Consider the following 56,355-nt stretch of genomic DNA (forward strand, 5'->3'; position numbering starts at 1 on the left):
AGGATTTTGCTGTGAATCTTCTGCCCTTCCGCGTCTATCAGATTCTTTCTGAATACACCGATGGAGACCACGCCCTGGCCATGGGGGAACTATTACGCCTGCTGCGGACGGAGTATGGTCTGCGATGCGACCGCCGGGCGGCATATGCTGCCTTGGACAAGCTGCGGGCTGTTGGCTATCACATTCCGGAGTACCAGGACGACGGCGAGGGCTACCGGCTGCTGTCCCGTTCCCTGGAACCATCCGAGGTCCAGTTGTTGTCGGATGCTGTGTCCGCCTTTCCGGGTATCTCACAGCGTCAGTGTGAACAGCTGCTGGTGAAGCTTCAGCAGGGCCTGAGCCGCTGGCAGCGGGCACAATGCCGCCCTCTCGTCGTTGGAGTGCCTTGGCGTGGTATGAATCATGAAACATTCTTGTCAGTGGAGGTGCTGAAGGAGGCCGTTTCGTGCCGCTGTCAAGTGGAGTTTCAGTACATGGAGTGCGGTATGGACAAGCGCCTCCATCCCCGCCGGGAGCGGCCTTACCGGGTATCGCCCTACGGCCTATGCTTCGCCAACGGGAACTACTACCTGATTTGCCGGTATCAGGGGGCGGAGGACATCAGCCATTACCGGGTGGATCGGATTCAGTCCCCGGTCTTGCTGGATGAGCAGACCGTCGAACCGCTGCCAGCCGGGCTGGATTTGGCACGATATGTCCGGGAGCGAGTATACCCCTTTCCCGGCAAAGCTGTTCATGCGGTGTTGCGCTGTGAGAGTGATTTGCTCAACGATGTGCTGGACCGCTTTGGCATGGAAACCCAGCTTCGGGACAATGGGGATGGGACCTTTGACGCGGTAGTGTTTACCGGAGCCGCTGGGCTGAAATTCTGGGCGCTACAATACGTGGGGGGCTGTCAGGTCCTGGAGCCGCTCTGGCTGAGACAGGAGATTGGCGATTCCCTGCGGATGGGATGGAACAACTACCAAAAAGTGCCAGAAGCATCGTCTGGCAGTGAAATGGAACAACTACCAAAAAGTGCCAGAAGCATCGTCTGGCAGTGAAAGCGAGTAAGAAAATATTGCTCACTTCTCGCAAACACGAAATACATACATTCATTAAGATTAGATTTTCCAAGTCAAATCTCAAATTCCCCCTTGACAACAGCTTTATAAGTATATGTTAAAGGCAGCGCTGAGGCTGTTCATACCTATCAGAGAGCGTTTGAAGCTGAAATTCTTGGTTTGTACCCTGATGGGAATGGTGGATACATGCACTCTGAACTAAATGCTCATGGGCAGATATTGGCTGTGTCGGAATTGACAGATGGCCTTGTTGTAGGAAATACCATGCAATTTTGCTTTCATTTCGGCGAAGGCGGGGAAGAGTATGTAAAAAAGGCATATGAAGTTTTGCGGGAAGAGGCAACTATCTGCATTCCGATGGGTCCATGTGATTATAGTCCTTGTATGTTCTCTTTGATAGATAAATTTGGAGTATATTGGTGTATATTTGTATGATAAACTGCAGTTTATCGGGCAGTTATATCATAAAAATTGGAAAGGACATGATGGTGGCTTCCTGAACCGCCCTGTCCTTAAAATGGGTGGCTTTGATACCCCCTATTTTGCAAGAGGAAACGGCGGTTCAGTTTGAACCGCCGTTAAAATATTCCGTTCATTCCTAAATAGTATGTTAGAACTGCGCTATGGCAACAGGAAAGCAGCATTTCTAAAACTCCCAATTCGCTTTTGTGTTCCCGGTGACTAAAATCCGATGTTCTAGTGTATAAGCATTCATTTCTACAAAATTATCTGAATTTATCTTGTCCATGATGCGTGTGCAAATTTCAAGAAGAAAGCTGCCCCAAAATCGGAGCAGCTTTTTTTCAAAACAAGGGCATGAATCTACTTAATATTTCTCAAAGCGTCTAACACATTTTCCAGTTCCGCTGTATCAGTAAAAACGCCAATATAGTAATCTCCAGAATGAATATAAGCCGCCTCATCTTTTTCAAGAAGCGATATTGTTATATCCTCCTGACTGGAATAAATGCTTATATCAGTTTCCGGTTCATAGTTCATAACACATACAGTAAAAGAGTCTCCGAGTAGTTCCGGATTGGGTACAACCTCTCCGCCGTCCTCTGCAAATTCTGGTTCTGGTATCTCGCCGGTAATGTATTCAATTCTCAACATATTATACTGGGTTCCATCTTTCATCGTTGTGTTATAAACGCTTCCGCGCCCATAGTGAAAACCGTCTGGCAACTGATTGGGAAGGTGTTCTGCTAATGGATGTGCCAAGGTTTCTTCTTCTGTCAGGCTTGCCACTTCTGCCGATTCTACATTTTCTTCGCTCTCGGTGCTAGGATATACGGCAACGCTGTATGTTGATGTCATCCCATCGCTGTTTCCGGCATCAATTCCAGCAGTGCCGCCAGTACCGGGAATCGAAATTCCACCGAGTATTGTTGAAGAATCCTGCTGTAAAAGAGCAGTAGTGCCTGCAACAATAAGGCACAGGCAAGCTGCCATTGCACCCCAAGCCTTCCAATTCATTTTTTTCTTCATAGTTATTTTAGCCCCTTTCACAATGTCGTCATCAAGTTCACCAAGGACTTCAAAGAAATCTTCTTTTCTCATATCTCAAAGCCCCTTTCTGTCAAATATGCTTTTAACTCTTTTCTTGTCCGTTCCAGTGTCTTTGATACGGTTCCCTGCAACATTCCATTGTCATGTGCAATTTCTGTGACTGAGTCCGCATACCAATAGCGCCGTACAAATATATTTCGCTTGCTTACCGAAAGACTTCTGACGAATGAATTGATAGCCTTTATTAGTTCCTGACGGTCAATGATTTGCTCCACATCATCAACGTCCGATATGCAGTCGGTCAATTCGTCTAAAACAAGTGTTATTTTTTCCCCACCGCGTTTTTCGGTATGATTGTGCTTGTACCTGTTAAAAGCTAGGTTCCGTGTGATTTTACCGAGGAATGTTGCCAACTGTTCAGGCCAATGGGTTGGCATGGAGTTCCAGGCGTTTAGATAGGTATCATTGACACATTCCTCTGCATCTTCTTCATTGTTTAAAATATTCCTTGCAATAGCTTTGCAGTAATGACCATATTTATCGGATGTTACTTTTATGGCTTGGTCATTCCTATCCCAATAGAGCTGGATTATGCCATTATCATCCATACAAATCCTCCTTCCACCTATATACACAACTTCTAGGCAAAAATCTGACACCTATTTTGAAAAATTTTTTTCTTATTATATCATAATGCCTACATGATATCATTAAAAATGGGCCAGAACAGTGTCTGGCCCATTTCAAAATCATTATTATCACACCACATTAGGGAATTGACCTTTGGTGTTAATGTCAAGCGGACGAGATTTTATGCTGTCATAGGATTCTTTGTAATCATCCCAACTGTCTGCAAGAGTACGTTTGAGTAGAATAACCCTTTCATCAAGTGATAAACCTTTATGTATCCATTGCAATGTAAACAAAGCCATGTATTGATTCAAATACTTTGTTGCTGGGATACGTTCTGCTGATTCTGGCATGAATTTTTCTATCTGTGAATGAATTCCATTGACATTTGCAAGATTATATCTGCCTTCAGTGTGCTTATCTGCTTTGATTTGAACATGACGAATATTTTCGCTCTTTGCCAAAATCGGATAGGCTGAATGACTGTCAGTAATTAGAGTGCTATCACTATCAAAATGCCCTGATAACAATTTTTTAACATCTTCTGTTTCTAATCTACCAACAGAAACAGGTTTTGCTATTAAGTTCTTTTCATCATCCGCCGCAACAACAATACAGGCCTGTTCATTGCTGATTCCTCTTTTGTATCTCTTGGTGTTCTCCCGCAGTTCCTTTAAATAACCTGGTATTGATATTACCCTCGTCCATAGACCATGCTTTTTCAAATATTCCTCTTGATCTGCGTTGGAACAGTTATGCCTGGGAAATCTTTTCAATGTGAATATGAAAAACTCCGGGTCGCGTTTACCTTTAAATGATACAGTACAAAAACATTCATCACATTGCACTTCACCTTCAAATTTGAAATTATGTTTCCCCTCTGTATCTAATACACTATATTGCGCCATCATCCGTTGAAAAAGAATGTCCATGACCTTTAATTTGTGCTGTGCCGCTGTTGATCTACTGACATTCATCTTTTGAGCAAGATTCCCAATTGTTTGATTCTCTACAATCCCCACATATAAAGCTGCAAGTTGTGTATCTGACAGACGAGAGTTTTGGTCAAGTATATCTATGTCAGACGAAAATGTCTTACCACAATCCTTACAAATTATTCTTGGAGTACCCTTTTTAGACTTTCCATGCTTTTTAATCCTGATACTCCCACAGAATGGACAACTATCCGACGTTTTAATTTCCTTTTTCCCTTTACTTTCCGACCTTTTTGCTTGTGCCATGATTATCAGTTCATCCAGTTGGTCAGCTGTCAAACTATCAAGGCCACCCTTCAACGCTTCGTTGAAGAAGTCGGACATTGTAAAACCTCCTAATGCTATTAAATTGTTTGCACCCTCTGCGGTGCTTACCCTTCAACCATAGTCAAGACTTGCTAGAATCGCTTTTTTCTGCCGCTCGAGTGCCATCCTCCGATATTTGAGAGCTTTTTGTTGTAAGCGTTCCTCCTCCTTCAAGTATTCCTCCGCCATATCAAAATCAGATTGGAGTTGAAGTCTGTACTCGTCTTTATCACTTAATTCTGGTACAATATGCTCTTGTTCAGTTGCTACAGATCGTTTAGCGTATTCTGCGTTTTTAATTGCACTCGAAATAATTATTCCCAATAAACCAGTATGTTGATATTTTGCTTTCTTGGAATTACAAGTGTCTTTAATTTCATCCCATTCAGAATCCGCAATGATCTCTACACCCAATTTTTTGGCATAAGTTCTGGCATTGAATGTCACTTCGTTATTGGTAATGACAACGGGCTTTCCAATATTATTGTAAAATGCCGCTCCAGAATAAACCTCTTGAATTGGGCCCTTGCCCAAAGGCTTGTTGTAATACTTGCATTGAATGTAATATGAATATTTAACCCCTTGAATATTCACACTCGCTTCAATGTCAATACCTCCATCATTAGCTTTACCTACTCTGTTAGCTGTGAGTCCAGCCAGTCGAAGAAAGTCTACCGTTTTGTTTTCAAACTCTGTACCTGAATAGCAATTGTTAAAGACGATGTTCTCAGGAATGATGTTCGCCTGCATGATGTATGCCTCCTAAAAAAGTATTGAACTGTTTTTTAAGTTCAACACCACATAGAGGAAGTCAGTACAACACGCTATATGTTCCATTTGGTCGATGATGTATTAGGCCTTTTAACTGTTCAGCCCTCGAACAGAATGATTGATAATATAAGCGAACATGAGTAGCTGTCTTTTTCTACTCTCAAAATTCATTTCTTGAAATTCAGAACAATGACCAAAAACAAGATGGTGAAACTGTTTATTATAACGAAAGCCGAAAAGAGACTGTCCACCTATGGTGAGCAGTCTCTTTTTGCAGCTGTTGTATAATTATTGCATTGATATAAATATTTATTTAGAAGATTCTACCGGGAACACGAAGTCGAATTGGGACTTCTAAAATAGTTGCTTTATGCTATGTAAAGGAACGGATAGTTTGCTCAAAGTCTCTTGCGCTCTGACAGAGCCGCGTTACCTGCTGCCAGTTCCGGCAGACAACTGGAGCAAACTCTCTAAAAACTTTGGCGCTCTTTTTTTGGCGTGGAATCCGAACGTCGTGGTACGGTGCTCCCCTGAGAATGACTTGCTTCCAGGGGTCTTCAATAGACTCGACATTTTCTGGGCCGTCATATGCTGCTACGATCCAGGCTTCCAGACTGTCACAGGGAACCACAATACAGGTGTCATCTGTGTCAATCAGTTTAGAGGAAATCAAACTTTTCAGATGATCTATGTAGCCGGTTACAGGGGCGCTATGTCTATTGCAGGGCAGTGTAACCGGGCAGGTTATCGTGTTACAATACAGAGGGTTCAGACTTTCTCTGTCAGGACATACAGTGGGGTCACAGCTGCAATGGGCTGGCTTTTCTTTCCTGGAGACATCACCATCCATCTGGATGATCAGGAGATCCAGCGCAGGCTGGATACTGTTCATAAACTGCTTTTTGATGGCGGCATGATCTATGCACCATTTCCAAACACCTTTCCAGCCATTCTCGTACCGGCCAATTACATCGGGTTCTGGCTGCAATGGATAAAAATTGTTGCGCTCTCCGGTGATTGTATCAACAACAGCCTGGAGGATGATAAAGTCTGTTGGACCCTCGCAGACAATTCCAATATTTTTCATAGCGGCGTGGGGACACCTCCCAGTCTGCCGTTGATCCAAAGCCGGGACAGAGGCTGGCCTTCGTTGATCAGCTCCTGGGAGACAAGAATCCGCTTGATTTGCGCATAACCATGGGAGTCCCGATCCAAAGCGAACAGGCGAATGTCGTCATTGCGCAGGTCCAGACCGTCCAGGACCAGCGGGTTATGAGTTGTCAGAAAAACGTGCTTCTTGTGCTGAATGACCTGTTCACAGAAAACCTGAATCATTTTCTTGGCGAGCCGAGGATTTAAGGCATGGTCAAAACTATCTACAGCGAAAATAGAAGGGGCCTGTGGGTGCATGGCCAGAGCCAGCATGAACAGCACATACAGCGCACCCTCACTGGCATCGTAGCCGGTGAACTGCGCAGACGCTTTCATATAGCGGTCTGCAAATTGAATAACCTGTCGTGGAGAAGGGATGTTGGAATTGATAGTACTCTTTTTAGGTGCGCCTACGGTGATATCAGATGCCCAATCGATCATATCCAGGATATCATCCATGTATAGATCACCAAAACAAAGATCGCCATCTTTTTCGTGAATGAGAGCATCAATTGCTTCAGCCAAACGACCGCCATTCAGGCCGATAGGGGTAGTTTGGTTTGGGTCGGGAGTTGTTCCGCGCAGGGTCATTGTATTTGGTTGAAAGATACCATATGAGGAAAAGTCCTGTGCTATTTTTCGGCTTGCCGCCAAATCCTCGTTGTTGTCAATTAAAAAAAAGCCAATATGATTGTTGGTTTGCTGCTGGGAGGCATGGCTGCGCCCCCACTTTTTTATGCCATTGAGGAAAAATGCTTCTGCGTGATATTTCCAATAGTCGCTATCTGTAGGGGTTGTGAGGTGAACGTCATATTGGCACACATCAGAGGAGTCATCATCATCCCACTCCAAAGAGAGATCCACTGTTAGTTTCTGACGACTAATCCCCTTAAAATTAGACTTATAGAGTGAGGGGATGCTTAGCCTAACGCCTCTCCTTTGTAGGCTTGCAGAGTCAACACGATCTGTCATGGCCGCGCTGAGCAGTCCAATAGCCTCCAAAATTGTAGACTTCCCAGAACCGTTGGCACCAATGAACACATTGACTTTCCCAGGCTCAAAAGCTATATTATATAGACACTTAAAGTTGCCAAAGCTGATTTTTCGCAAATTCATGCCATCACCCCTTCCGTTGGATACAAATACAGTATAACACATCGAACAAATTAAATACAGCATTTTTTGTAGATTTTGGCTTATTTAATTTGATGGAACAAAAATTCCATAAGCAAGATGCTTCTAACAAAAATCTAACACTCAGATTGGTACAATAAGAAGAAAAAGGGGGTGTAGCTTTGAGAATTTTGCTGGTTGAAGATGAACGGCGGCTTTCCGGCTATATTGCAAAGGGCCTGCAAAACAGCGGCTACGCGGTGGATGCCGTTTATGACGGGGAGGCGACCCTATATGAGTATGGGGTAAACAGCTATGACCTGATCATTCTGGACCTGAACCTTCCCAAAGTGGATGGGCTGGATGTCCTGCGGGAGATTCGGAAGACTGACGGCAGCATCAAAGTCATTATCCTGTCCGCCCGCAGTAAAGTGAGCGACCGGATCCTGGGGCTGGATGACGGAGCGAACGACTACCTGATCAAGCCCTTTGATTTTGGGGAGCTGGAGGCGCGTATCCGGAACCTGCTGCGCCGTGAATTTTTGCAGGTGCCGTCAATCGTGTCGCTGGGAGGCCTGAGCCTGGATACAAAAGCCAAGCGGGTCACATTCCATGGTACAGAGGTCGTTTTGACACGCAAGGAGTACGGTATTCTGGAGTACCTGATGTTTCATCAGAACCAGGTAATCAGTGCGGAGGAGTTGACAGAGCACATCTGGAACAACACGTTTGATCCGTTCTCCAACACCGTACGCTACCATATCCACTCGTTGAAAAAGAAGTTGCATATGGCCTGCCGGATAGAATATATCAAAACCATCCGAGGACAGGGCTATATCATGGAGGCGCCGCAATGAGACATATGAGTTTACAAATGAGGGTGGCGCTTTTATCAGTGGTTGCGCTGATTGTTTGTACGGTGGCATTGACGGTCGTATCCGTCTATAGTGTGGAGGGCATTATTTCATCGTCAGAGGATTACTGGGGGACGCAGTATGGCGGTGACGATTTGGATGCTTTACCGCAGGGCCAGGAGAATGCCGATACTGTCATCACGCTTCGCAAGTTTAATGCTACGAGTGTGATTCTCTGCATCTTTGTCAATCTGTTGGGCGGAATCGCTATCTATCTGATTATGGGCAGGGCGCTGCGCCCTTTGACGAAGCTGATCGAGGCCATAGAACGGATTGATGAACAGAAACTGTCTGCGCAGATAGCGGAGACGGGCGCAAATGATGAAGTTGGGCGGCTAACCCACAGTTTCAACGGTATGATGGCCCGGCTGGAGGACGCCTTCCAGCGCCAGAGCAGCTTTACCGCCAATGCGGCCCATGAACTGAAGACACCGCTTACCATCATGAAGACTGGGGTTCAGGTGCTGCTCGCGGACCGGGCGGCTACGCTGGGGGACTATCAGGAGAACGGACGGGAGCTCTTGGACAGCATTGACCGGCTCGCAAAGATTGTAGACAGCCTTCTGGTACTGGCAGCTAATAGCGACCCAGAGCACGACACGGACGAGGACGTGATGCTGGAGCCTTTGATGGAGGCCATCCAGGGCGAGTTGTCTGCGCAGCTGGACGAACGGGATATGAGCTGTTCTGTGATTTGCGGCGAGCTGTCCGTCACCGCAGATCCTGCGCTGTTGTATCGCGTTTTCTTTAACTTGATGGAAAATGCCTGTAAATACGGAAAACAGGAGGGGAGTATCTGCATCACCGGCTCCCGGGGCGATGACGGCATTTATGTATGCGTATTGGATGATGGGCCGGGCATTCCGCAAGAACATATCCCTTATATATTCGATGCGTTTTATCGGGTCGATAAATCACGCTCCCGAGAGATTGGCGGCGCTGGCTTGGGACTATCGATTGTGAAGACAATGGTGGAGTCGTTAGGGGGAACGATAGCAGTGGAAAGTGAAGCGGGGAACGGTACCTGTTTCCTAATACTGTTCCCTGATTAAAATAAGTGTAAAAAGAGGCGGGAGACTGAGTCTCCTGCCTCTTTTTGTCTTCTAACGAAAATCTAACATTCTGTTTGGTATCCTTGCGGCAGCACATTCAACCTGGAAGAAAGGACATTTTATAATGAAGTTGTCAGACCTGCGGAAGCACAAGAAATTTTTGATTGCAGTTGTGTGCGTGTTGGCGGCCATAGCTATGGGTGCGGTTTTTTTACAGCCCAAAGCAGAGCCGGAAGACGATGTGATCTGGCGGGAATACCCCGTTAAGCTCGGCACGATTACGGCATCACTTGACGGCAGCGGATTGCTGGAGGCCACCGGCATCCAGCATAGCTTCGATGTGGACTTGAAAATTGACCAGATACTGGTTGAGGCCGGACAGGAAGTAAAGGCGGGGGATACCCTGGTCACATATTCCAAGACTGCGCTACAAGAGAAGATAGATGAATTGACAGCCTCCCTGCAGGCAGCCCAGCGGGCGCTGGAGGATGCCCAGAACAATAAGCGGAAGATGCAGCTGGAGGGCGTGCTCAGTCAGACCCAGGGCCAGCAGGATCAGGAAACGGCCTATGAGGGTTCCAAACGGGAGATTGAGAATGCGATTCAGAATGGGGAGCACACAGTCGCCCAGCTTCAGGAGAAGGTCGTCTCTTTACAGGAAGAACTGCGGCAGGTGAGTATGTCACAGGATGGCACCGCCGCCTCCGCTGATTTACAGAATTTGATGGCCCAAATGTCGCGTCTGAAAAAGGACATGGAGCGGCTGCAGGCGAGCAACACCGCTGCCGCCGGCGACCAGCAGATCGCCGCCCTGGTCCAGCAGCGCAGGGAGCTGTATGATCAGTTGGATGACATTGAGCGTCAGATCAGGGACGCTGAGAATACAATCAGCTACTTACAGCGGCTGGAGCAGGACCTGTCAGGTGTGCAGCAGCAGATCGCGTCGCTCCGTGTGCAGATTGCCGAGTTGGAGGCTGCCCAGCAGCAGGTCCCCACAACGTCTCCTGCGCCAGACCCAACCACAGAACCCACGCAGACCCCGGACCTGCCAGAGGACCCTCCGCCCACGCAGCAGCCGGAGACGGAGCTCTTCCCGGAGACAGCGGCAGATAACGGGCAGCTTTCGGTCCTGAAGGCGCAGCTGGAGAACCTCCTGGCCGACGAAACCCGCCTGAAGGCTGAGATTGATGCCACAGCCGATCCGTCCGACCAGCTCGCCTCACTCCGCTCACAAAGGCGAAGCACAGAACGCAGCATATCCAATGTCAACGACCAGATTGACGCCATGGAGGACTCGGCCCAGATTGCTGAGGATATCCAGAAAAAACAGAGTCAGATTGACAACCTACAAGCACAGATCAATGCGCTTTCTGCCAAAGAAGAAAAGATTGACTCACTGAGTGGCCAGATTGAGAAAGCGATAGAGGATATAAATACCGCCAACTTTGATTTGGAGACCCAGCGTATTGCCCTGGAGACACTGGAGACCAACCATAGTGCGCAGGTATCAAAGACGGAGGCCAACCAGGCGACGCAGTCCCAGATCGACGCGCTTACCGTTGAAACACTGAACAATGCTATTGAGAACGCACAGGCGGAGATCAGAAGCATCAATGCAGAATTGTCCGCAGCCCAGGCATTGCTCGCTACTCCCGCACTGTCCGCAAAGGCGGATGGGGTCGTCACACTGGTGAGCTATACCGAGGGGGATACCGTCCCCGCCGGGAAGTCCGTGGTGACGATTGGGGACAGCGGTGAGAAATGCGTGGCAGCGGAGATCCCGCAGGAGGACATAGGCGGCGTTGAGCTTGGCCAGGCGGTGGAGCTGCAGTTTGTGGCGGACCCGGACAACACGATCTCCGGGCGGGTGGTTGAGAAAAACCTTGTACCGACCCAGGGGACAGAGGGCGTTACATATACGGTGAAGATCGCCTTTGACGAGCCGCAGGAAGAACTACTGCAGGGCATGACTTGCAGTGTGAAGTTCATCCAGAAACGGGTGGAGAATGTTCTGACCCTGGCCAATAAGGCCATTACGCTGACAGATGGGAAACAGACAGTCATCGTCCAGATGGCGGACGGCTCCCATGAGGAGCGGGAGATTAAGACGGGCTTTTCCGATGGGCGCACCAGCGAGGTGACCAGCGGCCTGTCCGCCGGCGAAATTGTTGTGGTAGCGGGGTGAGTGTATGCGGCTGACAGAAACGCTCCGCATGATCTGGACGAATCTGCTCCAGAACAAGTCCAAGGTCCTGCTGACCTCTCTCGGCATTATTATCGGGACCCTGACCATCATCCTGGTAATCGCCATCGGCAAAGGCGGCGAGGAAGAGGTGGCCCGGCAGTATTCCAGTATGTCCGCTGAGACGATCTATGTTAATGTCATATACAGTGACAGGCTCGACTTTGCCAGCATACCGCGCATCTCCACAGAACACTTGGCGGTGATATTGGAGGAAAACCCCTACCTTGAGGGGATATATCTGCGTACTACACTGTTCCAGGAGACACGAATCGGACAGAAAAAGAAAGACCTCACCATTGCGGCTGTGACGCAGGGGTACAGTGAGATATCCTCGCTGCCTATAGCGGAGGGTACCGATTTTGCGGATGCGGACTTTGAGGATGGAGGCCGTGTGGTGGTACTGGGCAATAATGTGGCGCAGCAGAACTTTACCAGCCCCGAGGCTGCGGTCGGGGAATCCCTGGTCATCAACAACGCCCGCTATGAGATCATCGGGGTTCTGGCAAAGAAGTCCGAGGGCCTGCAGGGCCTGTCTCCGGACGACAGTGTTTTCCTGCCCCTCCAGACAGCGCAGAACGGCGATATGCTGGATGACTACGCCATACCTCAGGCGGTCGGCCTGGCCACCAGCACCGAGGTGATCGACCAGGCCATGACCAGGCTGAAAAGCTCACTGGACTATCTGCTGGAGGACAGCACGATGTACGGCATTGAGGATGCCGGCGGACGTATCGAGGCGGCCCTGCAGTCGGCCCGCACGATGAAGATGCTGCTGGTGTCGGTGGCCGCAATCGTGTTCCTGGTGGGCGGTATCGGTATCATGAATGTCCTGTTTGTTTCCGTGAAAGAGCGGACCAAAGAGATTGGCATTTTGAAAGCGCTGGGGACATCGAAAAAGGATATCCTGCTGCTGTTCTTGCTGGAGTCCGTTGAGATTGGCCTTTTTGGCGGGATTGTCGGCGTCCTGGTGAGCTTTGTGGCAATGCCGCTGATGCAGCGCACCGGCATTGCGGTATCACCCAGCGTGGAGGGCTGGGTCATCGCACTGTTCTTCGCAGTGGGTACTGCGGCGGTGTTCGGCTTCTATCCCGCCTATAAGGCCGCAGGACTGAAACCGATTGATGCGCTGACATATGAGTGAGAAGAACTCCGGTATTTTATGCTGTGGAGCCAGATTGTCCGCCAGGGCATCGAACTGCGGCTTAAAATAAAAATAATTGTTTTGAAAGGAACGGACCACTATGAAAACTCTGATGACATTACTGCTTACCCTTGCGATGCTGTTTACGCTGGCCGCCTGCGGCAGCCAGGCCGGTGGAGATCAGACCCAGGAGCCCAATCAGTCGGATGTCCTGGACGGCGATGTCTCCGGCGGAGAGGAGGAGAACTACGAGTCCCTCTACGGAAAGGTGACCAGCATCGTGGGCAATGAGATCGAGCTGGCCCTTGCGGAGCTGCCGGACGATGATGCTGGTGACGGTGACGATGACCCGGCGCCGGTCGAGCTTCCGGGCGGCATCGTTGTGACCCAGAAGGAGCCGATCAACGTGGAGAGCATGGAATATACCGGGGAGTCCCTGACGTTCACAGTCCCCGCAGGGACCCAGTTCTACAGCGACGGTCAGGAGACGGTCCTGTCGGCCGTCAAGAAGGGGAGCGTTGTGTCTGTTACTGTGGACAACCGGGAGGACATGAACATCCAGTCCATTGAGGTTTTGGGCTGACGGGATGGATGCGGAAAACATTGTAACACTGAGCGAGATTGAAAAGTCCTATACCGCCGGCGGCGAGCGGCTTTATGTACTGAAGCGGGTCAGCCTGACCGTCAACAAGGGCGAGTACCTGGCGATCCTGGGCGCGTCCGGGTCGGGAAAGTCCACGCTAATGAATATCATCGGGTGCATGGACACATCGGACTCCGGGCAATACCTTTTGGACGGTGTGGAAGTGAACACCTGCAATGACGCTGGCTTGACAGCTCTGCGCAACCAGAAGATCGGGTTCATCTTCCAGAAGTACCATCTGATCCCCCAGTACACCGTGCTGCAGAATGTGATGCTCCCGCTGCTGATCCGGGGGAAGACCCGGACGGAAGCGGCAAAAATGGTAGAGGAGTACATACGGATGGTGGGCCTGTGGGAGCGCATCTCCCATAAGCCAAACGAGCTCTCCGGCGGCCAGCAGCAGCGTGTGGCGATTGCCCGGGCGCTGGTGACGGCACCGACCCTGCTTCTGGCGGACGAACCCACGGGCGCACTGGACTCCCAGACCGGCAAAGAGATCCTTGCCCTGTTCCAGCGGCTCAATGAGATGGGAAACACCATTATCATGATCACCCATGACCTGAGCGTGGCGCAGCACAGCAAGCGGATCGCACGGCTGGTAGACGGTGTCCTGTCATTTCAGGGGTAGGAGAGCCATACAAAACTTTCTAAAAAAGAATGAAACAGTGTAACCTATAGCCTTCCTTTTCCCACTTCTATCATAGAAGAATACCGTATTCGGTTTCAAACGGCTGACGAGTCGGCTGAAATAAATCTAATTGAAAGAAGGTTATTTGCAATGAAGAAACAGTTTATGCCCCTGGCCCTTGTATCCCTGCTGGTCTGCTCCCTGCTGTGTACCTCCGCATTTGCCGCCAACAGGGACACCCAGACGGAGCCCGCCGTGATCGAGGTGGATACTGCGGCCCTATTCTCCACCATTGAAAGCAACGAGGCGCAGATGGTCAATGTATTGGAGAAGCAGGCCGGTGCTGTTGTGGTCGCTCCTGAATTTTCCCACTTTAGTGATGTGGCGACCTCTAACGCATTGCAGGCGGGCGGGGACGTTGAACAGACCGATTATGTCCCCGGCACTGAAAGCCATGGAGATGGCATTGACCCGGAGTCAAGCGGCGAGTTGGCTGCTGGAAAATCCTGGAGCTATGATGCGCAGTCTATGAGTAAAGGCCAGAAGATTACGATTAGCGTAGACTACACGCCCACCTCGTCCAATATGCAGATTGGTTTGAAGGACTCCAATGGTACGGTTTACTATACCACGGTTACTGGCGGTTCCGGTTCTGCAACCTTCAGCATCAACAAAACTGGCACCTATTCCATTTATGTGGGGAATCCCTCTTCTGTCAGCGTTAACTTTGATGTGTCCTATATCCTGGACTGAAACTCCGGCAAACCGGTACGATGAAATAGTTGAACCTCGTAAGCGGCACCGGGGGACCCCCTGGTGCCGCTGGGTTGATTTGTCCGCTACATTGCAGTAAATTTTTCGGTGTGTTGATAAAATGTTGAAAAAGGAAAGGCGGTTCTTAATGATGACAGAAACCCCAATTTTGCAAACAGTTAATTTGAGAAAGTATTATCGGCAGGGAGATCATGTCATAAAGGCCCTCGATGGGGTAAGCCTCTCTGTAGATGCCGGGGAGTTCGTGGCGGTTGTCGGCACCTCCGGCTCCGGCAAGTCTACGCTGCTCCATATGTTGGGCGGACTTGATACGCCCACCTCCGGGGACATCATTGTGGGCGGGAAACGGCTCTCGAAAAAGAGTGAGGAGCAGATGGCAGTGTTTCGCCGCCGCCATATTGGCTTCGTTTTCCAGAATTACAATCTGGTACCAATTCTGAACGTCTACGAGAATATCGTCTTACCTGTGCAGTTGGATGGAAGAAAAGCGGACAAGGACTTTTTGGAGGAGATTGTCTGCTCCCTCGGCCTCCAGGACAAGCTCCAGAGCCTCCCCAATAACCTCTCTGGTGGCCAGCAGCAGCGGGTCTCCATCGCCCGCGCCCTGCTTACGAAACCGGAAATCATCCTAGCAGACGAGCCCACCGGAAACCTGGACAGCAGAACCAGCGAGGACGTGCTTGCCCTGCTGAAGGTCACCAGTACTAAATTCCATCAGACCACCATTATGATTACACACAATGACGCCATTGCGCAACTGGCAGACCGAATCATTCGCATCGAGGATGGGAGGATCAAGAAATGAGACACGGAAAGAGACTGATCAAAACACAATCGTCAGTTCAGATCGTTGCCCAGCGTTCCTTTCACAACAGCCGTGCTACAAACCGGTTGATTGCCGTTGCAGCTATCATTGTGGTTATTCTGATTACAGCCACCTGCAGCGTCTTTTTTAATCTGCAGAATTTTTCCACGCTGCAAACTCTGAAAAGTTATGGAACGACTACGGAAATCATTTTCTCCAACCCTAGTACCGCGCAGCTGACCAAACTGGAGGAAAGTAATCTTGTGCAGAAGCCCTTGTATACTTCCTACAGACTGGGACGGCTGATTGGAAACCCCGGTCAGTCCGGTCTTAGTATTGACCTGTGGGCGGTTGAAAATTGGGACACCTGGAGCAGTCCGCTGGTTTCTAATCTACAAGGGCATTACCCAGTTGAGGCAGGCGAGGTCATGCTGTCCACCTGGCTACTGGAACGGTTTGAGATTGAGCCAGTGATTGGCACAGAGATCACATTTTCCGTTGGCTGGGATGATTGTGATGCGGTGCAGGAGGAGACATTTTATCTATGTGGCTTCTATACCGATACATCCTATATTGACACGACATCAAAGCAAAAGGTCTTTCTGTCCGCTGCGGTTCTTGCACAGCATGAATTGCCGGCGTCAATCGCTGGATTTTCCGTTTCGGCTGGCAGTGGCCAGAGGGATTTGAACCAGGTCATCAATCAGCTTGGACTGACAGAGCAACAGACGGTTACAGTTTTGTCTGCCGGGAAGATGTCGCTTCAGGATATGGTTTTGGCCCTGGCGGTCATCCTGTTTTTTATGGTAGATGGCTTTTTAATCATTTTCAACATCAACTCCATTTCCGTTACCAAGGACATTCAGTTTTATGGCCTACTGAAGACCATCGGAATCTCCCCCAAGCAGTTAAAGCGGGTAATCTATTACCGGATGGCTCGGATATTGCTGATGGCGCTTCCTGCTGGGTTGCTCCTCGGCTGCGTTATAACGCATTGGATCGTGCCCCTGCTGTTGGGCACTTTGCTGGAAGGTTTCACTCAGGCAAACCTCCATTGGGCGGTACCTGTTGTATCGGCCATTTTTTCCTGCGTAATGGTTTTTTTCAGTTTTGCCATGACGGCGCGGAAGGTTCTGGCTGTTTCGCCTATGGCCGCGCTGCGTTACACGGAGGAAGGCATTAAGCGAAAGACCAGCCGCTCCAGCGATCACGCTACGCTGCCTTGGATGGGGCTGAGGAACGCTTTCCGGCATCCCACCAAGGCTTTCTTTGTGATTGGGACCTTCTTTTTGAGCGGTGTGACTTTCCTGCTCTGTATGACAGTGCTGAATGGCCTGTCGGTAGATGAATACGTCAACTTTAATACTGTCCATGACATTGCCCTATATAACCATATGAGCCGGGCCTCATTCTCGCCCCAGGAGGAGCAGTCCTTTACGCCGGAAATTATAGCCCAACTGCAGGGGATAGAGGGTGTTGAAGCCTTTCGTACCACAAAAGTTGTTCCCATCTACGAGCAGTATTCTGAGGAGGTATATGGAGACTGGTATCAGATCAAGAGTGAGTTTGAGAAGTCAAATGGAGTGGAACCGACGGATCCGCAGATTTGGATCGACAATCCCAGTGCGGCGTTTTGGGGACTGCTGGTGGGCGTGGATCGTGATGTAATCACTGCCTATAACCAGTCGGCGGAAACGCCGGTGGATATTGATGCCTTTGAAGCTGGGGAATTTTTGATGACCACAGGCATGAATGGGGACGGGCTGCACCAAGGGGATATGATAACCTTTTTTGTTATGGATACGGACCAGCAATTTCAGTTGCCTATCGGGGGGCAGCTCCCGCTGGAGCGGGATGGAATGAACGGCGGCGCGGCCCCTTGGCTGGTAGTATCCAATAAAGTCATAGACCAGTATAGGCCGGACGCCATCATCTACTCAATTAAGATTGACAGTAAACCTAAATATGAGCAGAACATTTTGGACCAAGTGATGTCTTTGACAGAGCGCATCCCGGCCATTTCAAGGACATCTAAGATAGAACTGGCACAGTCGCTTGCTGAGGCGAAAGATTCCCTGTCAAAACTGTCTATCTTCCTCACAGTGGTGCTGTTTTCCATAGGTATCCTCAATTTTATCAATACTATGAGCGCAAATGTGTTGAACCGTCAAAGAGAGTTTGCTGCGATGGAGGCAGTAGGAGCAACCAAGCGGCAGGTGTGTCAGTTGGTTGTGTGGGAGGGCTTTTGGTACTTTGTCTCTACGATGATACTGGTGCTTACCTTTGGTTCTGCTGCTGATGTCCTTTTATTTGGACTCATTCAAAATTCTCTGGAATTTGGGGTATTCTCTTACCCTGTTCTGCCTTTGGTACTCTATTTATTGGCTACTTTGATCCCTTGCGGTATAATTCCATCAGGCATCTACCGGAAGGTCGGGATGGAGAGTATCATTCAACGGCTGCGAGAGGACTGATGTATTGGCGATCCTTGATTTTTACTAATGAAATTAGGTGTACCTCCTATGCGGCATCAGGGGATGCCGCATAGGAGGTTGTGCAAGTTGAGTAATATTGAGGTCCATAGTTCAGCTGCTACCTGTATGTAAATTTGTACCCATAGCCAGTAACAGTCTGGATTAAATCCGCATTGCCCAGCTTCCGCCGCAGTTGGCAAACTGTATTACGGATGATATGATTGCAGTCAATCGGATCCTCATGCCATATTGATGTATAGATCTGGGTTGGGGTAAGAACCCAGCCGGGATAATGAGCCAAGAGCAGGAGTACATTGAATTCTTTTGGGAATAGGATGACTTCTCTCCCGATAGTGCGACAGTGTGGCATTGTGGGTCAATCACGAGATCATGATACTGGATAATGGGTAGGCGTTTTATTTCTGGTGGCTTCATAGTGGGTCACTCCAATGTATGATAATTATAGCAAGCAGCTGTTATGGTTTTGTTTTCATAAGATATGCTAGTCCCATAACTACCAATATTTGTATTACACTGATTGTAAGAGTCCTCATATTGGGAAAGCTGCATAGTGACGTGAGAGTATACATTCCACCCAAGACGGTATTTGACCAGGCATGGAGCAAAACGGATACCCAGATACTTTTGGTAATTCTGTGCGCTGCGGCCAGGGTTGCGCCCAGAGTAATGCAGAACAGCGTGAAAGCTGCAAAACTGTATGTGCTTTGTGATGAAGCAGGGATAAACCACAAGGGCAGATGCCATATGCTCCATACAGCACCTTCAATCAGCACAGCGATCAGAAACGGGAACCGCTTTTGCAGCAGCGGTTGGAGGATACCCTGCCAGCCGACCTCCTCCAGCCCGCCGCCATAAATCATCAGCGGCATAAACAGAACAAATAAGTACCAGGAATTGCCGGTGTAGCGCTCCTGAAGCGTACAGGCACAGAATTGGATCAGACCAAATAGAAGGAGGACGCCTAGACACCGTTTCATACTGTGCGTTTCGATAACTTTCCGCAGGAATGACCGCAGCATCATCCCATGGCATTTCCGCTCCACAATGAATGCCGCATAGGCGGGGGCCATCCCGCAGCCGAATCCAAGCCCGATATAGTACAGTACCTGTAGGAAAGCACTGCTGGACAACGGCAGGCGGTAAAGAAGGATCAGCAGCAGTTCGGTCCCCCAAGCAATCGAAAATGTAAGCAGCAGATAGGTGTTCATCATTGATTTTTCAATTTTAGTGAGGCGCATATTAAGTTTCATACCTTCCTTTCGCTGTGGACAGCTCCATGCTGTCCATACTGTTTGCCAGGTTCCACATGAGCAAGATACCCGTCAACAGCAGAATAGCGGTGAATAAAAGCAGCCCTGCAAAGTAGGCGTTAATTGCAGCCACAAAATTTGTCAGGAGCATACTGAACAGAACGGCACTGATGACGGTCATGGAATTGGACCTTCGGGCGAACCCGATGCGGATAGAGCACAGAGTAATACCACAGGCAAGGCAGGCTATCATAATAGAATTGCGTAGCGCGGTGACAAAGTGCGCAAGTACCAGTTGTTCCTCCACGAAGGAAAATGTGCTTGCTGCCATTGCAAAAGCAGTGAAACTGCACAGCGTCGTGCCTATTGCCGCTATGGATGTAAACATCATCAACAGCAGCGTTTTTGCCGTCAGGATACGTTTTGGGCTGATGGGATAGCTGAACAGTAAGATGGCCTGAGCACCGCAGTATTCCCGAATCACATACCGGTATCCCATAGCGGAGGACAGCGCGGAGAAGGCCATAAGCGCAATGGCGCCGTTGACGGCCATAATTCCAGAATAGGAAGAAAAGAGTACGGCGCTGTTCTGGCTGCCAGACTCCAGCTTCGGTACATAGGCAAATAGAAAAGACAGCCCCAGCAAGCAGAGAAATATGGCTGCTGCCGCAATGCAGTAGGGACATATATTCGTTTTTCGCAGCTCCAGTCGCAGTATCCGCATTTATGTGTTCCCTCCCAGCATAATTTTGAAAAAATAGTCCTCCAGCCCGTTTGGACAGGCTGCTCTGATTTCCGGCATAGAGATCTCCTGCGTGATAGAGCCGTCCGCAAGCACGCCTACCCGGTCGGCGATCTGCTCTACTTCGCTGAGGATGTGGCTGGAAATCAGAAGTGTCATATTGCGCTCCCGTGCCAGGGACAAAAACAGATCACGCATTTGCCGTATTCCAAGAGGGTCAAGACCGTTGAGCGGTTCATCCAAAATCAGAAGTTTGGGTGTGTGGCTGATAGCCCTGGCAATGGCAAGGCGCTGCTTCATACCCAGTGAGAATTGGGATACCGGCTGGCCATCAACGTCTCCAAGACCTACGGCAGCCAAGGCGCTGCGGATTCCGGAACAGCTGCATCCCATGTATTCCAAGTGTATCTCCAGATTGGCCAGTGCGGAGAGATGTTCATAGAAGACTGGAGTTTCAATCATAATACCCATATCCTTTAAGAACGCCCGTCTCCTCATGGTTATAGGCTGCCCGTTAAACACAATCTCCCCCGAGGTTGGGTACAGCAGACCAGCGAGCAATTTGAAAGCGGTGGTTTTTCCCGCACCATTGACGCCCAGCAGCCCATAGATTGCCCCGCTCTCTACACGCAGGTTGATTTGGTGCAAAACCTCTCTACTTGCATATGTTTTTGTCACTGACCGCATTGCTATCATTGGATTAGCCATTGCTCGTTACTCCCCCCAATTCACTTAGAACTTTCTTTGCATATAGAGCAATACACATTGAGATTGCACCTGCGCCGGTTATGATGGGAACGGCGCTTATTTGCTCAAGAAAAATCCCGTAAGTCAGTTGCCCAATGGGTTGAGCACACATGATCAGCGTCATAATGCAGGCGATGACTTTCCCAATCAGATGTTCCGGCGTTTCCCTCTGTACGACCGCAAGCATTTGGATGCTGAACATAGTAGAAAAAATTGTAATTGCGGTACCAGTGCCCGACAGAATCAGATACTTCAAATAAGGAGTATTGCTCCAGAGCATCCCCGCTCCCATCAGCAGCGTGAGCATGGCGCAGAGGATCAGAAATACATAAGCTCGCTCTGGCTGAAGCCGCTTGCCAAGGAGCGCAGTCAATAGGCCGCCAAGCACACCTCCTGCCGCCAGCAGCCCCTGGGCGACTCCAAGCAGTTGATCGGAGAACCCTAAATGCTCCACAGTCAGCACCGGAATGCCGACGGTGATCATAGCCGAGAGAATCAGATTCAGACCCGCAATAATCAGAGATACTTTGAGGAATACCGGCTGATCGACACGCAGGAACCGGCAGCCTTCCAGCAGATCCTGCCTTGCGATTTGAAGGGCCGGTTTTTCCCGCGGACGCTTGACGAAGGGGATTTTGATGAAGATTTCCATGACTGCGGACAGGGCAAAACAACCCACGCTGATTTCTAAAATCGGCTCCAGCCCCCACAGACCATAGATCCACCCGCCTATGACCGGCCCAATAAAGTTCGCCATAGAACCGATCTGATTAACGATAGCACTGGCAGTCAGGATGTAATCTTTCGCAACCAGTGCCGGGATACTGGCCTGCACGGCCGGCTGGTATGTCCCGGATATCCCATACAAAAGCATCAGGGTAACAATGAACAGCGGGATAGCAGGAGCTGTTCCCATCAGGATGGAGAAGCCTGCAATGATGCCTGCGGTGGAGAAATCCAGAATTACCATGATGTTTCTCTTGTTCACCCGGTCGGCCAATACACCACCCAGCAGCGAGAGAACGATCATCGGTAGGAGCGAGCAGGCTGTGACGGCACCGAACAGGGCAGAGGATCCAGTTTCTCGGAGCAAAAAGAGCGGCAAGGAGAAGCGCAGGATCGCGTTGCCAAATAGAGAGACTATCTGACCCGCGACTACCAGCGCAAAATCCTTGCCCAATAATTTGTGATTCAATATCGCCACCTCCTTGACACAAAAAGTGTAAGGCCGGTGGGAACCCCCAAGTCAAGAGGGAATTTTTTATTTAAGCGGGACCCACACCTCGTAGAAATGCTGATCTGTATTCTTCTTCAGCATAACGAATCGAATGAAGATATAGACTACACCCCGGAAAGACGCCTTGTGCTCCGTTGCCCAGTTATGGCACAGGTCAAACATCTTCTCAGGTACAGAAGGATCATTATTGTCAGCAATCAGGGTGGTATAGAGGCATTTCCCATGCTCCAGAAATGTCTCTGCCCGGCTCATTCGGACAGCAGGCTTCACAACATACATTTCAGAGCCCTTATAGCCTGTTTCGTCAAACGAAATTGCGCGAACCAGGTTGGAAAGGATATCTTCCTGTTCCAAGTCGAGAAATTTCAGGACCCTGTTCCGGTACTCGCCAAAGGAGGAGACTGAGGGCAGCGTTTCCCGGACACAGTAAAGTGGGAGTTCTCGGATTGAAAATGAGCCAGCTATATCCGGGACAGATTCGCAAAACGATTGTGCTTCTACCAGGCGATGGCGCATCTGCTGAAGCTGGGCAATTTTTCGATCTAAGCGATCCAACTGGCTGTGCATAAGGGCCGCATAGTCCTCCGGCGCCGCCGCCGTCAGGAGTTCCCGGATTTCTACAGGCGAAAATCCGCGCTTTCTAAAGAAATCAATGGACATCAGCCGGGACATATCATACAGATCAAACTCTCGGTACTGGCTTTGACTGCTCCGTTTTGGCTGAATCAATCCCACATCCTCATAGTAGCGCAGTGTTTCGCGGGTAAGGCCAAGGGTTTGGTAGACGTCGGTAGTATGATAAGTCTCAGCCTCCCCACTGGATTCCAGTGAACCGCCTTGACCTGCTGGTACGATTGTTTTGACCGTTTGCTTTTTGCAGCGCTGGTCCAGCGGTTTTTTTGCGCTGGCAGGTATCAGCCAGGTTTTTCCCTTTTTGTGAGCGCCAACAATTCTTCCCGTCTCACAGTACCGGGCGACCATGCGGCTGGTGATACCCCACTTTTTTGAGAATTCTGTGGCAGTCAGGAAGTCCATATCGATCCCTCCTGACCATAGTATAATTCAGATGTCGGAACGATACAAGCATAATCATATTTGAGAAGTAGAAAAACCTTGACTTCCGGTGTCCAGTTTTTTGTGTTATACTGCGCCCAAGAGGTGATGACGGATGCAGGAGAGCAGGCTGTTCAAAATTGTTTACTACCTGCTGGAAAAGGGGCAGGCCACTGCCCATGAGTTGGCGGAGAAGTTTGAGGTGTCGGACCGGACCATCTACCGGGATATTGATGCCCTGAGTGCAGCGGGGATCCCCGTTTACACGGAGACCGGACGGACCGGCGGCGTTCGTCTGTTGGGCAGCTTTGTCCTGGATCGGACCGTCTTATCTGAGGCAGAGAAGCATGAGATCCTTGCAGCCCTGCAAAGCATCGGCGGTACAGTTGGCGTCCAGGACAGAGACACACTGAATAAACTTTCTGCGCTTTTTGATGTCAGTACAGAGAGCTGGCTGGAGGTGGACTTCTCACGCTGGGGCGGCGAGGGGAGCGATAACGAGAAATTTGAGCGGCTGAAGGCAGCAGTGATCCATCGCAGGAGTGTGCGCATCACCTACGCCAACGCCAACGGTTCCATCAGCAGCCGGGTCGTACATCCCTTGAAGCTTTCCTATAAATCAAGAGCATGGTACTTGAAGGCGTTCTGTGTGGAAAAGTAGGATTACCGCACCTTCAAACTGACCCGCATTCTGGAGCTTGAGATGCTGGCGGATCAGTTTTCACCTTATCCGCCCCCGCCCAAAACAGACTTTTCACAGTTCGATAATAAGAAAATCGTCTTGCGCTTTCCCGAAGAACTGGCCTATCGGATTTATGACGAGTTCAATCTGGAGACCGTGAAACGTGAGGACGGGGCGCTGATTGTAACGGTATGGATGCCGGTGGATGAATGGCTGACCAGCTATCTGTTGACCTTTGGAACCCAAATCGAAGTGCTGGATCCCCCGGAGCTGCGGCCTATGTTGGCGGAGCTTGGGAAAGCAATCTATGAAAAATATAGAGACTGACAGGACGAGAGGGGATAGCCAGTGCATTATGTGGATGCAAAAGGGATTTTATCTGCGAAAAATGGTATGAATCTTTATCGAGGCTGCTCTCACGGTTGCATCTACTGCGACTCCAGGAGCAAGTGCTATCATATGGAGCATACCTTTGAGGACATTGAGGTAAAACGGAATGCTGTTGAACTGCTGGAAGATGCCCTTAGACGGAAACGCCGGAAGTGCATGGTTGGTATGGGTGCCATGACCGACCCCTACATTCCACTGGAACTGGAGCTGGGACACGTCCGGCAGGCCCTCACTCTCATATATGAACATGGCTTCGGGGCTACCCTTATCACCAAGTCCAATCGGATTCTCCGGGACATCGACCTGCTTCAAAAGATCAATGAGCGGGCCAAGTGCGTGGTACAGATGACACTGACCACCTATGACGAAACATTGTGCAAGAAGATCGAGCCCAATGTCTGTACCACCAGAGAGCGGTTTGAAGTTTTGAAGCAGCTGCGTGATGCAGGCATCCCCACGGTGGTATGGCTGGCGCCAATCCTGCCTTGGATTAACGATACCGAGGAAAACATATCAGGTATCCTGAACCTGTGCATCCAGGCAAAGGTCTACGGGGTAATCTGTTTTGGTATGGGGCTTACACTGCGGGAGGGCAACCGGGAATACTTTTACGCACAACTGGACCGGCTGTTTCCGGGATTGAAGGAGAGGTATATGCGCCGGTACAGGAATCAGTATATCATCGACAGTCCCAACAGCGGCCATCTAATGCACCTGTTCCATCAGACCTGTGGAACGCATGGAATCGTGCATAGTAAGGAGCAGATATTTTCCTATCTGCAAACCTTTGAAGAAAAGCCTGTGGCAGAGCAAATCAGTTTATGGGGTTAAAAACCTTGACATAAGGTGTTCATATTTCTTTGTTAAAATATAAGTATCCAGCAAAAAACAAATCAAACTATGGAGGAAAAAATCGTGGGATCTATTTGTGGAGCTGATTGTACGAAGTGTGAGTTTACCAGCGCCTGTGCAGGCTGTACGGAAACGGACGGCGCTCCTTTTGGAAAACCGTGTCTTGTGGCGGGGTGCTGCCGGAAGGGTGAAAACGTATTGCAGGAGCTGAAGGACAAGCTGATTGCAGCGTTCAACGGGCTTGGCATTCAAGATATGCCGCCAGTGACGGAACTCTACGCTTTGAAAGGTTCTGTAATCAACATTGCGTACACACTGCCAAGCGGCGAAATCATGAAATTTTGGGATGATGACAAGATTTATCTGGGGTATCAACTTCCTAAACAGGGCAGTGACAGGTGCTATGGGATCGTCGCTGACGATCAATACCTTATGGTATCTGAGTACAGCAGCTATGGCTCTGATGCTGAAATCGTAGTCTTTAAGCGTTGGGAAGGCAAAACCGAATGATGACCATAACGCCGAACTTTAATTTTGATGGCAAATGTGGGGAGGCGATCTCACTCTATCAGCAGGCGTTCGGTGCCAAAGTGGACTGTCTGCTCCACTATCGGGACGCAGACCAGTCGGACTTTAAGCGGGAACTATCCGAGGAGCAAAAGGGTTATGTCTATCATGCGGAGCTTCACATCGGCGGCCAGCGCATTATGATGGCTGACAACCTGGATATTCTGTTCCGGCCCAGTACAGCATTATCGTTGACTGTGACCATGAGCAGAAAAGAGGAAGTCTTAGCAGCATTTGAGGTGCTGGAAAATGGGGGCGAGGTAATTTATCCGCCCCACAGTACCACATACAGTTCCTGTACCACCAATGTGATTGACCGGTTCGGATTCCGGTGGGTTATTATGACAGAGCAGACCGAACATTGAGTAAAATGAAAAATGCGGGGTATGACTGACGATGTGGTTCAGTCTGCCCCGCATTTTCATTTTGTCTGCGACAATTTAATACAATTTCTGGAAGCACCTTTCTTGACTTTCTCCGGGTGGGGGCCTAAAATGTAGCAGGGGTAAGACAGCAAACTAAACAATGCGGTCAAACGGAAAGAACGCACAACAACAAAAGCGAGGTATGACATATGGCCATACGGTCAGTCATACCTCGCTTTCATCATTAGGGATAACAGCGGCGATAAAGCTATTGATGATATCTTCCAGATGCCGGTATTGCTCTGGAGAAAGTTGGGATACTTTAGAGAACAGGATGGATTGATCATCGTTGGAAATTGTTCCAAACAGCAGGTAGTCCGCGCTGATTTTCAGAGCACCACATAGCTTGATGATGTTTTCCGGGCGCAGAGCCTTAATGCCATTTTCGGCTGTGGATATGGTCTGAGTTGTCATGTCGGCCCGTTCTGCAACTTCTTCCTGTGTAAGGCGGAGCTGTTTCCTACGCGCTGATAGCCGCTGTCCCATCTCCTTTAATAACATTTCTTCCATTGCACCCCTCCTATGGATAATATTCTACCCGCTATAACACAAAAAATTAACAGGCTATGGATAGAATAAATTATCTAAAGCGTATATATTAGAACTATACCATTGAAAGGGAGAACAGAAAAGTATGAGAAGATCATGTGCGGTAACAGGCCCCAAACCGACTCGCTTCAAATTCGGCTACAAAGAGGATTATTCACTGTGTAAGAAAATTAAAAAGGCTATGCAGGAGCAATTCAAGCGGCTCTACAATGAAAAAGGCGTTCGCCGGTTTTACATTGGCGGCTCCATAGGCGTGCATATCTGGGCTGGTGAGTTAATCTTACAGATGAAGGCGCAGCCAGGCTATGAGGATATAGAACTGGTTGTCGTGCTGCCGGCCCCCGGCCATAGCGCGAGGTGGGACGTGCGCAGCCGGAAGCGGTTGGAGCAGCTGCTGAAAAACTGCACAGAGCAGCTGACGATAGGGAGCCAGCCCAATCCAGAGAACTATGCCAAGCAAAACCGTTACCTGGTGGACCATGCGGACTTTCTGGTAGCGGTCAGTGACGGTGAAGGGGAGATGGTAGGGTACGCCAGGAAAAAGAAAATGGGTATCCTGCGGATCCATCCGGATACTGCGGCGGTAGATGGTGATGTGTGGGGCGATAGAGCATGAACAAACTGGGCAGTCATCTGTTTTGGATGACCGCCCAGCGATTTATACCAGGTATTTCAGGATTGTCTCATACCAACTTCTCAGGTCATGGTAGTGGATCCAATGCCGCTCCAGACCGTGATGTGCTGAACAACCGGCAGGAGTTACTTCAAACAGCCGATGGAACTCCGCAGTCGGCCCTATGTATACGGGGATATTGAAGGTTAGAGGGGCGGGATGATATCTGAACTGATCACCAGTAATGTCGATAACTAATCCATCCAAGACAAGCCAGGCGTGGTGCCAACTATCCTCAGGATCATCACCGTAATATGTGCCGCTTACATAGGTAATTGGGCCTATCCCATTATCAATCAGATATTGGGCCAGCATATCGCTAGTATGCCCGCACTGTCTGGTGGGGAACTTTCTAAAAAACGAGCCCGGTTCATAATTGGTCTGCGCGTCTTCAATGGCTTTACGGAAATTGCGGACTAATGTTTCTAATTCCATCGTACATCTCCTGGTATTCTAAAGGATTGACAACTATTATATCACGCCGACCCTGTAGTCACAAGGTGGGAAGAAAAAACAGAAAATATTTTTAGTGGGTGTAACCTGCACTGCTCCGAATCCCACTATAGGGGTGAGAGGCCCTCAACACCAAATGGAGGATATGACCGTGGAAGACGACAAAATCATTGACCTGTTCTGGACGCGCGACCAGACGGCCATTGAAGAGACCGGCATAAAGTATGGCAGCAGGCTTCAGCGGCTGGCCATGAAGATTCTATACAGCCGCGAGGATGCGGAGGAGAGTGTCAACGACACCTATCTGTCGGCCTGGAACACCATCCCGCCCCAGAGACCCGTGTATTTCTTTGCGTTTCTAGCAAAAATATGCCGGTTTGCAGCCTATGGAAAGCTGGATTGGAAAACAGCTCAAAAGCGTCAGGCGGAGGTTGTGGAATTGACCGCTGAGTTGGAGACCTGCATCCCGGACGCTGCAGCCCAGGCCGCCTTTGACAGCCGGGAACTGGGGGAACTGCTGAACATATTCCTTGGGACATTGACTGAGGAGAAGCGGTTGATTTTCCTGCGCCGGTACTGGTTTGAGGACTCCGTGAAAGATATTGCCAAACGATATGGGATTGGGGAGAGCAAGGTGAAGACCACCCTGCTGCGTACCCGGACCAATCTGAGAAATTTCTTGGAGAAGGAGGGAATCCATCTATGAACGGGAAAGACCTGCTGATGGGTTTAGGGCATGTAGACGAGGTGTACATCCAGGCGGCGGAAGAAAAGACACTGAGGAAGCCCTTTGGTACGGCATTAAGGCGCTATGGCGCTATGGCGGCCTGCTTTGCGGTGTTGATCGTTGCCGCTACGGTATTCTATACGCGCAGCCCCGTTGGGCCCACGCCGCCCGGACCAGTTGTTGAGCCCCCTGACATCAGCCAGCCGCCTGAGTTCGTCCCGGAGGAAGTGACTGTAGATATGGGGCAGGTCTACTTCAACGATGCAATAGGCCCGCAGGAGGATATATGGTATGACCCGGATGTTTACACCATTACTCCGTTGAGCGGGCAGGCGTATGCAGACTATTATCAGCGGGGGCTTACACCGCCCTGGCTCCCGGATGGGCTGTCTCCAGCAAAATGGAACGATACCGCGGAGCAGATAACAGCGGCAGATGGCACGGTGATCAGCGATATTGCCAACCTTGGTTTCTATTCTGGCTACTATGAGGACGGCACACCGGAACTGTACGAGAATACCAACGCCGTCAAAGGCCTGAGTCTGTCGGCCTCCCGGATCGGAGCACTCCCTCAATGGGACTATGTTCTGCCTGAGCAGGAGCGCCAGACCACGGATATTGACGGCATAGCGGTCACTTTGGGCGTGAGTATCTGTCCATGCGAGCCAGCTGGAACGGTGGAAGTGATCAATGCTGAGTGGGAGTCGGGTGGGCTACACTTCCAGCTGACAGCCCAGCAGATCGAGCGGACGGACGTGGTCAAGACCATCGCATCTATCATCGCCGGTACAGCGGACATTACGATCATCAACTGAATAACTGACATAGGAGGTAATCTATCATGAAAAAAATCTTTGCTTTTTTCCTTGCAGCTGTGATGCTGCTCTCCCTGGCTGCCTGCGGCCAGGATGTTCCCGAGAATGATGAAGCGGGCAGAAACTCCAGCCAGCAGGTGGGGGCACCCAGCGCAAGCGGCAATCCCGAGAATGAAGGCAACCCGGATATCGCTCCCGAGGATGACCCGGGCGCGAAGTCCAGCCAGCAAACCGCTGAACAGGGTCAGATCAATCTTTCCGATGGGGACGGCAAAGCTGATACCCATAACGGTTTGGACACGGCAGATTGGAAAGTTGAAATTGATAAGGGCCCCTATATGGAAAACTATAAGGACATTCCCGAACTTCCTAACGCCGAGCCGAATTGGAATGATGCGCAGAGCAGCACCCCAAAGGGGGTGCCGGAGAATGCCATTGGCGCGCCGGACATTGCCCCGGAGGACGATCCCAATGCGGGCGCTAACCAGCAAGTCGCTCAGCATTTCATAGTTGATCTTTCCGAGGAGGATGGCAGCGAACTGCAGAGTGTGTCCGATACCGCGTCTTATGCAGGCGCTATGGCAGGGGACGGCTATATCCAGTTTGGGGATAAGCTCGCGGAGAAGAAGGCCCTGTCTCAAGAGACAATCGAGTGGCTTACGTGGTATAACAGCCTGAGCACAGACGAGCAGGCGGCAATAAGCATCGTTCCGGCTGACCTGATGGTGGCGAGCGGGATTGCCAAGTCTGGAGACAGCGAAGCACTCGGAACGGAGTTGGAGGAAAAGTTACCGTGAAATCTGCACCTGGCCAGACCAGCATCTGCTTGGTCTGGCCAGGTGTTGTTTTGCAGTGAAAAACCTCGACATACGGTGTCAGAATTTTGGGTATATGCTATAAGTGGGGGGCAATTTAAGTGGTAGCTGAATCAAACGATAGGATGGAATTTTTAATTTGATTGTTGCCATTTCTTTGCTAAATTGTTGCTTCAATGTGCCATAAACAGGAAGGAGTTGGAATAGCTGCTTTTTACAAAATACCAATACGAAAAGTGATTCCACTCAAGATAAATATTTGGAGACGAGAATTATGTGAGTACTTTGTTGTCCGCAGAAGGGATGGGTTTTGTCGTGTTATAGACCATTAAGCCGTATATGTTTGAAAGGAGCTAATTATGACTAAGAGTAAGTTTAACCAAAGGAATGTCCTGGCACTTCTGGGTGTCTTTATTGTTGATTCGGATAAAACTTAACGGTGAAGTAAGTGAATATGAGAAGACGATTCCTATTTCTGGTTGCGGCTATAATTTTGACGACTGCATTGGCCGGCTGCCAAGGGAAGGTTTCAGAGCCTTCGGATGAAACGACACCAGAGACAATAATTCGGAACTTCGGTGCCGACGAAGCTAGCTGGCGTGCATGGGATGACCTGCATGAGAATGATTTAGAGTGGATGGATGCTGCGGCATTGAATATTGATTTGACCTGTCCACTCTCGTGCGGAACAGTATTTTTCTGTGAGAGTGGTGCGGCTGTTACTCCAGATGAGGCTGCAAAGATTTTGATATCCTCCATGCTGGACTCCATGGGTGAAGATTCCAATGAGCGCCAATTTACCATTTTAGACTATGCGGTGCCAGATCAGATTCTGCAGACCAGAGCGGATGTCATTACCAGTGCGTTAGGCTTGCTTGAAAGTGGAGAAGCACCATCGGAAAGAGCTGACTTAGAAGAGTGGTGCAGATTTTATTTTGGACAATTTCCGGGGATTGATGACAATATGTGGTTTCTGTATCCGGATTTTTCGATCAGATGGTCTGGCCAATGTGGCATAAGCGAGTATGATGAATTTATTGGCGGTGAGGAGATGGACGAAAATGGGCTTGTCCCCATAAGCTATACACTGGCGAGATCGCTGGAAGCAAATATCTTTTTGCTGGCTCAAACAGATAGTGGATACTATCTTCAAAGTGCGGAGGCATTTTATGCCAGTCATACATAAATTCGATTTGCCAATAATTGAATGGGAAAAATTTTCGAGTGAAGGGGTGGTTGGAGAGCACCGATATAAATAAGACCCCTAAATTTAAGCGGAGCTGATGATAGTTAGGAGCCGCCAGAACCTCAGAGGTTCCAGGCGGCTCTTGCTATAAGCGCATTGATTTATTCTCATTACCTATTCCGAACTTGACACCGCTAAGTTTTGACGGTATAATCTTATCATCGTCAAGATTGGAGGTTACTATGGAAAATAGACCTTATCACCACGGGAACCTACGGAATGCTTTAATTGGAGCCGGATTAGAGTTAATCAATACAGAGGGGGAGGAGAATTTATCCTTACGCAAAGTCGCTCTAAAATGTGGTGTCAGTAATGCCGCTCCCTATGCTCATTTTAATAGCAAGGATGAATTTATCGCCGCAATCCAACAACACATTATGGATTTATTTACGTCGACATTGGAACAAACAGTAGAGATGTATGCGGATACCCCTAATATTCTCTTGATGCTTGGGACTGCCTATGTAAAATTCTTTTATAAAAATCCCCTTTATTTTGATTTTTTATTTTCCAGAAAAAACATCCAGATCAACTTATCTTTGGATTGTGCGGGAGAAAAAGAAATTCCACCGCTAAAAATATTGAAGCAAATTGCGACACAAACCTTTCGCAAAATTGATATGCCAGAATCTGTCATGCAAAATAAAATAATTGCGATGTGGGCCTTAGTTCATGGTTTATCTGCTATCGCAACCATGCCGAATGTAGAATATGACAAGGATTGGGAAACGAGAATTGAAGAAATAATTCAATCCTTAGACGTATGATTAGCTATGAGAATGGATTTACCGCAATTCTCCCGTCTTTACTTAGTTGGTGCGATTAGAGTAGTACCTGCTATGATCGCATTTCCTATCGTTGCTTAACTGCTGAAAAATGGTGCTAAGATCGTACAAATAGCGGTAATCATATCCGACGTGCCACGGATGGAGTTATCATAATCTTGTTGCAGCCCTTTCCAGTATCCCTGATTTCTCTGGCAAAATAAACTTTGACATACGGCGTCAGAGTTTTGGGTGTATAATGTAGGTGTAGAGGGATTAATATTTTGACTAACGAAAATCTAACATTCCATGTGCTATCATACTCTCACTGATTTTGTATGCGGATACCTGTAATGCGTTTTGTTTGCTATGAGATAGACCGCAATACCATTAAGCAGCAGAAAATGTCATAGGGCCTATATAATATAGTCTGAATCCATCAGAATGTGATCCTCTTTCGGGATGGTGTTCATGAATTGTGCTGTCGCTTACTGAGAAGCAGCGAGTAAAGGTAGAGGAGAATATGGGCCTTGTGGGTAAGGTGATAAAGGACTGTGTCCACACGTTGGGCAGGGGTTGTATCTATACCTATGACGATCTATTGCAGATCGGGTATATTGGACTGTGCAAAGCGGTCCAGACCTATCAACCTGAATACAAGAACGCCTTTTCAACTTATGCTTACCGCCTGATTCAGAACGAGATCTACACACAGTTGGAGTATGCTGCGCGTTGCGGACGGGAACAGGCCACGGATCCGGCAGAACTGCCCTGCGGTGGACTGCGTGATAGTCTGGAGGAGCAGGAGGCTTGCCGGGAACTGATGAATTTGCTTGATCGGGCTGAAGCAACAGCCACCGGAAGCACCGCAAAGGGGATCCGGGCCATTCGTATGCGCATTGATGGATACTCAAGCAAAGAAATTGGTGAGTTACTTGGGGTTCCAGCCAACCATGTGACTGCATGGGTTTCCAAGGCGAGGAATCACATCCGCATGTATAGATTAGACCTCTTGCGAAATTAAGCTAAGCGGTCAAAGTTGCAGATACCAGCAATTAAGGAAAAGCGGAGAGCAAAGCGCTTTCTCCGGTTACGGTAACGCTCCGAGAGGATACGAAACCTTTTGACAAAATGGATACAGGAATCCTTGGATAGCTGGAAATCGTGCTTCCTTCCGCTGGAGAATGCCAGCGCAATGATCTCCCCGGTCCGAAGGCTGACGAACAGCTGAGTCTTTAGTGTATGCCTCTTTTTCTTCCCGGAATAGTACCGCTTTTGCTTTTTTAGGACGCTCAACCGGCGATTCTATTAAATCGGAGTTAGGAGGATCTCGCCTTTGAAAAATGTCAAAACGCCCAAACGGTGGATCTTTTTCCGCCACTTTGCGTTAAATTTTCTTGCCGGGCGACAGCCCGCCTGCGAAAATTTGCCTTGATTGGCGAAAAAATTTTCGCCGTTGGACATCCGCCAATTTTCAAACAAGGCATAGAAAAGCAAAAGAAGTCGAGTAGGTCGGTGCAGTCTATAGTGGAATGGTCTGTATCGGATTTTACTACTTTGCCGTTGACGCTGACTGAGAACACAAACTTTAAGAAAAGGTATGGGACGGGGGTTCAAATGAATAATTATAATAAATTGCAAAAATATCTTGAAAACAGCGGGAATGCGACAGTCATATTATCCTTTGACACGCTAAAAGAAATATTGGGCATTGAAGTTAATTACACGGCTGCTCTTTGTATAAAAAAGGATTTTCATTGCAACTATGTGGTTGACGATGTTTCGGAAAAAGAGAAATGGATCCGTTTTTGCAGAACTGAAACACAAAATGATGAAGATACAACAATCACAACATTAGCGTCAATGTTATGGTGGTAAAGAAATCTAAAGCGGTAAAGCCTAGCGAAGTCTTCTGTACGAAATCCACGCCCCGGCAAGACAGCCGCAGCGCGGGGGGAATCCCTGCCTGCGGCTGCTTTCAGTGATGGGTGGCAAGAGTATTCCGAGGATCTCCAGGTGTCGAATACGGCAATAGAAAGCCCATATGTTTACTATACTTAAATGAACTGAGAGGAGGGTGCTTATGCTGGGTCCCGCTAATATTGAGCGAATCCCCATTCTCAAACAAGGAGATTTGTCCATCGATCCACAGCGTTGCACTGTCACGCTGGCAGGCAGGGTGCTTCAGCTATTCCCCAAGGAATTTGAAACGCTTTACCTGTTGGCCCAATATCCCAACTGGGTCCTTTCACCTCAACAGATATATGAGCATGTTTGGAAAGAGGACCCTGTTGACTGCGATCATATCGTTCGCAATACCGTCTGCCAGCTGCGCCGTAAGCTGGCACACCCGGAACTGATCCAAACGGTTGTGGGGTATGGGTATAAATTTGTTGTGGAATCAGGGGCAGACCAATGACATTGACGATAAGCGCTATAAAATCAGGAGGATATTGTTTATGACGCAATCAGTTGTACAAGCGGAGCTGGCCAGCCCGGTAAGACGGGTTTGGGAGGTATTGACTGACTTGGCCCATCAGGATTGGCGCAGCGATATAGAACGAGTGGAGATTACAGGGGAAACGACCTTTGTGGAATATACCAAAGGCGGGGTTGCAACATTTTTCACTGTAACCCGGCACGAGCCACCTTGCTATTGGGCCTTCGATATGGAAAATAAAAACATGGCGGGACATTGGGCTGGAAAACTTGAGTCAACGGCCTGCGGCTGTATGGTGACATTTTCGGAGGAAGTAGAAGTACGAAAGCTGTGGATGCGACCCTTCGTGAAGTTATATCTGAAAAGGCAGGAGAAACAGCATTTGACGGATTTGAAAAAAGCACTGGGGCTTTAGGAGCCAGTGTGAAGGAAGTGAGAGATGTGATAGAAATGTCTGGTAAAACTGTTTTTCGGGATGGGAGAAGCCATTACAAGAAAACAGGGGTTATCCTGGGTATCGTGCTTGCCGTTACTTTCCTGGCAGGGAACGTATTGGGTGCGTCTTCCTCGTCTGATTCGCATATTGATAATCTAACGGAGGAATATGGGAGCTGGCATGTGGGTTACTTTGATGCGAATTATGTATTTAAGCAGACGCTGTTGAAGGATGACAGAGTAACTGACGTAGTTTCTTTTGATAATGTCGGCTATGCCACGCTTTCATGTATCCAGGATACCAATAAGCCATATTTATTTATTGCAGGTTTTAATGAAGAGACATATGAAATGGTGCCGGTCCAGCTGATCACAGGCAGGCTGCCCAAGGATGGCAGCGAAGTGCTGATGCCGTCTCATTTGTTATCGGATATCAACCTGGACTGTGCTGTGGGCGATACGCTTAATCTCGCTGTTGGATTGCGTCAGGATGGTGATGACATTCTCAGCCAGCATATTCCATACCGACCCGGAGATGAATTGTTGTCTGTGGGAGAGGATAAGACTTATACTGTGGTTGGCATCTATGAAAAACCCATCTTTGAAGCCGCGGATGCACCAGGATATACCTTGATTACAGCATCAGACCGCACCGTTTTGGTAGAGAGCATAAGCGTGTTTGTTTCACTGAAAGAAGTAGAAGAAGTTTATCATTATGCTGACGGTACTGCGCCTGGAGCAGATTATGCAGTCAACAGCAAATTGCTTCAAGAATGAAAGGATAGAAGATAATTATAAGGACCCCTCTTGGGAAGGAGCATTATCAACTATGATCATCGTCTTTGCCTTGGTAGCAGTCTTTATTTTCGGCTTTCTGGTAGCAATCCATGAGGTTGGACATTTTCTGGCGGCACGGCTTTGTGGTGTGCGCGTCAATGAGTTCTCTATCGGCATGGGGCCCTGCCTTTGGCACAGGGAGACGGATGAAACTCAGTATTCCATCCGCCTTCTGCCCATTGGTGGTTTCTGCGCCCTGGAGGGGCAGGACGAGGACTCTGGAGACAGGCGTAGCTTCAACCGCAAGAGTTTCTGGAAAAAATTCGTCATCCTGTCGGCTGGATCCTTTATGAATCTTCTTGCCGGAATGATTATCATTGCTATGCTTTTCGCTGGAGCAAGCAGCTTTTATGTTGATCAGATCTCCGGGTTCAGCGAGGGTTTTCCGCTGGAGGGGGAGAGTGGTCTGATGGTAGGAGATGTTTTCTATAAGGTCGATGGCTGGCGGACATACCTCCGGGGAGATGCGGCCATGCTTTTGAGCTTCAATGACGGCCAGGGGGTAGACATAGAGGTGATACGAAACGGCAAAAAAATTGTTCTGGAAGACCTGTCTCTCTACCGCGGGACCTATGACGGACAGCCCGGTCGTTTCGGTCTGCTGATCGGAGAAATGCAGATCCCCACCAGCTTTTTGACAAAGCTGCGGTTTATTGGCTATCAGACTCTGGATTTTATCCAACAGATGTGGTTCAGTCTGGTTCAGTTGGCTCGCGGAACTATGGGCGTGCAGGAACTCAGCGGCCCGGTGGGGATTGTGTCCATCATTACGGAGGTGGGAACCGCCTCGGAGTCTGCGGCCAGCGCGGCCAGGGATATCGCTTATTTTGCCGCACTGATCGCCATCAATCTGGCGGTCATGAATATGCTCCCCATACCAGCTCTGGATGGGGGGAGGATTTTCTTTTTGTTAGTGGACGCCGCGGCGTTACTGCTATTCAGGCGTAAGGTGCCGGAGAAGTGGCAAGCGGCGGTAAATGCGGCGTGCTTTATGCTGCTGATGGGCATGATGGCGCTGGTTACTCTACATGATGTTACAAAGCTGGTTATGTGAGAGTTTTGGCAACAGGAAGAAGTATTCCTGCGTTAAAATCGATTTAAATGTGGCAGCATCAGAAAAGTCATCTTCACCATAGCAGCCATGACCTATATGTCTCACCCTTCTAATATTGATAAGCCAGAGGAGCAGTGCTGAATGAAAGTAAAAAAACTTACCTATGTTTTGGGAATGATGGTTATTATTCTTGCCTTTGTATCATGCGGGCAGAAATCAAGTTCAACGCCAAATTCACAAGCCGATGGATCTTTTGACCAATCTTCTTCCGTGCTACTGGGGGCAGTAATGATAGAACCATCGGAGCAGGAACGTATTGTAATGGAATGCACTGCTATAGCAGAGAGCTATGCACATCTATATAAGAGTGCTTTGAAAGAACATGCCACATCGCTTTATGCAACTTCAACTATGACCTTATCGGAGGACGATTTTGATGCGATTGTAAACTTCCTGTCTGAAAGCAATGTCCCCATATTAACAGCGGAGGTAGAGGATAATGAATGCGAAACGCTGATAAATATAGAGGGATTTTTGGATTTTTGGAGAAAGATCGAACATGGAGATTCTGCGGCTTTTGTAGTGTATTCGCTTGGAAGAGATGGAAGCCTGTTTTATCATAAATACTCTTATGAGGATGATCGGAAATATTGTACAGAGGCATCCGTAACCTGGAGTGATGATGCAGCCAGTGTAGGCAATCTGCGAAAAGAGGAGTTGGCATTTTGGGACTATACAGAGAAGGGTAATTTCCTTTTTGAACGTGTGTATGCTCCACCGTGGATGGGGAACGGGCGCGGGTTGATTCATATGGGGCCTGATAATAATGAACTGGTTAAAATTGCAAAGGACTATATCATAAGCGTTGGTTATTATGGAAACAACATTTTTTCAGCAAATTGGTCAGAGGATGATTGGGAGAGCCTAAACTTCAACGACCTGTTTGAGTTCCTATATCGCTCAAAATACAATGCTATCTTTGAAGATCGCCTTTGTGAATTTGATTCAGAGCAGTCATGTTACTATATAGAGGCAGCTGTGTTTGAATCGGTGATTGGTGCCTACTTTAGCGTACCGGAGGATGTTTTACACTCCAGAGCACTTTATAGCGAGCTGAATGGCGGCTACCCTTGGCAGACGATAACATGCTCTAATTGCGTTTATAATGGAACCTTGGTGCCTGATGTGCGAAACTATGAGATAAATGACGATGGAACGATAACCATAGATGTTGACGTTTTGTGTCCAACACATAGGACAGACCACTTTTTTAGTCATCGCCTTACAGTTCGTCCTCTTTCCAATGGAGGCTTTCAACATGTTTCCAATGAGATTACTGTTCCAGCTGCGGGAGACATCCCACTCTACTGTCCGCGAATCGAATTGCAGCAGGATCAATAAGCTGCGTTTTGATTGCAAGGTACAGGAGACATTACAATGGCAAAGATTATCAAATTAGTTTGGGGCGTACTCCCGTTTATATTTGTTTCCCTTTGTGTGGTTCTTGTTACCATGTTTGAAAGAATTACAGGCGATACACTGAGAATCCTTTTCCGGAATCTGCTGATTCTATTGTGGGTAATCAGTTTTGGGGTTGTCCTTTTTTGGGGGCAACTGAGATTTAACGCTTTTCGGCAGAAGGCTGAGGAAGAAAAGGCGAATCGAATTATGCTTGGTGCACTCTCCATCTTACTCAATGTTTTATCCGCTCTTGTTATGGGCTGTTTAATACTTGGAGGAGTAATTTTTGCAATACTTTCCCACAAAACTGAGTACGTCACAGTGCGAAATAATATCAAGTTAGTGGCTTGTGTTGATTATTTCTCGGGTGTAACTGTAAATTACTATCAGTACAAGAATCCCTTTTTTTACGGCAAACGGCTGGGCTTTGAGCATTATGCAGCGGATACTGGTGATCCGTTAGCTGAGCCCCTTGGATATCCTCCGTTAGAATGGAGATTTTGGGATTCGGACGGAAACATCCTGGACAGTGGCTCCAATGAAGTCACATGGGGGGAGGAGATAGACGAAAAAGAAATGCAAGAAATACAAAAGAAAATCATTCTGCAGGAGAAGGCGGAAATCAGAGAGCTTAATGCTGCTGTAATGGATTATCAGGGAGACGAGCTTGTTTTTTCTTTTTCCATAGATGATTTTATAGACAGCTTCAATGGTTACTATTGGGCCGACTATGAGAGCCGGTATCTGCTTCCTTCTTCCATGTGGATATCATTTGTTTATGAGTCGTCTATCCACTCAAAATATGCTTCTAATTATTTATACTTTACGCCGGACGAAACAGTGTGGTCGTTCCCTACGGTTTCAGTCTTTACTCCAAGTGACGAAAGCTATGTGCAAGAAATTATGCTGAATTTTGATGACCACAGTTATACTGAGTCCATGTATCACCTATATGAACGGACCTGTTTCTATACCATTAAAGTGTTATTTCCCAGTTTCGACGATGCCGAAATTGTTGAACTATATACGAAACTGAATGAATTGGCATACCAAAATGTCTTTCCTAATGAGCAAGGGTACAGCAGCGACTCAATTCCCGCTGCATTGTTTTATAAAGACGGGATTGGGTTGTATCCCTATTTTGCCATTGGCGAGAGCGTGCATCTTTGCGTTATCCCAGTGACTGACCAGACCATTTCCGCCTTTGAAGCAAAGGGAACTACAATTTATGAAATTCCATATGGATAAGTGGAAATTCAGATAAAGCAATCAAAAAAACATGGCACAGCAATAAAAGATTGAAAACGTGTGATGAATTATTTGCCTTATGAGGGATTTTTATGGGAAAAGAAAAGAGTATCACATCAAGGCCTTTTAGTGTATTGGCGGATTGCGGTAAGGTGTATCAGTTTTTAATAGATATATACGAAAAAGACTGGAGAAATGGAGTGCCAGCCCCGTTTTTTGAGTACGCTTATTCGTCGTTCTCTTACTGGATGGATATATCGTATTCCTATAAAAATCGGATATGGGAGAGCGATGGGCGTATTGTAGCCTTCTGCTTCTATGAGAATCCTCTGACAGATATTTACTTTTGCCTGCGGCCGGGATATGGGGAACTGGCACAAGAGATGATACAATATGCCGCTAAGAATATGCCAGACGAAGGAGAAGGCATACGTTTAGTCCTTTTTGGTGGCCAGGATGAACTAATGGAAAGCGCAAAACGGTTGGGATACAGGCAGGAATCGGAAAGCTGGAATATGCAGTTTGATTTTGTAAACAAGTTGGATTATCCATTACCAGAAGGCTTTCACTTTGTAAGGCCGCAGGAATTAGATACATCAAAAGTTGGAGAATGCTGCTGGAAAGGATTTGATCACGAGAAGGAGGAAGGGGAATGGAATCACCAATATCAGCAAAATTTCTATTTGCTGGAGGTGGCTCCCCACGCTACGAAGAATCTGTCCGTAGCAGTTGCGAATGAAGAAGGGGCATATGTTTGCTGGGCAGGGATGTGGTGGACGCCAGAAAATAAACTAGCGTATTTGGAACCTCTTTGTACAATTCCGGAGTATCGGCACAAAGGGCTTGCGGCGGCAGCACTGTCTGAATTGTATCGAAAAACGAAAGCATTAGGTGCCACACATATGTCAGGAGGGGAGAGCGAGTTTTATAGAAAAATAGGATATATCCCTGCGGTTAAGTGGACCTTTTGGAAAAAGGAAACGGAGTATGAAGTATATAACAATCCATGGAATGAAATTACCCTGACTGATTATGAAAGTCATATGTCCCTTGCTTCGATTATGCAATTACAGGCTCTGAATAAATTGATTGAAGGACAGCTTAAAGCTTGGCCTGTATCCAGCACCATGATTTTAGGGATTGCTGGTGGGAACGGCCTTGAGCATATTAGGGACAGTGGAATCAAAAAAGTATATGGAGTAGATATCAACGCCGCCTATTTGTCGGAGACATCCGTAAGATATCAGGACTTGGGCAACATACTGGAACTGCTGTGCATCGATCTGCATAAGTGCTCAGGCAAACTGCCCGGGGCAGAGCTGCTAATTGCGAATTTGCTGGTTGAATATATCGGTTGCGGGTGTTTTCGGCAGGTGGTTCAGCAAGTGGAGCCGATATATGTTTCCTGTGTCATCCAAGTCAATACTGGAGTCAGCTGGGTTTCTGATTCTCCGTACCTGCATGAGGTATGCCAGCTGGAGTCGATCCCTGCGCGGATTCGAGAACTGAATGGGCACCTCCTCATTTGGGTATGACTCGGCCAGAAGGTGGAGCAGTCCAAGTGGGTATTACCTGGACAAATTGTGCATTGCTGCCGCGCTGAAAAGGTATCCTTGCAAAATCAAAGAAAAAAGCATATAATAAAAGAAACAAAGGAGGGCAAAAAATGCCGACCACGATTACGCCCCTATCCCAACTTCCACTGTCTGACGATTTTATGTTCGGAGAGGTCATGCGGCAGCCCGAGGTGTGCCGGCTTTTCCTGGAATGCCTGCTGGAGAAGGAGATCGCCCGTATTGAATATATCAATAAGCAGGAGGATCTGTCGGACGATGTTTCCGGGCATGGTATTCGGCTGGATGTCTATCTTAACGATGCCGCTGGCACCCACTACGATATTGAGATGCAAAAAACCAGCAGCCGGGGGTTAGAACGCCGCATTCGATACTATCAGGGGGGCATTGACCGGCGATGCCTGGGCAAAGGGCTTGATTACACGGACCTGCCAGAGAGTTATGTGATCTTTGTCTGTGATTTTGACTATTATCACGCTGGTTTGGCCCGCTATGAGCGTGTAAGCTGTATCGACGGCCGTGAGGACATCATCTATGATGACGGCAGCCACGCGATTATCTTGAACAGCCGCTATCAGGAAGGCAACGCGCCCGCACCCATTTTGGAGTTTTTGGATTATGTCCGAACCAACAACGACCAACTCCAGTTGTCAAGTGAGCTGGTACAAAGAACCAAGCAGGCCGTACATACCGTGCGCAGCGACCGGACGAAGGAGGTATCTTATATGACATGGGCAATGAAAACCAGAGATTTGCTGAGACAGGGTCGCGAGGAAGGCCGTGAGGAGGGCCGCAAGGAAGGCCGTGAGGAGGGCCGCGAGGAAGGCCGCGAGGAGATGCGGGAAACTGGCATAAAAGCGCTTGTGGTCACACTGAAGAGACTTTCCCAGACATTGGATTTAGTCATCCAAACGGTAGCAGAACAGTTTGACCTGTCCCTGGAGGAAGCAGAGGAAAAAACGAAACAGTATTGGGAGCAGTGATTTGACCAAAATGACATGGGCAATGAAAACCAGGGATTTGCTGAGACAGGGGCGCGAGGAAGGCCGCAAGGAAGGCCGCAAGGAGATGCGGGAAACCGGCATCAAAGCACTTGTGGTCACACTGAAGAGACTTTCCCAGGCGTTGGATCTAGTCATCCAAACGGTGGCAGAACAGTTTGACCTGTCTCTGGAGGAAGCAGAGGAAAAAACGAAACAGTATTGGTACAAGTGAGTTGCCGCAATGCTTCCAAAAAAAGATTGTAATTCTCTGCTCAATCGGATATAATTGATTCATACAGTATCAGTTGATTGCAAAAGTAGTCAAAGTAGCCGTGTTACAAAGCGTCCAGAGGTTTTTCACACCTTTGGGCGCTTTTTTATTATATATGGCCCTGCGGGGCAGAGTTTGGGACGCTGAATGGCGTCCCTTTTTCATTTTGGGGAAAGGAGGAAAAGATATCCTGAAGATTATTGAACATCTGCCATACTCTGACCTTACAACAATGCTGATCTTAGGAGGAACAAAATATGCCGAAATTTGAAGAAATCGTACAAAAAGGTACGTGTGATGTGTGTGGAAAAGAAGCCGATGTGGAGCAAATGATTAAGGAAAAGCAGGAGATTTTTGCGTAAAAAGTTGATTTCAGCAACTGAAGAAAAATTAAGTAAGGAGAAGTGACATGGACAAAGGACATATGACAGAATACATTAAGGTCAACCTCCCGTTGACTGAGCAGGACTATCTTGCAGGCAATGGGGAAGGTGTATGGGTTCTGGTAGATCGAAAGACGAAACAGGCCCACGACGATGACGCTTCTGGCGGAAGTTACGTTGGGATTTTGGACAACGACAGCTGCTATTACCCCGGTCTGAATGCTGGCGCGCTGATACCATTGGAGATGCGCGGTGCTTGTCGGCCGGTAGCTAATTTCTATTCGTTCCTTTCCAAACTGACCAAACTGACGCCGGAAGGAAAGGCGCTGCTCATGGGAAGGATCGCAATGTACCAGGCTGGGAATAATCGTCCAGAGGATCCATCCGACCCTAACTACGAGGGTCCAATTTGCTGTAACTGCCAATATTGTGGGGACAAGTACAGTTTTCCGGAGCCGAACGATTTGCTCTATATGGATCCGGAGAACCCGATATTGAAGCATTTCTATTGCTGTTGCGGTGACTGTGATCTCTACGGTAAGGATATCACCAGACTGGGTATTCACGAATGTGAGCATTTTGAAGAGCTGTGACGTAAGACTTTATCTGTTATGGCAAAGTACATCCCGCATGAAAAAATGACAGTCCAGCAGATTCAGGCCGAAATAGACCGGGAATTCCAGCAATGGAATAATATCGCCTGCAGCGGCTGTCAGGATCCAAGCTGGCCAGATGGAGTCAACATGAACCTGGTCCGAAATCATATCATTTACTGGTACAGGCTGTTAGACGAAAAGTATGTAGCCAATACGCAGACATCTCTTTTTGACAGCCAGATTGCAGAATCGCCGCGCAGACCGGTCCCGCCAAAAGTTCCTGACCAATATATGGTTGCCGAGTGTACATATTCTGATCGTTTGAATGGCAGGCATGGCCAGACTTTGGTGTGGGGAACAAAGGGGGAATACCAGGCCTGACAGCAAGACGACACCTTGCCAGCACCCAAAATTGTAGCGGGGCAGGGTAAGGGCTGCATTAACATTCTTTTAGATAGGGATTGCAATTTCCCACAAGGTCGGGTATAATGCCGTCATACAGTATCAGTCGATTGCAAGAGCAGTCAAAGTATCCGTGTTACAAAGCGTCCAGAGGTATTCGTACCTTTGGGCGCTTTTTTATTATATATGGCCCCTTTGGGGCAAAGTTTGGGACGCTGGAAAGCGTCCCTTTTCCATTTCACGAACAAGGAGGTGAACAAAGTGAGCAAGGAATTGACCTACATCATCTCACCCTATGCGGGGGATATCGAGGCCAATGTGGCATTTGCGATTCGCTGTTGCCGGAAGGCCATTCAGCAGGGACATACCCCTATCGCTGTCCATCTGCTCTATCCACAGATCCTGAACGACCAGAATCCGGTCGAGCGGGAAAAGGGGCTGGAGCTGGGGCTGAATATCCTACGGCACTGCGCTGCCGCTTGGGTATGCGGGACCAGGATTAGCCATGGTATGGCAGGTGAGATCCAGGCAGCACAACAACTGAACATTCCAATTCAATATTTGGAGGAAATCGAATGAAACAGCTTGGAAATTTAGCGATTATCTGCGCACAGCGTCAATCGGTACTGCTGCATATTCAGGACGGTATGGTATCTGTCTTTGTGGGTGAGGGTCCGGACAGAGATGTCCTCAGCACCCGATGGGAAAATGACGCAGAAATCAGCCGCATAATCTATGAACTCAACTTTGGGAAGCATAAGGCCCAGCGATAAGGAGAGAAGTTTCATATGAAGGCAGTCTGGATGAAGCGCATAAACAGGTATGGCAGGAATCGGACGAACTGTGGAAGGCGGTTGAAACCGCACACAACGGCCGGGTCTGTCGGCACCAGAGCCGCTACGGTCGGACAAGCAAAGCCTGGACGACCTATTACAGCCCAATGGAGTGTGCCAGACTGTGGCCCAGCTGCAGCCACTGCAGCGTTTTGGAGAAGGACCTGGCGCCACAGAAGGGGAATGTCTTCTATGACGTGCGAAAGACCTGGACAGAAAAGGGGATCGGCATGTTCCCGGACGAGGAGCGGGTCAGTATCGAAAAGGGCTGTAAACTGCTGGAGAAAACGGTGTCCATGACCATCTGTGAGGCCATCATACAGTACGGCCGGCGGGACGCGGAGCAACGTGCCTTGGACCGCTATCGGAGAACTATGTTTTTTGATCCGACGTTGAAAATTGAGATTCTGAACCTGCGGGCCGCCCGAATGGATACCAGGGACATCCTTCAGGATCTTCAGGACGTAGCCAACGGTATTCAAGTAACCCATGCGGCAGACAGCCTGAAGGCGGCCAAGGCCCAGAAAAAGGCGCGACGGGAGGCTGCAAAAAAGCAGCGAATCCGCAAGGTAGAACAAATGTTGTTAACCCACGGCTGGAACGGCCTGGACGATCTTTGGCGCCGCCGGGCAGAGAAACTGCTGGATGACCAGCGGATTGATGAACTGCATCTGCAGTGGAAGGCGGCACAAGCGCAGACGCCTCTGGAGGAAACACAGATCAGACTGTTTTGAAGGAGTGTGATAGATCATTGGAAAAACAAAACGATAATCGGGACCAGATCATCCGCAAAGATGCCCGGAACTGTTTCGTGGAGGTCAAGAACGACTGTTTCCATCTGGACAAGGTACATCTGCAGTTTGTGGCCTATGACAAGTCCCGTCCGGCTGGACAGCGGTACACCAGCAATATCCATATCTATATTGATGTGCCGCAGTTTCTGGCTTTGGCGCAGGAGGCTGCCAACGGCAGTCTTCATATGCGTATGCAGCAGTATAAGAATGAGCGAAAGTCAGATGCGCTCTATGAGCACTTGGGTGGAACCTCTGCCAAGCGGCTGGCCTACTACGGCAAGTCCCGGCCTGACGGCAAAAGCCTGTCCCGAGTCGTCAAACTTACTACGGCAGAGAAGTCTGACTATTTCCTTACTGCTGACAGCGGTCCGGGAGAGGAAAACAAGACCGGCCTGATCGTTCCCCGGTTTGGCAAGTCGCCAGAGCAGCATGTATCGGTGGTCCTCACCTGGCGGCAGCTCAACGAACTGTTGTTTACCACAGCAGCCCACTATAAGGCATGGCTGTCAGCCAGATATATGGCGGACTGGACCGCGATCCACGCGCCTCGGTTTGAGGAGGGGGGACAGCGAAAGGGCCAGAAACGCCAGGAAGCTGCATCAGAGGCTTCTCCGGCGCGTCAGCCTGGTCCTCCCCCGGCAGCGCCGCCGCCTGCACCGACCGCAGCCCCAACGCAAGCCCCCGGTTTCGGCAGTGCTTTTGGCAGTGTTTATGGCAGTACAGGTGGCAGTGGTCAAGCCGATGACAGGCGGATGTTTTAGTGGTATACTCATATTGTCCATCCTTGTGCAAGCAGCTGGCCAACAGGCCGGAAAAGCAACTTGATAAGGAGTGGATCACAATGAAATTTTGTCCCTATTGCGGCGCTCCCCTTTCGGGGGGCGCCGCTTCTTTCTGCCCTGAGTGCGGGAAATCGCTGCGCATAGAGAAAGCAGCAGGCACCCGGCGGCGGAAAAAGCGTCCCCCGCAACAAAAATCCAGACAAGCGCCCCATCACAGGTCCAGACCCATCAACCCAATGGATGTAAATTATGATGGCTACTATGATGACATACAGCCTATTGATTCCGGTGCTCGCGGCGAGGGAATGGATCCCGAACTGGTCAAACAAATCGCGCTGGTCATTCTTGGCGCGGTTGGGGCTATTATTCTGGCGGTCACCTTAATGATGCTGTTGTAATTTTGCCGGTTGGAGCGTGTAATAAGGGCAAATAAGCAAATTGAGGTGATTGATATGATATATCTCTCGAAAGGAGAGCTGACACGGTCCCGCAGGACCGGGCTTGACTATGTATCTCATTGCGGCTGTGTCTATGCACTGGGACCGGAGCTGGCTGGACTCTGGAAAAAGGCGAGACTCCGTCCACAGCCGGTTCCGGAGGGCAAGGAGCAGGCGGTCAGGCGGATGGAGGGCAGCGGCCTGGTCATTACCACCGAGGAAACGGGAACTCTGGCCGCCTATCGGCTCCTGACCGGCTGTGTCATTTGCCCCAACAGCAGGAAATGGACAGACTGCTTTCTGTCCAAACCGATCCGGCGTGTCTGGAAATGGATCACCGAGGCGGGGCTGCGGCTGACGGCGAGTGAGCTGATTCGGCTGGAGGAACAAAGGGTACAGCCGACCTCCGCACTTTTAGGCGAGGACGGCAGACAGAGGCTGACAGAGATGATCTACTTTGCAGAGACAATTCCGGACGGTATTTTGGAGACTTTGATGGAACACTCGCCTGCCCGTGACACCGTAATAGGCGCCCTGCTGGAGCTGCTGCGCACACGGCGCCTACTGCTGATTTGAAGGAGGAGCTTATGGAACGCACACAGATTCCAATGCCGCTGCAGGCACAGATTTTGATGCGGTTGGCGCTGGCCGCGTGCTCACTGATTGCGGGGAATGTTCTCCTGGTTTTCTTCACTATGACAATCGCTGCGCCTCTTTTCCTTCTGTCCCTGCTGGCAGCGGTCAGCGGGGGACATCTCTATCAGGTGGTTGTGCGAGGACACTATCTGTGTCTTACTGGCATCGTGGTGCGTGTGGAGCGCACCATGGCTCTGCGCCGTCCGAAGGCCATACTGATGGAAGCGGAAGGGACGGCTCTGAGGGTTGTACTGCGAAACCGCCACAAGATACCGGCTGAGGGACATCAGATCACATTTTATATCCAGGACAGTACCCCCATCTATGAGTGGAAGGGAATGCACCTGCTTGGCTCCTATCTAGCGGTAACAGATGGACCTCCAGATAAATCTGCATCCAGTAAGTCCTGATGGTCTATCACATTTTTCAATACTGCATTGAAGGTATCTGGTATCGTGATTCCCAGGTCTTTTCCGATGCACAGTTTGACTCCATCATGAACAGGCTGGAGTGGCGTATGCCTTCCGGCATGAGAGCATTCCATTTTGGATCGCCAGGGCCTGGATACTATCCCTTGGACAATCCCGTTGTGCTGCACCGCCCGGTTCTGCCTTTGGACCCAGCGGCGTTGGTCATGGGGGAGCTTGGGTATCAAGCTAGTCTGAACGATAGATATACTCGCCAGCGCATCCCTGTCATACATCGAATTGGACGTTTCGTGATATGCGGCAGCCAGGATATATGGCCCTGTTTTCGTTATGTGGATGGGAAACGGTATGCGCTTATTTCTGAACTGCGGATTGTCCCTCTGTCGTTTCGTGCAGCCAGGGAATATGTCCAGCGTTATCACCGCCACAATGAGGCTCCACAGGGCCATAAATTTTCTGTTGGCCTGATTTCTTCAAATGAAAGCAGATATGCAGGCGTTGCTATCGCCAGTATTCCCAAAGCGCGGCATCTCAACGATGGGTTCACCCTGGAAATCAACCGTGTATGCTGTGATTCCGCCTATTTCAATGCCTGCAGCAAGCTGTATGGAGCAGCCGTTAAGGCGGGGAGAGCAATGGGCTATACTCGATTTATTACTTATACGCTTCCAGAGGAAGGAGGCAGCAGTGTAAAAGCTGCTGGCTTCCATTTGGATGGAATCGTTCCAGAACGAAAAGATGGCTGGCACCGGAATAACCGCCGCCGCAACATTCCCAGCCGCACACCGGCAGGGCCTAAGCTCAGGTGGGTTCTTGACACCCGGCCCACACAGGACCATGGTAACTGCGATGAATAGCATATTGACCTTCTGGAATAATCATGCTATAATCAAAACAATAGTTACCGTGTTTTCTTTAGAAAACAAAGTTACCGTGTTTCAGAGTGTCAAATGGCGCTATTGCGCTGTTTGGCACTTTTTTTGTTTTCTGCCCGCGAAAATGCGGGTTGAAATAAATTATTTCAACGGCAGGGAAGGACCTGCAGAAAGGGGCATCACATCATGCTGAAACTAATCATCACAGAGGCCGTTGTCTCCAAGGGGTATAACGACGACCCCGCCGTCCGCTATTTTAGTAGCAATAGCGAAAACGCCGGGCAGGTTGCCAACTTCCGGATCGGGAAACGGGTCTACGACAGCAAGGCGGAGAAAAACCACCGCTGGCTCAACTTTACCGTCAAGGCGTTCGGGGATATGTGCGAGCGCGTCAAGCGCATGAAGCTCAAGGAGGGCTCGTACATCAACATCATCGCCCGCTATGACGAGGAGACCTGGGAGACCAAGGACACCCATGAGACCCGGACGGGTGTGGTTCTGTACCTGGACGAGATCGAGTATGCCAGCAGCGGCAATGGCCAGAAGAACGGACAGACCAGCTCCGACGGCACGGCTCCCCAGGGTGGTGGCGCACCGGCTCCGCAGAGTGGCGCCCCTGCGCCTCAGTCCCAGCCGCAGGGCCATCCCCAAGGCCAGACTCCTCCGGCTCCCGATCCTATGCCCGGAGGTTTTACTGGGTATGAGAGCTTCGGCGATGCGGGAAATCCTTTCTTTTAAGCAGCTTCCTATAGGGGCCAAATGAATATCAGGCGTAAAAGGCGCACAGTTCGTGGTAACACATCCGCGGTCTGTGCGCCTTTTTTGCGTTTAAGGGGGGATGTGTTTGCGTAACCAAGCATTTCAAGCAAGAACTGAGACAGAGAAGCGGAGAAAGTTGGAAGTCGTATTGAGACAACTGACCGGAAATTACCTGACAGCCCAACAACGACAGTTGATCAGTCACATGGTAGGCTGCGGACAGCAATACAACTTCCGGCTGTGCCAGGAATCCGGGATGCCAGACGTTATGGACGACCAAGCTGTAGTCCGCCCTATTTTCGGTGATGCAGCGGACGGGGTCAACGGTCCGGCTGCGGTTCTCGTTCGTACCACTGATCAGGGAGAAGTGTCCAACACAATTTATATCTATCTGCCAATACCGAGGGAGGAAAAAAGGGATGACACCCGATAAGAAGAAACACCTGCTCCATGACATACTGACTGTGATCATGCTGCTCGCAGTCCTGCTCACCATTGTCCGGCTTTGGCCGCTTCTGCTGCTACTGCTGATCGGTCTGATCGCCTACGCCTTATGGGTGCTTTTCCATGTGGCCAGGCAGCCGGTCAAGACTGAGCCTGTTCCGCTGCTAATGCTGCCTGCGCCAGTAACGGAGCAATCAATTCTGGCTGCGGCGTTTGGCCTGCTGCAACGGAAGATCACAGAGCAGGTTGCCATGCGGTATCCGGATGCCAGATGGGTATGGAGTATGTCAAATGCTTTCGATCAGTTTGCTGCCGGACAGCCTTTAACAATTCTGCTCAATGGCGCTGGCGGTTACCAGAGAGCAACTGTGTGGGTCCAAAATCTCCAATTTGCCGGCCTGGTCTACACGACCATATCGGCTGCCAACCCTGAGCAACCTGCCGAAAAGGCCTCTGAGCAAGAGGAGCCGCCCGCAGAAGCGAAAGAGGTTGATTATGGACTGCTGTCCTTTGAATGGGTAGAAGCCAATATGCAGCGGCTGAACGCACTGAACAATGAGGCCGTTGCTGCGGGTCAGGACGGGTTCCGCATCTCCGCAGAGGAACTGCCTCACGGGGACAGTTGGCCAACGCTATGTGCCGAACTGGTTCGCAACGGGTTCACGGCAGCAGAACCGATGGCTGACGGAATCCATGTCAAAATCAAAATAACAGAATAGGAGCGTGATTTACAAATGAGTTCAAAACTGTTCGTATTTGACCGCCCCCTGCCTACGCCATTTGATAAGGGTGGGAAGAAAGTCAAGGTGTCGTCCACCTATGGGGATGGCACAGAGGCCACGCTGAGCAACACTGTTGTGAAAGCTGTGCTGGCGTACTGTGCCTGCAAGGATGGCTCCAAGCCTGGCGCCGTGGGAACCTGCAGAAGCAAGGGTGTTGCCGAGTACAAGTCGGCCTCCGGTGCGGATGCCTACCACCTGGCGGTCTATGACCCTAGGAACGGGACCGTGCTGGCCAGCAAGTATGACAGCAACACCGAGATGATGGAAACCTATTCCGTGGGGAAACGCGGTCAGGATGGTGCCGCCATAGTGCTGGCCATGATCCCCGCCCTTGCAGCTGACAAGGAATTTGGGGATAACCTGGACGCCTTCATGTCGGAGTATCAGGGCTCCTTTTCTGATTTGAAAAAGGCCACTGATTTGCTGGCGATCCTCTGCGACAACGTCTATCGCCGTGTGAGCGATAAAACCTGTCCCGCACATCTGCCAGTCAATATCGACAACTCTGGAAATGTGATGCGGGTCTCTCCGACTCATCTGGACTCCGGTAGTTTTGCGCCCAACCAAGTACTGGCGGGTGAGTTTACCATCCTGGCCCACATCGGAGAAACGGTTGTTCTGGAGCCCCAAAAGGCAGTTCCACATAGCGATTTTGTCGGCAAATATGCGCTGGACCCCAGCCGCAGCCTCACTGTCTATGAGGAGTCTCTAGTCCCCAACTTGGCGCCATGGTATGTCCTGCCGGAGGAGGTGGTCAGTATCTGTGCCCACGCCCAGAAGTCCACTGAAAAATCCTTGCCCATGCGCAATTTTCTGCTTCGTGGTCCGGCCGGAACTGGCAAGACCGAGGGAGCCAAGGCGATTGCCGCAGGCCTGCACCTGCCCTATGTGAAATACACCTGTTCGGCCAATACCGAGGTCTACGACTTCATCGGTCAGGTTTTCCCAGATACCAACGGCCCCTCCACCGGGGACGCAGATCTGGACCGGGAGCGGCAGGAACTAAAAGAGATGGGCGGCATCACCTTTGAGAATGTCAAAAAGCTGATGAACCTGCCCGGCCTGGATGATATGGACTATGACCCGGAGGGCACCTATAAGTTGCTCACTGGCCACGCCAAAGCTGGCGCGACCTCGCAGGACTGCATGGCGGAGGTAATGGGCCGGGTGACGGACAAGATCCAGAAGCTGTGTTCGGTCAAACCTGAGACGGCAAATGCCGGACAGACCTACACCTATATGGAAACGGACTTTATCCGAGCCCTGAAGTATGGCTACCTGGTGGAAATCCAGGAGCCGACCACGATCATGCAGCCCGGTGTGCTGGTGGGCCTGAACTCCCTGCTGGAGCAGAACGGCACTATTACACTGCCTACCGGCGAGGTCATCCGGCGGCACCCTGATGCTGTGGTGGTCGTAACCACCAATGTCAGCTATGAGGGGTGCCGGGGTATGAACCAGTCGGTATTGGACCGCATGAACCTGACGCAAGACATTGAACTTCCCGCGCCGGAGATTATGGCCCAGCGTGCTATGAGCGTCACCGGCTGCGAGGATGACTTCATGGTTTCAAAAATGGTGCAGGTAGTCAACGATATGGCTGACTTCTGCCGCAAAAACGGCATCTCCGATGGCAGCTGCGGAATGCGCAGCCTGATCGACTGGATTATGAGCACTGAGATCACTGGCGACCCCCACATCTCGGCCATGTATACCATCATCAGCAAAGCCACCGCAGACGAGGAGGACCGGGCCGCCATCGTCACCTCTGTTTTGGAGCCCATTTTCGCGCCTAAGCGGAAAAAGGCGGTTTGAACGGTATCGCTATTAAAAATAGAAGGGAGGTTCTTTACTCTTGGCAAGAGTGAACCATAAAAAAATCAAGCAGCTTATCGCGCAAAAGCAGAAGACCATCACTGACCGGCAGTTTTTTGCGTCTCGGGCCCTGGCCGCCTACTTTGAGGATATTGCCGCCGCCCAGACCAGGCGTTACGGCTACCGGCGGCGGGTCAAGGTCAGTATTGTCTGGAAGCCGAAGGAATCGGGCAGTGCCCGCACGGACAACGGCCTGATCTGGATCAACGCCGGCCATCCCAGTGTGACCATGCACAAGACCCGGCAGGCCCGGTATGAGCAGGTCTGCGGGCTGTTCGGCCATGAGCTGGGGCATGTACTCTATACTGACTTTCTCACCTCTCAGACCTATCACAGGTTTCAAGAGAGCGGGAAGTGGTACCCGGAGCCGCCGCTGCGCAGCAGCAGGGATCGGAATGCGGAAACGGAATATTTTGAGCTGCTTCAGTCTGACCCCAAATGCCGGAAAGTGCTGGGCCTTATCAGTCATGACATCCTGAATGTCCTGGAGGATGGCTACATTGAGCAGCGGATGATTACGGACTACCCCGGTATCTTGGGTGCAAACCTGGAAATCAGGCGTGAAAGCACATTTGAGGTACTGCCCACCGTGACCCAAATGACGGAGCAAGAGGAGGATGGCGGCCATATCTGGCTGACAGTGCTCCAGTGTATCCTCGCCTACATGAAGTGGGGCCGGATCAAGTATGGGGAGACTCCGCTTACAGATGAACGAATCCAGTCAGTGTTCTCCCTGCTGGGGGACCTGGATACAGCCTTGACCAGTCAGGATTTCCGGGACAGGTGTCGTACCGCCAACATTGTACTGATCCGCTGCTGGCCTTACATCAAGAACTTTGTGGATTACTGCAAGGACATAGCCGATCAGGCGGCAGAAGGCGGCGGTGAGGGCGATGCCGATAACGTGCTCCAGCAGCTACTTTCGACTTTGGCTGGCAACAGCGCTGAGGGAACTGGTGAAACGGAGCCGGTCTCCGGCGGCACGCCTTCCGGCACCGACGGGGGTTCCCCGACTGCAGGTGTCCGTGCCGCTACCGCACAGCTGGCCGCCGATACAGCCAAGGAGGAGGAAGAATCTGAATCTGACGCTGCGACCGATGGCGGCGAGGAGAAAGAATATCCCGTGGAGGAAACTGCGGCCGCTGCGTCTGCTGCCCCGGAAGAAGAAGGGTTGCCGATGGAAGGGCAGTCCCCGCCGGGGGCCTGCCAATCCGTAGCTGAGCAGGAGAATGGACGTATCCCCCTGACCGACACCTCTACGCTCTCCGCACCGGAGGGTGGCACAATGGAACGGGATGACGACTACAAAGGGACCGGATACACCGGCGCCGCGTCCGATATCCAGCGGATCCTGGAAAAAATCGCTGAGGGCAGCGTCTGCCAGGAGCTGGAGCGGCAGCGAACTAAGGAACTGACCGAACTGGCCCAGAGCATTTCTTACGGGAATATCCATGAAGGCGTCAGTATGAAGGTTCATCGGATAGCCCAGGTGGATGACGATTTGAAAGAGCAGTACCAGGAGGTTTCCGGTGACCTGCTCCACATTTCCAAACAGCTGCAGAAGTCGGTTCTGCAGCAGATGCACGACAGCCGCCGGGGAGGGAAGCAGACTGGCCTTCTGATGGGCCGCCGTCTGGATATCCACGCACTGAGCCGCAACGATGGCCGCGTCTTCTACAAAAACTCGCTTCCAAACGAGATCCCGGCCCTCTCTGTAGGGTTACTGCTGGATGAATCAGGCAGTATGTGCAGCTGTGACCGGGCTACATACGCCCGCGCTACCGCTATCATCCTCTACGACTTTTGTCAGGCCTTGGGTATTCCCATTATGGTCTATGGCCACTCCACTGGAAGCGGCGTCGATCTATACTCCTACGCGGAGTTTGACGCCATCGACCGGGATGACCGTTACCGCATGATGGATTTATCCGCCCGAGGCAGCAACCGCGACGGGGCCGCTCTGCGCTATGTGGCGGAGCAGCTGTCCCGGCGTAGCGAGGATGTAAAGCTGCTAATGCTGGTGTCCGACGGCCAGCCGGCGGATACCGACTACTATGGGACGGCTGCCGAGGAGGACTTGCGCGGTGTCAAACAGGAATATCAGCGCAAGGGCATCCTTTTCGTGGCTGCCGCCATTGGGAGCGACAAGGAGAACATTGGGCGGATCTATGGTGACAGTTTCCTGGACATCAGCGATCTGACCAAACTGCCGGTCAAGCTGGCCGGCATCATCAAGCGGTTTATCCGCGTATAAGCAGACCAGGGCAAGGCCGGTATTCGGCCTTGCCCTGCCATTCTCTAACAACGACGAGGAGGTACAACATGGATTTCATTGAGAGAAACGAGATTTTTATGGATAACGAGGGCATGATCCGCAGGGTAATGCGGCGCAACTGGGCACTGATCTGTGCTATGCGCCTGGATTGGGACGACGTATATCAGGAACTGGCCATGGCCGCCCTGAGCGCCATCGAGACCTTCGACCCCACCAGGTCTGAGTGCATCCAGGCCCATATCTGGATGAAGCTGCAGTATGCCATATTGGACATCAAGCGTCAGTACCGGCCCTGCGGACTCACTTGCTTTAGCAAGCAGCAGCGGCCCGTTGTGGTGTCCCTGGACCAGAACGAAGGACTGGAGCGGTTCCTGGCCGTTGAGCCTCAGAAGGAGGAGCTTTCCCCGCAGATGCAGCAGGCCCTGTCCCGTTTGAACGCGGAGGAGCGTAAGGCTGTCATCCGCTATCTGGACGACCAGGGGACAAAGCGGGATTCTGCGGTTAGATCCGCCCTGAACAAAATCAGGTATTACTATCTGGCTGCCGTTTCAGAGCCGCGATACACTGTGAGCGTCTGGTAAGAAAACATAAATATCACAAAACTGGAGGTTTCATGTCATGCCAGAAACGAACACCAGCCCCGCTGCTGTTTCCTTGAAGGACTATATCATTGATCTGGACGGCGCCAAGCAGAAACCGTCCGTGGCCTATGAAGTTGTTCTGGAGAACAATACGGACTTCATCCTGCGGCGTCAGACCCAGAAAGTGCAAAAGGAACTGGTGATTTTGGTCAGCCAGGGCCTCTACTACATCCGCGACTGCAAGAGCGGCGCCATCGACCCTGTGACTATTGGAAATCTGCGCTCGTTCCTGCGGGATTTGAAAGATAGTTATATTGATCTTCAGCAGGTGAACTGGCTTGGCACGCTCTTCAAAGAGTCTGCCGAATTCATTATCACCGTGACAGGAGACGCAGTCCTCACGGATATGTGCCGGCATAATGTGCCCATCAGCCATGATAAGCCGCGGAAACATGTGCAGTATTGGGAGCAAAACAAGCGGCTTTTCACACGGGTGGCACAGTTGTTCCCCGCAAATGCCACCGCCAGCGGGAAGTATCAGAACTGTATCCCGGTCATTTTTTGGATTGAAGCGCGTTACGGCGCCAACGAGGCGATGTATTTTGCCGAGCAGTTGGTTCGTTCTGGGGTGCGGAATATGAGATTTGATTCGACATACCGATATAATCCGAACTGCGAACCTGATTCTTTTGTCAAGATTATGGAATCAGAGTACAGCATCAATCTAAGGCGCTTCATCGACTATATCTGTTTTGACCTCTACCGGCAGGGCTATGGCGAGGTAACTGAGAACTTCTTTCGGGAGTACATGGACTATCTCTCCATGCAGAAAAATTTCTACGGAAAGGTCAAGGAGAAATATCCGGAGCATTTCAAAACCGCTCACGATGTTATATCTTTGAAGATCAACTTGGCCAGGGCCGCTGAACAGTGCCAAAACTTCGCT

The 56,355-nt window shown here is 49.8% G+C and carries 63 protein-coding genes and 1 pseudogene (1 of these 64 only partly in view); 49 read left to right on the forward strand and 15 right to left on the reverse strand.

What is annotated here, in order from left to right:
- On the forward strand, positions 1-1,043 hold a 1,043-nt coding region (locus tag NFS22_RS12840; protein ID WP_251318159.1), incomplete at its 5' end, for a helix-turn-helix transcriptional regulator.
- A gap of 843 nt (positions 1,044-1,886) precedes the next feature.
- Here NFS22_RS12840 and NFS22_RS12845 read toward each other — a convergent pair.
- The 6 genes from NFS22_RS12845 to NFS22_RS12870 all read right to left on the reverse strand — a co-directional run bounded on the left by NFS22_RS12845 (position 1,887) and on the right by NFS22_RS12870 (position 7,543).
- Positions 1,887-2,624: a hypothetical protein gene (locus tag NFS22_RS12845; protein WP_016324143.1), complete on the reverse strand. Its 738-nt coding sequence runs from the start codon at positions 2,622-2,624 to the stop codon at positions 1,887-1,889.
- A complete protein-coding gene (locus tag NFS22_RS12850) occupies positions 2,621-3,181 on the reverse strand; it encodes an RNA polymerase sigma factor (RefSeq protein ID WP_016324142.1) in 561 nt (186 codons plus the stop codon). The genes NFS22_RS12845 and NFS22_RS12850 overlap by 4 nt, the downstream gene beginning before the upstream one ends.
- A 150-nt stretch (positions 3,182-3,331) precedes the next feature.
- The gene (locus NFS22_RS12855; protein ID WP_251318161.1) at positions 3,332-4,522 is read right to left on the reverse strand and encodes an IS1595 family transposase; all 1,191 of its coding nucleotides are present in this window, start codon (positions 4,520-4,522) and stop codon (positions 3,332-3,334) included.
- A gap of 54 nt (positions 4,523-4,576) precedes the next feature.
- Positions 4,577-5,254: a restriction endonuclease gene (locus NFS22_RS12860; RefSeq protein ID WP_251318163.1), complete on the reverse strand. Its 678-nt coding sequence runs from the start codon at positions 5,252-5,254 to the stop codon at positions 4,577-4,579.
- A gap of 394 nt (positions 5,255-5,648) precedes the next feature.
- Positions 5,649-6,362 carry a hypothetical protein gene (locus NFS22_RS12865; protein WP_251318164.1) on the reverse strand — a complete coding sequence of 238 codons (714 nt, stop codon included), beginning with the start codon at positions 6,360-6,362 and terminating at the stop codon, positions 5,649-5,651.
- Positions 6,359-7,543, reverse strand: a complete 1,185-nt coding sequence (locus NFS22_RS12870) for an AAA family ATPase (RefSeq protein WP_251318165.1) — start codon at positions 7,541-7,543, stop codon at positions 6,359-6,361. The genes NFS22_RS12865 and NFS22_RS12870 overlap by 4 nt, the downstream gene beginning before the upstream one ends.
- A 179-nt stretch (positions 7,544-7,722) precedes the next feature.
- On the opposite strand from NFS22_RS12870, the gene NFS22_RS12875 reads away from it, so the two are divergent.
- The 9 genes from NFS22_RS12875 to NFS22_RS12915 all read left to right on the forward strand — a co-directional run bounded on the left by NFS22_RS12875 (position 7,723) and on the right by NFS22_RS12915 (position 18,216).
- Positions 7,723-8,397: a response regulator transcription factor gene (locus tag NFS22_RS12875; RefSeq protein WP_251318166.1), complete on the forward strand. Its 675-nt coding sequence runs from the start codon at positions 7,723-7,725 to the stop codon at positions 8,395-8,397.
- Between the two features lie 68 nt (positions 8,398-8,465).
- Entirely contained in the window at positions 8,466-9,506 is a 1,041-nt protein-coding gene (locus tag NFS22_RS12880; protein WP_251318167.1) for a sensor histidine kinase, read from the forward strand.
- A gap of 124 nt (positions 9,507-9,630) precedes the next feature.
- Positions 9,631-11,691 carry an efflux RND transporter periplasmic adaptor subunit gene (locus tag NFS22_RS12885; protein ID WP_251318168.1) on the forward strand — a complete coding sequence of 687 codons (2,061 nt, stop codon included), beginning with the start codon at positions 9,631-9,633 and terminating at the stop codon, positions 11,689-11,691.
- A gap of 4 nt (positions 11,692-11,695) precedes the next feature.
- Positions 11,696-12,892: an ABC transporter permease gene (locus NFS22_RS12890; protein WP_251318169.1), complete on the forward strand. Its 1,197-nt coding sequence runs from the start codon at positions 11,696-11,698 to the stop codon at positions 12,890-12,892.
- Between the two features lie 100 nt (positions 12,893-12,992).
- Complete coding sequence (locus tag NFS22_RS12895; protein WP_016324133.1) at positions 12,993-13,475, forward strand: hypothetical protein; 483 nt, start codon at positions 12,993-12,995, stop codon at positions 13,473-13,475.
- Positions 13,476-13,479: 4 nt separating this feature from the next.
- Positions 13,480-14,163, forward strand: a complete 684-nt coding sequence (locus NFS22_RS12900; RefSeq protein ID WP_251318170.1) for an ABC transporter ATP-binding protein — start codon at positions 13,480-13,482, stop codon at positions 14,161-14,163.
- 150 nt (positions 14,164-14,313) lie between these two features.
- Complete coding sequence (locus tag NFS22_RS12905; RefSeq protein ID WP_251318171.1) at positions 14,314-14,916, forward strand: hypothetical protein; 603 nt, start codon at positions 14,314-14,316, stop codon at positions 14,914-14,916.
- A 151-nt stretch (positions 14,917-15,067) separates the two neighbouring features.
- Entirely contained in the window at positions 15,068-15,742 is a 675-nt protein-coding gene (locus NFS22_RS12910) for an ABC transporter ATP-binding protein (protein WP_251318235.1), read from the forward strand.
- Positions 15,739-18,216, forward strand: coding sequence for an ABC transporter permease (locus tag NFS22_RS12915; protein ID WP_251318172.1), 2,478 nt, complete (start codon positions 15,739-15,741; stop codon positions 18,214-18,216). The genes NFS22_RS12910 and NFS22_RS12915 overlap by 4 nt, the downstream gene beginning before the upstream one ends.
- Before the next feature lie 118 nt (positions 18,217-18,334).
- Here the strand turns inward: NFS22_RS12915 and NFS22_RS12920 are convergent, their stop codons facing one another.
- The 6 genes from NFS22_RS12920 to NFS22_RS12945 all read right to left on the reverse strand — a co-directional run bounded on the left by NFS22_RS12920 (position 18,335) and on the right by NFS22_RS12945 (position 23,248).
- Positions 18,335-18,586 carry a winged helix-turn-helix domain-containing protein gene (locus NFS22_RS12920; protein ID WP_251318173.1) on the reverse strand — a complete coding sequence of 84 codons (252 nt, stop codon included), beginning with the start codon at positions 18,584-18,586 and terminating at the stop codon, positions 18,335-18,337.
- 106 nt (positions 18,587-18,692) lie between these two features.
- The gene (locus NFS22_RS12925; protein ID WP_016324125.1) at positions 18,693-19,487 is read right to left on the reverse strand and encodes a CPBP family intramembrane glutamic endopeptidase; all 795 of its coding nucleotides are present in this window, start codon (positions 19,485-19,487) and stop codon (positions 18,693-18,695) included.
- The gene (locus NFS22_RS12930; protein ID WP_016324124.1) at positions 19,477-20,211 is read right to left on the reverse strand and encodes a hypothetical protein; all 735 of its coding nucleotides are present in this window, start codon (positions 20,209-20,211) and stop codon (positions 19,477-19,479) included. Before NFS22_RS12930 ends, NFS22_RS12925 begins: the two co-directional genes overlap by 11 nt.
- Positions 20,212-20,877, reverse strand: coding sequence for an ATP-binding cassette domain-containing protein (locus NFS22_RS12935; protein ID WP_338147971.1), 666 nt, complete (start codon positions 20,875-20,877; stop codon positions 20,212-20,214). It lies immediately after the preceding gene.
- Between the two features lie 52 nt (positions 20,878-20,929).
- Positions 20,930-22,171: an MFS transporter gene (locus NFS22_RS12940; protein ID WP_251318174.1), complete on the reverse strand. Its 1,242-nt coding sequence runs from the start codon at positions 22,169-22,171 to the stop codon at positions 20,930-20,932.
- A 66-nt stretch (positions 22,172-22,237) separates the two neighbouring features.
- Complete coding sequence (locus NFS22_RS12945) at positions 22,238-23,248, reverse strand: MerR family transcriptional regulator (protein WP_251318175.1); 1,011 nt, start codon at positions 23,246-23,248, stop codon at positions 22,238-22,240.
- A gap of 133 nt (positions 23,249-23,381) precedes the next feature.
- Between NFS22_RS12945 and NFS22_RS24255 the strand changes: the two genes are divergently transcribed.
- The 5 genes from NFS22_RS24255 (at position 23,382) to NFS22_RS12965 (ending at position 26,122) form a co-directional block, all read left to right on the forward strand.
- Entirely contained in the window at positions 23,382-23,927 is a 546-nt protein-coding gene (locus NFS22_RS24255) for a helix-turn-helix transcriptional regulator (RefSeq protein WP_478293050.1), read from the forward strand.
- A 42-nt stretch (positions 23,928-23,969) separates the two neighbouring features.
- Positions 23,970-24,275 (forward strand): helix-turn-helix transcriptional regulator, encoded by a 306-nt coding sequence (locus tag NFS22_RS24260; RefSeq protein ID WP_478293051.1) that lies wholly within the window; start codon positions 23,970-23,972, stop codon positions 24,273-24,275.
- Between the two features lie 21 nt (positions 24,276-24,296).
- Complete coding sequence (locus NFS22_RS12955; RefSeq protein WP_251318176.1) at positions 24,297-25,169, forward strand: SPL family radical SAM protein; 873 nt, start codon at positions 24,297-24,299, stop codon at positions 25,167-25,169.
- 219 nt (positions 25,170-25,388) lie between these two features.
- On the forward strand, positions 25,389-25,700 hold the full coding sequence (locus tag NFS22_RS12960) for a hypothetical protein (protein WP_251318177.1): 312 nt from the start codon (positions 25,389-25,391) through the stop codon (positions 25,698-25,700).
- Positions 25,697-26,122 (forward strand): VOC family protein, encoded by a 426-nt coding sequence (locus NFS22_RS12965; protein WP_251318178.1) that lies wholly within the window; start codon positions 25,697-25,699, stop codon positions 26,120-26,122. The genes NFS22_RS12960 and NFS22_RS12965 overlap by 4 nt, the downstream gene beginning before the upstream one ends.
- Before the next feature lie 225 nt (positions 26,123-26,347).
- On the opposite strand, the gene NFS22_RS12970 is transcribed toward NFS22_RS12965, so the two are convergent.
- Positions 26,348-26,692, reverse strand: a complete 345-nt coding sequence (locus tag NFS22_RS12970; RefSeq protein WP_251318179.1) for a helix-turn-helix domain-containing protein — start codon at positions 26,690-26,692, stop codon at positions 26,348-26,350.
- Positions 26,693-26,816: 124 nt separating this feature from the next.
- Here NFS22_RS12970 and NFS22_RS12975 point away from each other — a divergent pair, with 124 nt between their 5' ends.
- Positions 26,817-27,347 (forward strand): SLOG family protein, encoded by a 531-nt coding sequence (locus tag NFS22_RS12975; RefSeq protein WP_016324114.1) that lies wholly within the window; start codon positions 26,817-26,819, stop codon positions 27,345-27,347.
- Between the two features lie 42 nt (positions 27,348-27,389).
- Here NFS22_RS12975 and NFS22_RS12980 read toward each other — a convergent pair whose 3' ends face one another.
- The gene (locus NFS22_RS12980) at positions 27,390-27,839 is read right to left on the reverse strand and encodes a hypothetical protein (RefSeq protein ID WP_016324113.1); all 450 of its coding nucleotides are present in this window, start codon (positions 27,837-27,839) and stop codon (positions 27,390-27,392) included.
- Positions 27,840-28,002: 163 nt separating this feature from the next.
- Between NFS22_RS12980 and NFS22_RS12985 the strand changes: the two genes are divergently transcribed.
- The 6 genes from NFS22_RS12985 (at position 28,003) to NFS22_RS13010 (ending at position 33,248) form a co-directional block, all read left to right on the forward strand.
- On the forward strand, positions 28,003-28,563 hold the full coding sequence (locus NFS22_RS12985; RefSeq protein WP_251318180.1) for an RNA polymerase sigma factor: 561 nt from the start codon (positions 28,003-28,005) through the stop codon (positions 28,561-28,563).
- Positions 28,560-29,399, forward strand: coding sequence for a hypothetical protein (locus NFS22_RS12990; protein ID WP_016324111.1), 840 nt, complete (start codon positions 28,560-28,562; stop codon positions 29,397-29,399). Before NFS22_RS12985 ends, NFS22_RS12990 begins: the two co-directional genes overlap by 4 nt.
- 26 nt (positions 29,400-29,425) lie before the next feature.
- The gene (locus tag NFS22_RS12995) at positions 29,426-30,196 is read left to right on the forward strand and encodes an LptM family lipoprotein (protein WP_251318181.1); all 771 of its coding nucleotides are present in this window, start codon (positions 29,426-29,428) and stop codon (positions 30,194-30,196) included.
- 472 nt (positions 30,197-30,668) lie between these two features.
- A complete protein-coding gene (locus NFS22_RS13000; RefSeq protein WP_251318182.1) occupies positions 30,669-31,400 on the forward strand; it encodes a hypothetical protein in 732 nt (243 codons plus the stop codon).
- Positions 31,401-31,642: 242 nt separating this feature from the next.
- A complete protein-coding gene (locus tag NFS22_RS13005) occupies positions 31,643-32,227 on the forward strand; it encodes a TetR/AcrR family transcriptional regulator (RefSeq protein ID WP_016324109.1) in 585 nt (194 codons plus the stop codon).
- Between the two features lie 520 nt (positions 32,228-32,747).
- On the forward strand, positions 32,748-33,248 hold the full coding sequence (locus NFS22_RS13010) for a sigma-70 family RNA polymerase sigma factor (RefSeq protein ID WP_016324108.1): 501 nt from the start codon (positions 32,748-32,750) through the stop codon (positions 33,246-33,248).
- Here the strand turns inward: NFS22_RS13010 and NFS22_RS13015 are convergent.
- Positions 33,245-33,539: pseudogene (locus NFS22_RS13015) on the reverse strand (transposase); the annotation flags it as partial. The gene NFS22_RS13010 and the pseudogene NFS22_RS13015 overlap by 4 nt on opposite strands.
- A 47-nt stretch (positions 33,540-33,586) precedes the next feature.
- On the opposite strand from NFS22_RS13015, the gene NFS22_RS13020 reads away from it, so the two are divergent.
- The 27 genes from NFS22_RS13020 to NFS22_RS13150 all read left to right on the forward strand — a co-directional run.
- On the forward strand, positions 33,587-34,102 hold the full coding sequence (locus NFS22_RS13020; RefSeq protein ID WP_251318237.1) for a hypothetical protein: 516 nt from the start codon (positions 33,587-33,589) through the stop codon (positions 34,100-34,102).
- A 205-nt stretch (positions 34,103-34,307) separates the two neighbouring features.
- Positions 34,308-34,643 (forward strand): winged helix-turn-helix domain-containing protein, encoded by a 336-nt coding sequence (locus tag NFS22_RS13025; RefSeq protein WP_251318184.1) that lies wholly within the window; start codon positions 34,308-34,310, stop codon positions 34,641-34,643.
- 40 nt (positions 34,644-34,683) lie between these two features.
- Positions 34,684-35,079, forward strand: coding sequence for an SRPBCC family protein (locus NFS22_RS13030; protein ID WP_251318186.1), 396 nt, complete (start codon positions 34,684-34,686; stop codon positions 35,077-35,079).
- Positions 34,995-35,876, forward strand: coding sequence for a hypothetical protein (locus NFS22_RS13035; RefSeq protein WP_251318187.1), 882 nt, complete (start codon positions 34,995-34,997; stop codon positions 35,874-35,876). Before NFS22_RS13030 ends, NFS22_RS13035 begins: the two co-directional genes overlap by 85 nt.
- 52 nt (positions 35,877-35,928) lie before the next feature.
- The gene (locus NFS22_RS13040) at positions 35,929-36,990 is read left to right on the forward strand and encodes a M50 family metallopeptidase (RefSeq protein WP_251318188.1); all 1,062 of its coding nucleotides are present in this window, start codon (positions 35,929-35,931) and stop codon (positions 36,988-36,990) included.
- A 141-nt stretch (positions 36,991-37,131) separates the two neighbouring features.
- Complete coding sequence (locus NFS22_RS13045) at positions 37,132-38,391, forward strand: DUF6070 family protein (protein ID WP_251318189.1); 1,260 nt, start codon at positions 37,132-37,134, stop codon at positions 38,389-38,391.
- 36 nt (positions 38,392-38,427) lie between these two features.
- Positions 38,428-39,699, forward strand: a complete 1,272-nt coding sequence (locus NFS22_RS13050) for a hypothetical protein (protein ID WP_251318190.1) — start codon at positions 38,428-38,430, stop codon at positions 39,697-39,699.
- Positions 39,700-39,791: 92 nt separating this feature from the next.
- A complete protein-coding gene (locus NFS22_RS13055) occupies positions 39,792-41,234 on the forward strand; it encodes a GNAT family N-acetyltransferase (RefSeq protein ID WP_251318191.1) in 1,443 nt (480 codons plus the stop codon).
- Positions 41,235-41,365: 131 nt separating this feature from the next.
- On the forward strand, positions 41,366-42,256 hold the full coding sequence (locus NFS22_RS13060; RefSeq protein WP_251318192.1) for an Rpn family recombination-promoting nuclease/putative transposase: 891 nt from the start codon (positions 41,366-41,368) through the stop codon (positions 42,254-42,256).
- A 1-nt stretch (position 42,257) separates the two neighbouring features.
- Positions 42,258-42,488 carry a hypothetical protein gene (locus NFS22_RS13065; RefSeq protein WP_251318193.1) on the forward strand — a complete coding sequence of 77 codons (231 nt, stop codon included), beginning with the start codon at positions 42,258-42,260 and terminating at the stop codon, positions 42,486-42,488.
- A gap of 448 nt (positions 42,489-42,936) precedes the next feature.
- Positions 42,937-43,503 (forward strand): hypothetical protein, encoded by a 567-nt coding sequence (locus tag NFS22_RS13070; protein WP_251318194.1) that lies wholly within the window; start codon positions 42,937-42,939, stop codon positions 43,501-43,503.
- An 18-nt stretch (positions 43,504-43,521) separates the two neighbouring features.
- Entirely contained in the window at positions 43,522-43,887 is a 366-nt protein-coding gene (locus NFS22_RS13075) for a hypothetical protein (protein WP_251318195.1), read from the forward strand.
- Positions 43,888-44,169: 282 nt separating this feature from the next.
- Complete coding sequence (locus NFS22_RS13080) at positions 44,170-44,487, forward strand: DUF7768 domain-containing protein (protein WP_251318196.1); 318 nt, start codon at positions 44,170-44,172, stop codon at positions 44,485-44,487.
- On the forward strand, positions 44,484-44,681 hold the full coding sequence (locus NFS22_RS13085; RefSeq protein WP_251318197.1) for a hypothetical protein: 198 nt from the start codon (positions 44,484-44,486) through the stop codon (positions 44,679-44,681). The genes NFS22_RS13080 and NFS22_RS13085 overlap by 4 nt, the downstream gene beginning before the upstream one ends.
- A 257-nt stretch (positions 44,682-44,938) precedes the next feature.
- Complete coding sequence (locus tag NFS22_RS13090) at positions 44,939-45,475, forward strand: hypothetical protein (protein WP_251318198.1); 537 nt, start codon at positions 44,939-44,941, stop codon at positions 45,473-45,475.
- 17 nt (positions 45,476-45,492) lie between these two features.
- Entirely contained in the window at positions 45,493-46,296 is an 804-nt protein-coding gene (locus NFS22_RS13095; RefSeq protein WP_251318199.1) for a hypothetical protein, read from the forward strand.
- Between the two features lie 80 nt (positions 46,297-46,376).
- The gene (locus tag NFS22_RS13100; RefSeq protein ID WP_251318200.1) at positions 46,377-46,715 is read left to right on the forward strand and encodes a zinc ribbon domain-containing protein; all 339 of its coding nucleotides are present in this window, start codon (positions 46,377-46,379) and stop codon (positions 46,713-46,715) included.
- Positions 46,716-46,769: 54 nt separating this feature from the next.
- Entirely contained in the window at positions 46,770-47,330 is a 561-nt protein-coding gene (locus NFS22_RS13105; RefSeq protein ID WP_251318201.1) for a hypothetical protein, read from the forward strand.
- Between the two features lie 11 nt (positions 47,331-47,341).
- Entirely contained in the window at positions 47,342-47,800 is a 459-nt protein-coding gene (locus NFS22_RS13110; RefSeq protein WP_251318202.1) for a hypothetical protein, read from the forward strand.
- On the forward strand, positions 47,800-48,675 hold the full coding sequence (locus tag NFS22_RS13115) for an XF1762 family protein (RefSeq protein ID WP_251318203.1): 876 nt from the start codon (positions 47,800-47,802) through the stop codon (positions 48,673-48,675). The genes NFS22_RS13110 and NFS22_RS13115 overlap by 1 nt, the downstream gene beginning before the upstream one ends.
- Positions 48,676-48,879: 204 nt before the next feature.
- Positions 48,880-49,431 (forward strand): single stranded DNA-binding domain-containing protein, encoded by a 552-nt coding sequence (locus tag NFS22_RS13120; protein ID WP_251318204.1) that lies wholly within the window; start codon positions 48,880-48,882, stop codon positions 49,429-49,431.
- Between the two features lie 106 nt (positions 49,432-49,537).
- Positions 49,538-49,885: a hypothetical protein gene (locus NFS22_RS13125; RefSeq protein WP_251318205.1), complete on the forward strand. Its 348-nt coding sequence runs from the start codon at positions 49,538-49,540 to the stop codon at positions 49,883-49,885.
- Positions 49,872-50,615 carry a hypothetical protein gene (locus tag NFS22_RS13130; protein ID WP_251318206.1) on the forward strand — a complete coding sequence of 248 codons (744 nt, stop codon included), beginning with the start codon at positions 49,872-49,874 and terminating at the stop codon, positions 50,613-50,615. Before NFS22_RS13125 ends, NFS22_RS13130 begins: the two co-directional genes overlap by 14 nt.
- Before the next feature lie 15 nt (positions 50,616-50,630).
- Positions 50,631-52,493 (forward strand): ATP-binding protein, encoded by a 1,863-nt coding sequence (locus NFS22_RS13135; protein WP_251318207.1) that lies wholly within the window; start codon positions 50,631-50,633, stop codon positions 52,491-52,493.
- Positions 52,494-52,542: 49 nt separating this feature from the next.
- The gene (locus NFS22_RS13140; protein ID WP_251318236.1) at positions 52,543-54,807 is read left to right on the forward strand and encodes a vWA domain-containing protein; all 2,265 of its coding nucleotides are present in this window, start codon (positions 52,543-52,545) and stop codon (positions 54,805-54,807) included.
- A gap of 68 nt (positions 54,808-54,875) precedes the next feature.
- Positions 54,876-55,409 (forward strand): sigma-70 RNA polymerase sigma factor region 4 domain-containing protein, encoded by a 534-nt coding sequence (locus NFS22_RS13145; RefSeq protein WP_251318208.1) that lies wholly within the window; start codon positions 54,876-54,878, stop codon positions 55,407-55,409.
- Positions 55,410-55,446: 37 nt separating this feature from the next.
- Positions 55,447-56,355: the 5' portion of a PcfJ domain-containing protein gene (locus NFS22_RS13150; RefSeq protein WP_251318209.1), read on the forward strand. Its footprint extends 324 nt past the window's final position; only the first 909 of its 1,233 coding nucleotides appear in the window; its start codon is at positions 55,447-55,449; its stop codon lies beyond the right edge, outside the window.

The organism is Flintibacter muris (assembly GCF_943192995.1).
Classification (GTDB): domain Bacteria; phylum Bacillota; class Clostridia; order Oscillospirales; family Oscillospiraceae; genus Lawsonibacter; species Lawsonibacter muris.

What these genes read in the sequence shown, in the direction of transcription:
- NFS22_RS12845 (WP_016324143.1), bottom strand. Translation starts at nt 2,624, where the DNA reads ATGAGAAAAGAAGATTTCTTTGAAGTCCTTGGTGAACTTGATGACGAC.
- NFS22_RS12850 (WP_016324142.1), bottom strand. Translation starts at nt 3,181, where the DNA reads ATGGATGATAATGGCATAATCCAGCTCTATTGGGATAGGAATGACCAA.
- NFS22_RS12855 (WP_251318161.1), bottom strand. Translation starts at nt 4,522, where the DNA reads ATGTCCGACTTCTTCAACGAAGCGTTGAAGGGTGGCCTTGATAGTTTG.
- NFS22_RS12860 (WP_251318163.1), bottom strand. Translation starts at nt 5,254, where the DNA reads ATGCAGGCGAACATCATTCCTGAGAACATCGTCTTTAACAATTGCTAT.
- NFS22_RS12865 (WP_251318164.1), bottom strand. Translation starts at nt 6,362, where the DNA reads ATGAAAAATATTGGAATTGTCTGCGAGGGTCCAACAGACTTTATCATC.
- NFS22_RS12870 (WP_251318165.1), bottom strand. Translation starts at nt 7,543, where the DNA reads ATGAATTTGCGAAAAATCAGCTTTGGCAACTTTAAGTGTCTATATAAT.
- NFS22_RS12885 (WP_251318168.1), top strand. Translation starts at nt 9,631, where the DNA reads ATGAAGTTGTCAGACCTGCGGAAGCACAAGAAATTTTTGATTGCAGTT.
- NFS22_RS12890 (WP_251318169.1), top strand. Translation starts at nt 11,696, where the DNA reads ATGCGGCTGACAGAAACGCTCCGCATGATCTGGACGAATCTGCTCCAG.
- NFS22_RS12895 (WP_016324133.1), top strand. Translation starts at nt 12,993, where the DNA reads ATGAAAACTCTGATGACATTACTGCTTACCCTTGCGATGCTGTTTACG.
- NFS22_RS12900 (WP_251318170.1), top strand. Translation starts at nt 13,480, where the DNA reads ATGGATGCGGAAAACATTGTAACACTGAGCGAGATTGAAAAGTCCTAT.
- NFS22_RS12905 (WP_251318171.1), top strand. Translation starts at nt 14,314, where the DNA reads ATGAAGAAACAGTTTATGCCCCTGGCCCTTGTATCCCTGCTGGTCTGC.
- NFS22_RS12910 (WP_251318235.1), top strand. Translation starts at nt 15,068, where the DNA reads ATGACAGAAACCCCAATTTTGCAAACAGTTAATTTGAGAAAGTATTAT.
- NFS22_RS12915 (WP_251318172.1), top strand. Translation starts at nt 15,739, where the DNA reads ATGAGACACGGAAAGAGACTGATCAAAACACAATCGTCAGTTCAGATC.
- NFS22_RS12920 (WP_251318173.1), bottom strand. Translation starts at nt 18,586, where the DNA reads ATGCCACACTGTCGCACTATCGGGAGAGAAGTCATCCTATTCCCAAAA.
- NFS22_RS12925 (WP_016324125.1), bottom strand. Translation starts at nt 19,487, where the DNA reads ATGAAACTTAATATGCGCCTCACTAAAATTGAAAAATCAATGATGAAC.
- NFS22_RS12930 (WP_016324124.1), bottom strand. Translation starts at nt 20,211, where the DNA reads ATGCGGATACTGCGACTGGAGCTGCGAAAAACGAATATATGTCCCTAC.
- NFS22_RS12945 (WP_251318175.1), bottom strand. Translation starts at nt 23,248, where the DNA reads ATGGACTTCCTGACTGCCACAGAATTCTCAAAAAAGTGGGGTATCACC.
- NFS22_RS24255 (WP_478293050.1), top strand. Translation starts at nt 23,382, where the DNA reads ATGCAGGAGAGCAGGCTGTTCAAAATTGTTTACTACCTGCTGGAAAAG.
- NFS22_RS24260 (WP_478293051.1), top strand. Translation starts at nt 23,970, where the DNA reads ATGCTGGCGGATCAGTTTTCACCTTATCCGCCCCCGCCCAAAACAGAC.
- NFS22_RS12965 (WP_251318178.1), top strand. Translation starts at nt 25,697, where the DNA reads ATGATGACCATAACGCCGAACTTTAATTTTGATGGCAAATGTGGGGAG.
- NFS22_RS12970 (WP_251318179.1), bottom strand. Translation starts at nt 26,692, where the DNA reads ATGGAAGAAATGTTATTAAAGGAGATGGGACAGCGGCTATCAGCGCGT.
- NFS22_RS12975 (WP_016324114.1), top strand. Translation starts at nt 26,817, where the DNA reads ATGAGAAGATCATGTGCGGTAACAGGCCCCAAACCGACTCGCTTCAAA.
- NFS22_RS12980 (WP_016324113.1), bottom strand. Translation starts at nt 27,839, where the DNA reads ATGGAATTAGAAACATTAGTCCGCAATTTCCGTAAAGCCATTGAAGAC.
- NFS22_RS12985 (WP_251318180.1), top strand. Translation starts at nt 28,003, where the DNA reads ATGACCGTGGAAGACGACAAAATCATTGACCTGTTCTGGACGCGCGAC.
- NFS22_RS12990 (WP_016324111.1), top strand. Translation starts at nt 28,560, where the DNA reads ATGAACGGGAAAGACCTGCTGATGGGTTTAGGGCATGTAGACGAGGTG.
- NFS22_RS12995 (WP_251318181.1), top strand. Translation starts at nt 29,426, where the DNA reads ATGAAAAAAATCTTTGCTTTTTTCCTTGCAGCTGTGATGCTGCTCTCC.
- NFS22_RS13000 (WP_251318182.1), top strand. Translation starts at nt 30,669, where the DNA reads ATGAGAAGACGATTCCTATTTCTGGTTGCGGCTATAATTTTGACGACT.
- NFS22_RS13005 (WP_016324109.1), top strand. Translation starts at nt 31,643, where the DNA reads ATGGAAAATAGACCTTATCACCACGGGAACCTACGGAATGCTTTAATT.
- NFS22_RS13010 (WP_016324108.1), top strand. Translation starts at nt 32,748, where the DNA reads ATGGGCCTTGTGGGTAAGGTGATAAAGGACTGTGTCCACACGTTGGGC.
- NFS22_RS13025 (WP_251318184.1), top strand. Translation starts at nt 34,308, where the DNA reads ATGCTGGGTCCCGCTAATATTGAGCGAATCCCCATTCTCAAACAAGGA.
- NFS22_RS13030 (WP_251318186.1), top strand. Translation starts at nt 34,684, where the DNA reads ATGACGCAATCAGTTGTACAAGCGGAGCTGGCCAGCCCGGTAAGACGG.
- NFS22_RS13040 (WP_251318188.1), top strand. Translation starts at nt 35,929, where the DNA reads ATGATCATCGTCTTTGCCTTGGTAGCAGTCTTTATTTTCGGCTTTCTG.
- NFS22_RS13045 (WP_251318189.1), top strand. Translation starts at nt 37,132, where the DNA reads ATGAAAGTAAAAAAACTTACCTATGTTTTGGGAATGATGGTTATTATT.
- NFS22_RS13050 (WP_251318190.1), top strand. Translation starts at nt 38,428, where the DNA reads ATGGCAAAGATTATCAAATTAGTTTGGGGCGTACTCCCGTTTATATTT.
- NFS22_RS13055 (WP_251318191.1), top strand. Translation starts at nt 39,792, where the DNA reads ATGGGAAAAGAAAAGAGTATCACATCAAGGCCTTTTAGTGTATTGGCG.
- NFS22_RS13060 (WP_251318192.1), top strand. Translation starts at nt 41,366, where the DNA reads ATGCCGACCACGATTACGCCCCTATCCCAACTTCCACTGTCTGACGAT.
- NFS22_RS13070 (WP_251318194.1), top strand. Translation starts at nt 42,937, where the DNA reads ATGGACAAAGGACATATGACAGAATACATTAAGGTCAACCTCCCGTTG.
- NFS22_RS13075 (WP_251318195.1), top strand. Translation starts at nt 43,522, where the DNA reads ATGGCAAAGTACATCCCGCATGAAAAAATGACAGTCCAGCAGATTCAG.
- NFS22_RS13085 (WP_251318197.1), top strand. Translation starts at nt 44,484, where the DNA reads ATGAAACAGCTTGGAAATTTAGCGATTATCTGCGCACAGCGTCAATCG.
- NFS22_RS13100 (WP_251318200.1), top strand. Translation starts at nt 46,377, where the DNA reads ATGAAATTTTGTCCCTATTGCGGCGCTCCCCTTTCGGGGGGCGCCGCT.
- NFS22_RS13105 (WP_251318201.1), top strand. Translation starts at nt 46,770, where the DNA reads ATGATATATCTCTCGAAAGGAGAGCTGACACGGTCCCGCAGGACCGGG.
- NFS22_RS13110 (WP_251318202.1), top strand. Translation starts at nt 47,342, where the DNA reads ATGGAACGCACACAGATTCCAATGCCGCTGCAGGCACAGATTTTGATG.
- NFS22_RS13115 (WP_251318203.1), top strand. Translation starts at nt 47,800, where the DNA reads ATGGTCTATCACATTTTTCAATACTGCATTGAAGGTATCTGGTATCGT.
- NFS22_RS13120 (WP_251318204.1), top strand. Translation starts at nt 48,880, where the DNA reads ATGCTGAAACTAATCATCACAGAGGCCGTTGTCTCCAAGGGGTATAAC.
- NFS22_RS13130 (WP_251318206.1), top strand. Translation starts at nt 49,872, where the DNA reads ATGACACCCGATAAGAAGAAACACCTGCTCCATGACATACTGACTGTG.
- NFS22_RS13135 (WP_251318207.1), top strand. Translation starts at nt 50,631, where the DNA reads ATGAGTTCAAAACTGTTCGTATTTGACCGCCCCCTGCCTACGCCATTT.
- NFS22_RS13145 (WP_251318208.1), top strand. Translation starts at nt 54,876, where the DNA reads ATGGATTTCATTGAGAGAAACGAGATTTTTATGGATAACGAGGGCATG.